This is a genomic window from Sphingopyxis macrogoltabida, assembly GCF_001314325.1.
GTDB classification, from domain to species: Bacteria; Pseudomonadota; Alphaproteobacteria; order Sphingomonadales; family Sphingomonadaceae; genus Sphingopyxis; species Sphingopyxis macrogoltabida.
The window spans coordinates 393,285-449,433 of record NZ_CP009429.1; the positions used below are offsets into that span (position 1 = coordinate 393,285).

54 protein-coding genes (2 of these 54 only partly in view) are annotated in these 56,149 nt (G+C 65.8%); 35 read left to right on the forward strand and 19 right to left on the reverse strand.

Annotated features, from left to right (window positions below):
- Window positions 1-326: the 3' portion of an SUKH-4 family immunity protein gene (locus LH19_RS02025; RefSeq protein ID WP_054724478.1), read on the forward strand. Its footprint begins 190 nt before the window's first position; the window shows 326 of its 516 coding nt (coding positions 191-516); its start codon lies off the left edge, out of view; its stop codon occupies window positions 324-326.
- Here LH19_RS02025 and LH19_RS02030 read toward each other — a convergent pair.
- Window positions 321-1,214, reverse strand: a complete 894-nt coding sequence (locus tag LH19_RS02030) for a LysR family transcriptional regulator (RefSeq protein ID WP_054724480.1) — start codon at window positions 1,212-1,214, stop codon at window positions 321-323. The genes LH19_RS02025 and LH19_RS02030 overlap by 6 nt on opposite strands.
- Window positions 1,215-1,328: 114 nt before the next feature.
- Here LH19_RS02030 and LH19_RS02035 point away from each other — a divergent pair, with 114 nt between their 5' ends.
- The 5 genes from LH19_RS02035 to fghA all read left to right on the forward strand — a co-directional run bounded on the left by LH19_RS02035 (window position 1,329) and on the right by fghA (window position 5,184).
- On the forward strand, window positions 1,329-2,441 hold the full coding sequence (locus LH19_RS02035; protein ID WP_054724483.1) for an S-(hydroxymethyl)glutathione dehydrogenase/class III alcohol dehydrogenase: 1,113 nt from the start codon (window positions 1,329-1,331) through the stop codon (window positions 2,439-2,441).
- Window positions 2,442-2,512: 71 nt separating this feature from the next.
- Window positions 2,513-3,373, forward strand: coding sequence for a formyltetrahydrofolate deformylase (gene purU / locus LH19_RS02040; protein ID WP_054724484.1), 861 nt, complete (start codon window positions 2,513-2,515; stop codon window positions 3,371-3,373).
- A 54-nt stretch (window positions 3,374-3,427) separates the two neighbouring features.
- A complete protein-coding gene (locus tag LH19_RS02045; protein ID WP_054588964.1) occupies window positions 3,428-3,808 on the forward strand; it encodes a VOC family protein in 381 nt (126 codons plus the stop codon).
- Window positions 3,809-3,820: 12 nt separating this feature from the next.
- Entirely contained in the window at window positions 3,821-4,324 is a 504-nt protein-coding gene (locus tag LH19_RS02050; RefSeq protein WP_054724486.1) for a prolyl-tRNA synthetase associated domain-containing protein, read from the forward strand.
- Window positions 4,321-5,184 (forward strand): S-formylglutathione hydrolase, encoded by an 864-nt coding sequence (gene fghA, locus LH19_RS02055; RefSeq protein ID WP_054724488.1) that lies wholly within the window; start codon window positions 4,321-4,323, stop codon window positions 5,182-5,184. The genes LH19_RS02050 and fghA overlap by 4 nt, the downstream gene beginning before the upstream one ends.
- 92 nt (window positions 5,185-5,276) lie before the next feature.
- Here the strand turns inward: fghA and LH19_RS02060 are convergent, their stop codons facing one another.
- From LH19_RS02060 to LH19_RS02080, 5 genes are all read right to left on the reverse strand, one after another.
- Window positions 5,277-6,263 (reverse strand): quinone oxidoreductase family protein, encoded by a 987-nt coding sequence (locus LH19_RS02060; protein ID WP_054724490.1) that lies wholly within the window; start codon window positions 6,261-6,263, stop codon window positions 5,277-5,279.
- A 102-nt stretch (window positions 6,264-6,365) separates the two neighbouring features.
- Entirely contained in the window at window positions 6,366-8,186 is a 1,821-nt protein-coding gene (locus tag LH19_RS02065) for a DEAD/DEAH box helicase (RefSeq protein ID WP_054724492.1), read from the reverse strand.
- Between the two features lie 148 nt (window positions 8,187-8,334).
- Entirely contained in the window at window positions 8,335-9,507 is a 1,173-nt protein-coding gene (locus tag LH19_RS02070; RefSeq protein ID WP_054724493.1) for a BaiN/RdsA family NAD(P)/FAD-dependent oxidoreductase, read from the reverse strand.
- 6 nt (window positions 9,508-9,513) lie between these two features.
- Window positions 9,514-9,693 (reverse strand): hypothetical protein, encoded by a 180-nt coding sequence (locus tag LH19_RS02075; protein ID WP_054724496.1) that lies wholly within the window; start codon window positions 9,691-9,693, stop codon window positions 9,514-9,516.
- A complete protein-coding gene (locus LH19_RS02080; protein WP_054724498.1) occupies window positions 9,690-10,166 on the reverse strand; it encodes a GreA/GreB family elongation factor in 477 nt (158 codons plus the stop codon). The genes LH19_RS02075 and LH19_RS02080 overlap by 4 nt, the downstream gene beginning before the upstream one ends.
- 163 nt (window positions 10,167-10,329) lie before the next feature.
- Here LH19_RS02080 and LH19_RS02085 point away from each other — a divergent pair, with 163 nt between their 5' ends.
- The gene (locus tag LH19_RS02085; RefSeq protein WP_054724500.1) at window positions 10,330-11,106 is read left to right on the forward strand and encodes a head GIN domain-containing protein; all 777 of its coding nucleotides are present in this window, start codon (window positions 10,330-10,332) and stop codon (window positions 11,104-11,106) included.
- Window positions 11,107-11,149: 43 nt separating this feature from the next.
- Window positions 11,150-11,857 (forward strand): head GIN domain-containing protein, encoded by a 708-nt coding sequence (locus LH19_RS02090; protein ID WP_054724502.1) that lies wholly within the window; start codon window positions 11,150-11,152, stop codon window positions 11,855-11,857.
- Between the two features lie 195 nt (window positions 11,858-12,052).
- Here LH19_RS02090 and LH19_RS02095 read toward each other — a convergent pair whose 3' ends face one another.
- Entirely contained in the window at window positions 12,053-12,430 is a 378-nt protein-coding gene (locus LH19_RS02095; RefSeq protein WP_054724503.1) for a DoxX family protein, read from the reverse strand.
- A 138-nt stretch (window positions 12,431-12,568) separates the two neighbouring features.
- On the opposite strand from LH19_RS02095, the gene LH19_RS02100 reads away from it, so the two are divergent.
- The 13 genes from LH19_RS02100 to LH19_RS02160 all read left to right on the forward strand — a co-directional run bounded on the left by LH19_RS02100 (window position 12,569) and on the right by LH19_RS02160 (window position 26,369).
- Window positions 12,569-13,027: a carboxymuconolactone decarboxylase family protein gene (locus LH19_RS02100; protein ID WP_054724505.1), complete on the forward strand. Its 459-nt coding sequence runs from the start codon at window positions 12,569-12,571 to the stop codon at window positions 13,025-13,027.
- Window positions 13,027-13,902: a sigma-70 family RNA polymerase sigma factor gene (locus LH19_RS02105; RefSeq protein ID WP_054724507.1), complete on the forward strand. Its 876-nt coding sequence runs from the start codon at window positions 13,027-13,029 to the stop codon at window positions 13,900-13,902. Before LH19_RS02100 ends, LH19_RS02105 begins: the two co-directional genes overlap by 1 nt.
- 288 nt (window positions 13,903-14,190) lie before the next feature.
- Window positions 14,191-15,738 (forward strand): hypothetical protein, encoded by a 1,548-nt coding sequence (locus LH19_RS02110; protein ID WP_054724509.1) that lies wholly within the window; start codon window positions 14,191-14,193, stop codon window positions 15,736-15,738.
- Window positions 15,735-16,229 (forward strand): acetyl-CoA carboxylase biotin carboxyl carrier protein, encoded by a 495-nt coding sequence (locus LH19_RS02115; RefSeq protein WP_054724511.1) that lies wholly within the window; start codon window positions 15,735-15,737, stop codon window positions 16,227-16,229. Before LH19_RS02110 ends, LH19_RS02115 begins: the two co-directional genes overlap by 4 nt.
- A 3-nt stretch (window positions 16,230-16,232) precedes the next feature.
- Window positions 16,233-17,600 carry an acetyl-CoA carboxylase biotin carboxylase subunit gene (locus tag LH19_RS02120; protein ID WP_054724513.1) on the forward strand — a complete coding sequence of 456 codons (1,368 nt, stop codon included), beginning with the start codon at window positions 16,233-16,235 and terminating at the stop codon, window positions 17,598-17,600.
- Window positions 17,601-17,603: 3 nt separating this feature from the next.
- A complete protein-coding gene (locus tag LH19_RS02125) occupies window positions 17,604-19,058 on the forward strand; it encodes a pyruvate carboxylase (protein WP_054724515.1) in 1,455 nt (484 codons plus the stop codon).
- 6 nt (window positions 19,059-19,064) lie between these two features.
- Entirely contained in the window at window positions 19,065-20,615 is a 1,551-nt protein-coding gene (locus LH19_RS02130) for a class I adenylate-forming enzyme family protein (RefSeq protein ID WP_054724517.1), read from the forward strand.
- Window positions 20,615-21,838, forward strand: a complete 1,224-nt coding sequence (locus LH19_RS02135; protein ID WP_054724518.1) for a thiolase family protein — start codon at window positions 20,615-20,617, stop codon at window positions 21,836-21,838. Before LH19_RS02130 ends, LH19_RS02135 begins: the two co-directional genes overlap by 1 nt.
- A gap of 158 nt (window positions 21,839-21,996) precedes the next feature.
- On the forward strand, window positions 21,997-22,503 hold the full coding sequence (ybeY, locus tag LH19_RS02140; RefSeq protein WP_054724521.1) for an rRNA maturation RNase YbeY: 507 nt from the start codon (window positions 21,997-21,999) through the stop codon (window positions 22,501-22,503).
- Between the two features lie 17 nt (window positions 22,504-22,520).
- Window positions 22,521-23,465, forward strand: a complete 945-nt coding sequence (locus LH19_RS02145; RefSeq protein ID WP_054724522.1) for a hemolysin family protein — start codon at window positions 22,521-22,523, stop codon at window positions 23,463-23,465.
- A 63-nt stretch (window positions 23,466-23,528) separates the two neighbouring features.
- Window positions 23,529-24,686 (forward strand): glycosyltransferase family 4 protein, encoded by a 1,158-nt coding sequence (locus LH19_RS02150; protein WP_054724524.1) that lies wholly within the window; start codon window positions 23,529-23,531, stop codon window positions 24,684-24,686.
- 7 nt (window positions 24,687-24,693) lie between these two features.
- On the forward strand, window positions 24,694-26,016 hold the full coding sequence (locus tag LH19_RS02155) for a replication-associated recombination protein A (RefSeq protein WP_082395380.1): 1,323 nt from the start codon (window positions 24,694-24,696) through the stop codon (window positions 26,014-26,016).
- Window positions 26,016-26,369 carry an MmcQ/YjbR family DNA-binding protein gene (locus LH19_RS02160; protein ID WP_054724526.1) on the forward strand — a complete coding sequence of 118 codons (354 nt, stop codon included), beginning with the start codon at window positions 26,016-26,018 and terminating at the stop codon, window positions 26,367-26,369. Before LH19_RS02155 ends, LH19_RS02160 begins: the two co-directional genes overlap by 1 nt.
- Before the next feature lie 21 nt (window positions 26,370-26,390).
- On the opposite strand, the gene LH19_RS02165 is transcribed toward LH19_RS02160, so the two are convergent.
- The 4 genes from LH19_RS02165 to LH19_RS02180 all read right to left on the reverse strand — a co-directional run bounded on the left by LH19_RS02165 (window position 26,391) and on the right by LH19_RS02180 (window position 31,031).
- Window positions 26,391-26,801: a GFA family protein gene (locus LH19_RS02165; RefSeq protein WP_054724529.1), complete on the reverse strand. Its 411-nt coding sequence runs from the start codon at window positions 26,799-26,801 to the stop codon at window positions 26,391-26,393.
- Window positions 26,802-26,881: 80 nt separating this feature from the next.
- Window positions 26,882-29,176: a phosphoenolpyruvate--protein phosphotransferase gene (gene ptsP / locus LH19_RS02170; RefSeq protein WP_054724531.1), complete on the reverse strand. Its 2,295-nt coding sequence runs from the start codon at window positions 29,174-29,176 to the stop codon at window positions 26,882-26,884.
- 65 nt (window positions 29,177-29,241) lie between these two features.
- Window positions 29,242-29,997: a hypothetical protein gene (locus tag LH19_RS02175; protein WP_234716059.1), complete on the reverse strand. Its 756-nt coding sequence runs from the start codon at window positions 29,995-29,997 to the stop codon at window positions 29,242-29,244.
- Between the two features lie 29 nt (window positions 29,998-30,026).
- Window positions 30,027-31,031, reverse strand: coding sequence for an NAD(P)H-dependent flavin oxidoreductase (locus LH19_RS02180; RefSeq protein ID WP_054724532.1), 1,005 nt, complete (start codon window positions 31,029-31,031; stop codon window positions 30,027-30,029).
- Window positions 31,032-31,221: 190 nt separating this feature from the next.
- On the opposite strand from LH19_RS02180, the gene LH19_RS27625 reads away from it, so the two are divergent.
- Together LH19_RS27625 and LH19_RS02185 are read left to right on the forward strand one after the other, a co-directional pair.
- Window positions 31,222-31,392 (forward strand): YezD family protein, encoded by a 171-nt coding sequence (locus LH19_RS27625; protein ID WP_082395381.1) that lies wholly within the window; start codon window positions 31,222-31,224, stop codon window positions 31,390-31,392.
- Window positions 31,393-31,488: 96 nt separating this feature from the next.
- Window positions 31,489-34,029, forward strand: coding sequence for a TonB-dependent receptor (locus tag LH19_RS02185; protein ID WP_054724534.1), 2,541 nt, complete (start codon window positions 31,489-31,491; stop codon window positions 34,027-34,029).
- 73 nt (window positions 34,030-34,102) lie between these two features.
- Here LH19_RS02185 and LH19_RS02190 read toward each other — a convergent pair whose 3' ends face one another.
- Window positions 34,103-34,258, reverse strand: a complete 156-nt coding sequence (locus LH19_RS02190; RefSeq protein WP_156343991.1) for a hypothetical protein — start codon at window positions 34,256-34,258, stop codon at window positions 34,103-34,105.
- A 352-nt stretch (window positions 34,259-34,610) separates the two neighbouring features.
- Here LH19_RS02190 and katG point away from each other — a divergent pair, with 352 nt between their 5' ends.
- Window positions 34,611-36,779, forward strand: coding sequence for a catalase/peroxidase HPI (gene katG, locus LH19_RS02195; RefSeq protein WP_054724538.1), 2,169 nt, complete (start codon window positions 34,611-34,613; stop codon window positions 36,777-36,779).
- 101 nt (window positions 36,780-36,880) lie between these two features.
- Here the strand turns inward: katG and LH19_RS02200 are convergent, their stop codons facing one another.
- Together LH19_RS02200 and LH19_RS02205 are read right to left on the reverse strand one after the other, a co-directional pair.
- Complete coding sequence (locus LH19_RS02200; protein WP_054724540.1) at window positions 36,881-37,135, reverse strand: hypothetical protein; 255 nt, start codon at window positions 37,133-37,135, stop codon at window positions 36,881-36,883.
- A 267-nt stretch (window positions 37,136-37,402) separates the two neighbouring features.
- Entirely contained in the window at window positions 37,403-38,206 is an 804-nt protein-coding gene (locus LH19_RS02205) for an SDR family oxidoreductase (protein ID WP_054724542.1), read from the reverse strand.
- Between the two features lie 164 nt (window positions 38,207-38,370).
- Here LH19_RS02205 and LH19_RS02210 point away from each other — a divergent pair, with 164 nt between their 5' ends.
- From LH19_RS02210 to LH19_RS02240, 7 genes are all read left to right on the forward strand, one after another.
- Complete coding sequence (locus LH19_RS02210) at window positions 38,371-39,027, forward strand: energy transducer TonB (protein WP_054724544.1); 657 nt, start codon at window positions 38,371-38,373, stop codon at window positions 39,025-39,027.
- A gap of 104 nt (window positions 39,028-39,131) precedes the next feature.
- Complete coding sequence (locus LH19_RS02215; RefSeq protein WP_234716060.1) at window positions 39,132-39,392, forward strand: hypothetical protein; 261 nt, start codon at window positions 39,132-39,134, stop codon at window positions 39,390-39,392.
- Between the two features lie 114 nt (window positions 39,393-39,506).
- Entirely contained in the window at window positions 39,507-42,242 is a 2,736-nt protein-coding gene (gene secA / locus LH19_RS02220) for a preprotein translocase subunit SecA (RefSeq protein WP_054724545.1), read from the forward strand.
- A gap of 205 nt (window positions 42,243-42,447) precedes the next feature.
- The gene (locus LH19_RS02225; protein WP_054732876.1) at window positions 42,448-43,887 is read left to right on the forward strand and encodes a circularly permuted type 2 ATP-grasp protein; all 1,440 of its coding nucleotides are present in this window, start codon (window positions 42,448-42,450) and stop codon (window positions 43,885-43,887) included.
- Complete coding sequence (locus tag LH19_RS02230; protein ID WP_054724546.1) at window positions 43,887-44,828, forward strand: alpha-E domain-containing protein; 942 nt, start codon at window positions 43,887-43,889, stop codon at window positions 44,826-44,828. The genes LH19_RS02225 and LH19_RS02230 overlap by 1 nt, the downstream gene beginning before the upstream one ends.
- Window positions 44,829-44,842: 14 nt before the next feature.
- Window positions 44,843-45,646 (forward strand): transglutaminase family protein, encoded by an 804-nt coding sequence (locus LH19_RS02235; RefSeq protein ID WP_054724548.1) that lies wholly within the window; start codon window positions 44,843-44,845, stop codon window positions 45,644-45,646.
- A 45-nt stretch (window positions 45,647-45,691) separates the two neighbouring features.
- Window positions 45,692-46,423, forward strand: coding sequence for a peptidase (locus LH19_RS02240; RefSeq protein WP_054724550.1), 732 nt, complete (start codon window positions 45,692-45,694; stop codon window positions 46,421-46,423).
- A 100-nt stretch (window positions 46,424-46,523) separates the two neighbouring features.
- Here LH19_RS02240 and acs read toward each other — a convergent pair whose 3' ends face one another.
- From acs to fsa, 4 genes are all read right to left on the reverse strand, one after another.
- The gene (gene acs, locus LH19_RS02245) at window positions 46,524-48,488 is read right to left on the reverse strand and encodes an acetate--CoA ligase (protein ID WP_054724552.1); all 1,965 of its coding nucleotides are present in this window, start codon (window positions 48,486-48,488) and stop codon (window positions 46,524-46,526) included.
- Between the two features lie 155 nt (window positions 48,489-48,643).
- The gene (locus LH19_RS02250) at window positions 48,644-50,155 is read right to left on the reverse strand and encodes an acetyl-CoA acetyltransferase (RefSeq protein WP_234716061.1); all 1,512 of its coding nucleotides are present in this window, start codon (window positions 50,153-50,155) and stop codon (window positions 48,644-48,646) included.
- A gap of 1 nt (window position 50,156) precedes the next feature.
- Complete coding sequence (locus LH19_RS02255) at window positions 50,157-50,951, reverse strand: enoyl-CoA hydratase-related protein (RefSeq protein ID WP_054724554.1); 795 nt, start codon at window positions 50,949-50,951, stop codon at window positions 50,157-50,159.
- A 76-nt stretch (window positions 50,952-51,027) separates the two neighbouring features.
- Window positions 51,028-51,678, reverse strand: a complete 651-nt coding sequence (gene fsa, locus LH19_RS02260; protein ID WP_054588944.1) for a fructose-6-phosphate aldolase — start codon at window positions 51,676-51,678, stop codon at window positions 51,028-51,030.
- A 169-nt stretch (window positions 51,679-51,847) separates the two neighbouring features.
- On the opposite strand from fsa, the gene radA reads away from it, so the two are divergent.
- The 4 genes from radA to LH19_RS02280 are packed head-to-tail and all read left to right on the forward strand — an operon-like array spanning window position 51,848 to window position 56,094.
- Window positions 51,848-53,209 (forward strand): DNA repair protein RadA, encoded by a 1,362-nt coding sequence (gene radA, locus LH19_RS02265; RefSeq protein ID WP_054724556.1) that lies wholly within the window; start codon window positions 51,848-51,850, stop codon window positions 53,207-53,209.
- A 10-nt stretch (window positions 53,210-53,219) separates the two neighbouring features.
- On the forward strand, window positions 53,220-53,780 hold the full coding sequence (locus tag LH19_RS02270) for a CvpA family protein (protein WP_201258407.1): 561 nt from the start codon (window positions 53,220-53,222) through the stop codon (window positions 53,778-53,780).
- On the forward strand, window positions 53,777-54,205 hold the full coding sequence (locus LH19_RS02275) for an iron-sulfur cluster assembly scaffold protein (RefSeq protein ID WP_054724558.1): 429 nt from the start codon (window positions 53,777-53,779) through the stop codon (window positions 54,203-54,205). Before LH19_RS02270 ends, LH19_RS02275 begins: the two co-directional genes overlap by 4 nt.
- A gap of 2 nt (window positions 54,206-54,207) precedes the next feature.
- Complete coding sequence (locus LH19_RS02280; protein WP_082396197.1) at window positions 54,208-56,094, forward strand: cation:proton antiporter domain-containing protein; 1,887 nt, start codon at window positions 54,208-54,210, stop codon at window positions 56,092-56,094.
- On the opposite strand, the gene aroB is transcribed toward LH19_RS02280, so the two are convergent.
- Window positions 56,080-56,149: the end of a 3-dehydroquinate synthase gene (gene aroB, locus LH19_RS02285; protein ID WP_054724563.1), read on the reverse strand. It continues 1,043 nt past the right edge of the window; 70 of the gene's 1,113 nt are visible here — the last part of the coding sequence; its start codon lies beyond the right edge, outside the window; the stop codon is at window positions 56,080-56,082. The two genes, LH19_RS02280 and aroB, sit on opposite strands and share 15 nt — an antisense overlap.

Consider the following 56,149-nt stretch of genomic DNA (forward strand, 5'->3'; position numbering starts at 1 on the left):
GGGCCCTTCCAGAACGGCTTATTTCTTGTCTGCCGATAGGATCTGACGGGAGTGGCGATCCAATCGTGCTCGATACCGAAGGTACGGTCCTCCTTCTCGACCACGACCGCAGTTTTGAGCCGAGCTACGTAAACAGAGATGTGGCGACGCTTGCGGAGGCGCTGTTCCATTATCGAGAGTTAATCGAGGAAGCTGCCCAAGACGCGGATTTTGATGGAGAGCTTCCAGAAGTCGTGCGGCAAAGGTTTGCGGACTTTTTGCGACAGCTCGATCCTGAATGCCTGCGCGCAAACCAAATGTGGGCGGGCGAATTGCGCTACCTATAGCGCCCCACTCCGCGACAACGCCCCCGGCAATTCCTCGCGCAGCTTGTCGATCAGCAGCCGCACTTTCGGCAGCAGGTGCCGCCGCTGCGGATAGACCGCCCAGATCGGCTCTTCCTGCGGGCGCAGCGGGTCGAGGAGCGAGACGAGGGCGCCGCTTTGCAGGTGCGGCATCACATAGAAGTCGGGAAGCTGGCAGACGCCGTGACCGGCGAGCGCGGCTTCGGTGACCGCGGTGCCGCTGTTGCAGCGCCAGCGGCCAGCGGGGCGGTGGGTGATCTCCTTGCCCTGCGACCGGAAATGCCAGGCGGGGGCGGTGCCGAGCAGGCATTCGTGGCGCGCGAGATCGTCGATCGATGCGGGCGTGCCGGCGCGCGCGAGATAGGCGGGCGCAGCGCAGAGATAGAGGCTGCGCGAGGCGATGCGCGTCGCGACCAGCCCCGAGTCCGGCAGCGTGCCGGTGCGGATCGCGAGGTCGAAGCCCTCGGCGAGCAGATCGACGACGCGGTTGGTGAGTTCGAGCGTCACCGTCACGTCGGGAAAGGCGAAGGCATAATCGCGCGCGATCTGTGCGACGAAACGCTCGCCCATCGCAATCGAGCAGGTCATCCGCACCTCGCCGCGCGGCGCGCCATCGTCGCTGACCGCCGACAGCGCATCGTTGCGCGCCGCGATCAGACTGCGGAACTGCTCGATCAGCGTGCGGCCCGCGGGGGTCGGGACGACGCGGCGCGTCGTGCGCACGAAAATCTGCGCGCCGATGCGATTCTCGAGGCGGATGACGGCGCGGCTGATGTGCGAGGTCGAGGTGCCGAGCCGCGCCGCCGCCGCGACGAAGCTACCCGCGTCGGCGATCGCGACGATCTCGTCGATGCCCTCCCATGCGCCCATTATCTCACCTTTGGGATAATATATTGCCGATTGGCCCCTTTATCGCGCTTTGGATCGGTGTACAGCGGGCGCAATCAATTTCTCGCCAAACCCCATCCGCAAGGAGTGCTCCCCATGAAGACCCGCGCCGCCGTTGCGTTCGAAGCGAAGAAGCCGCTCGAAATCGTCGAACTCGACCTCGAAGGCCCGAAGGCGGGCGAGGTCCTGGTGGAAATCATGGCGACGGGCATCTGCCACACCGACGCCTATACGCTCGACGGTTTCGACAGCGAGGGCATCTTCCCGAGCGTGCTGGGGCATGAGGGCGCGGGCGTCGTGCGCGAGGTCGGTGCGGGCGTCACCAGCGTGAAGCCCGGCGACCATGTGATCCCGCTCTACACCCCCGAATGCCGCCAGTGCAAAAGCTGCCTTTCCGGCAAGACCAACCTCTGCACCGCGATCCGCGCCACGCAGGGCAAGGGGCTGATGCCCGACGGCACGACGCGCTTTTCGTACAAGGGCCAGCCGATCTTCCATTATATGGGCTGCTCGACCTTCTCGAACTTTACCGTGCTGCCCGAAATCGCGGTCGCGAAGATCCGCGAGGACGCGCCGTTCCAGTCGAGCTGCTACATCGGCTGCGGCGTCACCACCGGCGTCGGTGCGGTGATCAACACCGCGAAGGTGCAGGTCGGCGACAATGTCGTCGTCTTCGGGCTTGGCGGCATCGGGCTCAACGTGATCCAGGGCGCGCGGCTTGCCGGTGCCGACAAGATCATCGGCGTCGACATCAACGCAACCCGAGAGGAATGGGGCCGCAAGTTCGGCATGACCGACTTCCTCAATTCGAAGGGCATGAGCCGCGAGGATGTCGTCGCGACGATCGTCCAGATGACCGACGGCGGCGCCGACTATACCTTTGACGCGACGGGCAATACCGAAGTGATGCGCATCGCGCTCGAAGCCTGCCACCGCGGCTGGGGCACCTCGATCATCATCGGCGTGGCTGAGGCCGGCAAGGAAATCGCGACGCGCCCGTTCCAGCTCGTCACCGGGCGCAACTGGCGCGGCACCGCGTTCGGCGGCGCCAAGGGGCGCACCGACGTGCCGAAGATCGTCGACATGTATATGACCGGCAAGATCGAAATCGACCCGATGATCACCCACGTCATGGGGCTGGAAGAGATCAACAAGGGCTTCGACCTGATGCATGCGGGCGAGAGCATCCGCAGCGTCGTCGTTTTCTGACGATTTCGCCTTCCCGCCACGCCCTTCTTCCGCCATGCGCCACGGCGGAAGACGGGTGAGGGAGTGACGATGTGACCGGACCTTATGTCCTGACGTTCAGCTGTGTCGATGCGGTCGGCATCGTTTCCGCGGTGACGGGGCTGCTCGCGGAACGCGACGGCTTCATCCTCGACAGCCAGCAATATGCCGATCTCGATTCGGGGCGCTTTTTCATGCGCGTCGAGTTTCGCGGCGCGGGCGAGCGTTTTCCTGCCGATTTTGCGGGGGTGCAGGCGGCGTTCGCGCCGGTCATTGCGCGCTTCGCCATGGACGCGCGGCTGAGCGATGCGGCGGTCAAGCCGCGCTTCGTGATCGCCGTGTCGCAGGGCAGCCACTGCCTCAACGACCTGCTCCACCGCTGGTCGACGGGCAATCTCGCGATCGATATCGTCGGCGTCGTGTCGAACCACGAGGCGCAGCGGCGGCTGTCCGAATGGCATGGGGTGCCGTTCCATTACCTGCCGGTCAGCGACGCGAACCGGGAAAGCCAGGAAGCGGCGATCCTCGACATCATGGCGCGCGGCGGGGCGGAATATCTGGTGCTGGCGCGGTACATGCAGGTGCTGTCGCAGGATTTGTCGAGCAAGCTGTCGGGGCGTTGCATCAACATCCATCACAGCTTCCTGCCGGGGTTCAAGGGCGCGAAACCCTATCACCGCGCGCAGGAGCGCGGGGTCAAGCTGATCGGTGCGACGGCGCATTTCGTGACGAGCGACCTCGACGAAGGGCCGATCATCGAACAGGCGGTCGAGCGCGTCGATCATCGCGACAGCGTCGACGAGCTGATCCGCATCGGCCGCGATACCGAGGCGCAGGTGCTGGCGCGGGCGGTGCGCTGGGTCGCCGAACAGCGGGTTTTGATCGACGGCCGCAAGACCGTGGTCTTCCGTTAGGCACGCGGGCAGGATAGGTTCCGATTCGCAACCAAAACCGGAGGAGCAAAGGCGATGTATAGTCACAATATGGTCGGGGCGAACGACCTCGAAGCCGCGAAGAAATTCTATGATGCGACCTTCCAGGCGATCGGCGGCAAGCCGGCGATCCAGGACGACAAGGGACGCCTGATCTATATGCACAACGGCGGGCTGTTCCTCGTCGGCACGCCGATCGACGGCGAACCGGCAACGGTCGGCAATGGCTGCACGATCGGCTTTGCGATGGAAGGGCCCGAGCAGGCGAAGGCCTGGCACGATGCGGGCGTCGCCAATGGCGGCACCTCGATCGAAGATCCGCCGGGCATCCGCGAAGGCGGGTTCGGCCAGCTCTACCTCGCCTATCTGCGCGATCCGTCGGGCAACAAGCTGTGCGCGCTGCACCGCGTCGTTTGAGGAAGTGAATTAATGCGTGGCGAAGCGGGATTGCGATCCGACCTTCAATCGCTTGCGATCCCCTTCGTCGAGCATGAGCATAAGCCGCTGTTCACCGTGGCCGACAGCGAAGAACTTTATGGCGTCATGGCGGGCGCACACACCAAGAACCTGTTCCTGAAGGACAATGGCGGGGCCTATTGGCTGGTCACCGTCGCATCCGACGCGCGCGTCGACCTGAAGGCGCTGCCCGTCGCGATCGGCAGCAAGCGCGTGAGCTTCGGCAAGGCCGAGGATATGGAGCGGCTGCTCGGCATCACGCCCGGATCGGTGACCCCGATGGCTGCGATCAACGCGCTGCCGGGCAGCATCACCGTCGTGCTCGATGCGACGCTGGCGCCGGCCGGACAGGTCAATGTCCACCCGCTCCGCAACACCGCGACGCTCGGCCTTTCGGGCGCGGCGATCCTCGATCTGCTGCGTCACTGGGGCCATGACCCGCTCGTCGCATCCATCCCCATGCAGGAAGTCCCATGACCATCGAAACTCTCTCGACCAACCGCAGCCACGGCGGCACGCAGGGCGTCTACAAACACAAGAGCACGACGACCGGGACCGACATGACCTTTGCGGTCTTTGTTCCCGACCATGAAGAGGGCGCGAAGCTGCCGGTGCTCTGGTATCTGTCGGGGCTGACCTGCACCCACGCCAATGTGATGGAAAAGGGCGAGTATCGCGCTGCCTGCGCCGAGCATGGCATCATCTTTGTCGCGCCCGATACCAGCCCGCGCGGCCCAGCCTCTAACGGAGATGTCGTGCCCGACGATCCCGAAGCGGCGTGGGATTTCGGGCTGGGCGCCGGTTTCTACGTCGATGCGACCGAGGAACCCTGGGCGGCCAATTATCGCATGCGCAGCTATGTCGAGGACGAGCTGCCGTCGCTGGTGCTGCGCGAATTCGCCGCCGCCGACATGACGCGGCAGGGGATCACCGGACACTCGATGGGCGGGCACGGTGCGCTGACGGTCGCCTTGCGCACCCCCGACCGTTTCAAGTCGGTGTCGGCCTTCTCGCCGATCGTCGCGCCGCTGCAATGCCCGTGGGGCGAAAAGGCGCTGGGCAATTATTTGGGCGACGACCGCGAGGCATGGCGCGTTTACGACGCCTGCGCGCTGATCGAGGGCGGGGCGCGGGTGCCCGACCTGCTCGTCGATCAGGGCGCCGCCGATAATTTCCTTGCCGAGCAACTGAAGACCGAGCTGCTGGTCGAGGCGTGCGAGCGTGCGGGGCAGAAGGCCGAAATCCGCATGCAGCGGGGGTACGACCACAGCTATTATTTCATCTCGACCTTCCTCGGCGAGCATGTCGCCTGGCATGCGGCGCGGCTGAAGGCGTAACGTCGCCCCCGCGCAGGCGGGGGCCGTTGTCGGCCTTTTCCTACATCGCCGCGTAAACCCTCCAGCGGCCCCCGCCTGCGCGGGGGCGACGGTCAGGCGTGCTCGGGAATCAGCAACGTCGACCCCGTCGTGCGTCCGGCCTGCAGATCGGCATGCGCGCGCGCCGCATCTTCGAGCGAATAGCGCTGGCCGACGGTGACCTTCACCGCGCCCGATGCGATCATCTCGAACACCCGGTCGGCACCCGCGGCGCGTTCGCCGGGCAGGTGGTAATAATCGAACAGCGTCGGCCGGGTGACGAACTGCGAGCCATGCTGGGCGAGGATGCCGAGGTTGACGCCGGTCACCGGGCCGCCGGCATTGCCATAGCTGACGATCAGCCCGCGCCGCGCGGTGGCTTTCAGCGACACATCCCATGTCGCCATGCCGATGCCGTCGAAGGTCACGGGAACGCCCTGACCATCGGTGATCTCGCGGACATGCGCCGCGACGTCGTCGCTTTTGTACATCAGCACATGATCGGCGCCGGCTTCGCGTGCGGCATGCGCCTTGGCTTCGGTGCTGACGGTGCCGATCACCGTCGCGCCGACCGCCTTCAGCCACTGGACGAGGATCAGCCCGACACCGCCCGCTGCGGCATGGACGAGCACCGGCCAGCCGGCCTCGACCTTGGCGCAGCGTTCGACGAGCATCTCGACCGTGCACGCCTTGAGCAGCGCTGCGGCCGCGGTTTCGTCGTCGATGGTCGCGGGCAGCTTGAACAGCGACGCCGCGCCGACAAGCCTTGCGCTGGCATAGGCGGAGCGTTCGGGGCCGAAGGTCGCGGCGCGGTCGCCGGGGCGGAGGCCATGGACGCCTTCGCCGACGGCCATGATCTCGCCCGCCGATTCGACCCCGAGGCCGCTCGGCAGCGGCACAGGGTAAGTTCCGTCGCGGTGATAGGTATCGAGATAGTTGAGGCCGACCGCCGTCTGGCGGAGCAGCACCTGCCCGGGACCGGGCGCGCCGAGCGTGACCTCGCGCCAGTCGATGACCTCGGGTCCACCCTGGCTTTCGATAAAGGCTTCGATCGCTTTCATGCGCGCGCTCCTGCTGTCCGATCCATCTGGTGGGCCGGGCAGGGGAGTGCAAGGGTTACGCGATGAAAGCCCCTCCCCGAAGGGAGGAGGTGATATCATGCCTTATTTCGGGCGGCGCGGGCTGCGCTGGCCATAAGGCTTGGGCTTGTAGCGTTCGTTCTTGTCACGCGGTCCGCCGGGCGCGCGGGGGCCGCGCGGGCCATCGTGACGCGCTCCGCCCTTCGGACCACCCTTGTCGCGGCGCGGCGGATAGGTGGGGCCGTCGGGTGCGGGGGTGATCGCGACGCCGCTGTCGTCCTCGCCATCGGCATTGGCGCTGCGCTGCACGGCTTCCATGAAACGGTCGGCGATGCCGCGCGGGATGTTGAACATCGTTTCCTTGGGACCGATGCGGATCGCGCCGATCTCGTTCTTGCTCACATGGCCGCGGCGACACAGCAGCGGCAGGATCCAGCGCGGATCGGCGTTCTGGTGGCGGCCGATATTGAGCCGGAACCAGACGCTGTCCTCGAAGCCTTCGCGGCGGTCGGCGCTGCCGCGTCCGCCCCGATCGTCATGCTGCCGTTCGAACCGCTCGCCGCGCTCACCGCGTTCGGGCCGCTCGCGGCCGCGCGGGCTATTGTCGAGCAGGTCCTCGGGCGGCGGCATCAGCGCGCGGTGCGCGCGGACGAGCGAGGCGGCGATATCTTCGGGCGTGCGCTCGGCCATCAGGCGCTCGGCGAGTTCAAGATCTTCGGGCTCATGCTCGACGGGCGCGAGCAGTTTCTCGATCAGCCGTTCCTGATCCTTCTCCCGGACGTCGGCGGCCGTCGGGGCTTCCATCCACTCGGCGTTGATGCGCGCGCCGCGCAGCATCCCGTCGACGCGGCGGCGGCGCGGATAGGGGACGATGAGCACGGCAGTGCCCTTTTTGCCGGCGCGGCCGGTGCGGCCCGACCGGTGCTGGAGTGCTTCGGCATCGCGCGGGATTTCGACATGGATGACGAGGCTGAGCGTCGGCAGGTCGATGCCGCGCGCCGCGACGTCGGTTGCGACGCAGACACGCGCGCGTCGATCGCGGAGCGCTTGCAGCGCATGGTTGCGTTCGTTCTGGCTGTGCTCGCCCGACAGCGCAACGGCAGCGAAACCGCGCTCGACGAGGCTGGCGTGGAGGCGGCGGACATTGTCGCGCGTTGCGCAGAACAGCATCGCGGTCTCGGCTTCGTGGAGGCGGAGCAGGTTGATGACGGCGCCTTCGATGTCGGCGGGGGCGACGGTTACGACCTGATAGGTGATGTCGCCATGGCCGCGATCTTCGCCGACGGTCGAGATGCGCAGCGCATCGCGCTGGTAGCGTTTGGCGAGCTGGACAATCGGCTTCGGCAGCGTCGCCGAGAACAACAGCGTGCGGCGCGTTTCCGGGGTGCCGTCGAGGATTTCCTCGAGGTCGTCGCGAAAGCCCATGTCGAGCATCTCGTCGGCTTCGTCGAGCACCGCCACGCGCAGCGCCGAGAGGTCGAGCGCGCCGCGTTCGAGATGGTCGCGCAGGCGGCCCGGCGTGCCGACGACGATCTGCACGCCCTGATTTAGCGCGCGGCGTTCCTTGCTGGCGTCCATGCCGCCGACGCAGGTCGCGATGCGTGCGCCGGCCTTGCCATAGAGCCAGCCGAGTTCGCGGCTGACCTGCAAGGCCAGTTCGCGCGTCGGTGCGACGATCAGCGCGAGCGGCGAGGTGGCGAAGGGGAGGCGGCCATCCTCGATGAGCTGATCGGCCATCGCGAGGCCGAAGGCGACAGTCTTGCCCGAGCCGGTCTGCGCAGAGACGAGCAGGTCGCGGTCCTTGGCCTCGGCTTCGGTGACATGCGTCTGGACGGGGGTGAGCGCTTCATAGCCGCGCGCGGTGAGGGCGTCCGCAAGGACGGGCGAGAGGTGTTCGAAAGGCATTTTGTTCTTCTTATCCTGTGCGGCAAAGTCGCCGTCGTCTGGTTCTTCGCCGCCCGGGATTCGATTCAGGTCTGATACCCGAGTCCGAACAATTGGGTCGTGGATGCTGAAACCTGTCCAGCATGACGAGGAATTATCTGGGTTTTTCCTAAAGGGCTTGGCCCGCCGCGTGTCCGCTGGCCCATGCCCATTGAAAATTATAGCCGCCCAGCCACCCGGTGACATCCACGGCTTCGCCGACCGCATAGAGCCCCGGAACGCTTTTGGCCATCATTGTTTGCGATGACAGGTTTGCGGTCGAAATTCCGCCGACGGTGACCTCGGCCTTGGCGAAGCCCTCGGTGCCGTTGGGATGAAAGGGCCAGCGCGAAAGCCGGGCTTCGGCCTCGGCGAGCTTGCGATCGGTGAGCGCGCCGAGTTCGCCGGGCAGCGCGAGGCGGTCGGCAAGGGTTTGCGCGAGGCGATCGGGGAGGGCGAGCACCGAGGCGAGCGTCGCGCGCGGACGATTGTGCTTCGCTTCGGTCAGCCAGCCTTGCGGTGCGTCGGGCAGGAAGTCGATCGTCACCGGCTCGCCGTGGCGCCAATAGCTGCTGATCTGGAGAATGGCCGGGCCGGAGAGACCCTTGTGGGTGAAGAGCGCGGCTTCGCGAAAGGCCGCCTTGCCGGCGCGCGCCTCGACCGGCGTGGCGACGCCCGAGAGGTCGCGGAACAGCACATCGTCGCCGCCCAATGTCAACGGGACGAGCGCGGGGCGCGGTTCGACGACCTTGAGCCCGAACTGGCGGGCGAGGTCGTAGGCGAAGCCGGTCGCGCCCATCTTCGGGATCGACGGGCCGCCGGTTGCGATGACGAGATTGGGGGCGATGAAATCCTGCCCGCCGAAAGTGACGCGGAACGCGCCGTCGGCGTGCGTTACCGTGCGCACCGGCTGGCCGCAGCGGATGTCGACGCTGCCCTTCGCGCATTCTTCCAGCAGCATCGCGACAATCTGTTTCGCTGAGCCGTCGCAGAAGAGCTGGCCCAGCGTCTTTTCGTGATGCGCAATGCCATAGGCGTTCACCAGCGCAAGGAAGTCGGCGGACGTGTAGCGCGCGAGCGCCGATTTCGCGAAATGCGGGTTGGCCGAGAGGAAGCGGTCGGGGCTGGTGTGGATGTTGGTGAAGTTGCAGCGCCCGCCGCCCGAGATCAGGATCTTCTTGCCGACCTGTTCCGCATGGTCGAGCAGCAGGACACGCTTCCCCCTTTGCCCCGCGACCGCGGCGCACATCAGCCCCGCCGCGCCGGCACCCAGCACGATGACATCATAATCGGGGGCGGTCATGCGCGCCTAGTGCAGCTTCGCGATCGACAGGCCGTCGGCCTTGGCGCGAACCTTCACCGATTCCTCGCTACGCGTCAGCGCCTTGGCGATCGCTTTCAGCGCCATGCCCTTTTTGGCGAGCGTGTGCAGCTTGTCGATTTCCGCGGCGGTCCACGGCTGTTTGTGGCGTTCGAATTTGTCTTTCATGCCTGTACCTCCGGGTCGGCCCGCGTCGCGACGATCTCGATCGCATCCTCGCGGCCCTGATATTCGAGCGTCTCGCCCACCTCGGCGCTCATCAGCGCGCGGGCGAGCGGGGCGGAAAAGGCGATGTGGCTGCGCGCCGGATCGGCTTCGTCATGGCCGACGACGGTCAGGCTGCGTTCGCCGCCGTTCAGCGTGAAGGTCACGCGGCTGCCGATCGCCACCACCGCGTCGCCGGGCGCCGGCTGCACCTCCGCGGTCGCGTGGCGGGTGTGGAAATAGCGCAGGCGGCGCTGGAGCTTCTTGCGCTCCTCCTCGGCTTCGGTGGCGGCAACGGCGGCCTCGATACGCGCGACCTCCTCGCCGAGCAGGCGCAGCCCGCGCGGGGTCACCAGATTCGGGCCGACCGGGATCGGCAGCTCGAACTCGGGTTCCTTATGCTCGTCGTCGCTCTCGCGGCGAAAGGCTACGCTCATGACCGGGCTTTCAGGCTGGAAAAGGGGAAAGATGGGCGCGACGGGCGGCGCTGTCCACCCCTCTGGCCCGCGAAGGTGGCGACAAGAAGGCAGCGCGGCTGGACAGCATTTCCCATGTGTGTTATATAGGCAATACACAAAGGAAATTTTGCGGAGATTTGCGATGCGTAACCGGACGATGGCGATTTTGCCGCTGGCCCTGACCCTGCCCCTGACCCTGATCGTCACGGGCTGCAGCGGCGCCGGCAATGACGGCAAGCGGCAGGAGGGTAGCCCGACGGCCGGGCCGGCCGACCCCGGGCCGGTCACGACGCAAAATTATTCGCTGACCGGTTTTACCGGGGTCGAAGTCGCGGGCCCCGACGACGTCACCATCCGTCAGGGCGACGCCTTCTCGATCAGCGCGAAGGGGCCGAAGGCGATCCTCGACCGGCTGGAGATCAAGCTCGACGGCACGACGCTGGTGATCGGGCGCAAGCGCGAAGGCTTCAGCTTTTCGAGCCGCGACGACGACGATGTCGACATCGCGATCACGATGCCGAAGCTGGACGGCGTCCGGCTGACCGGATCGGGATCGATCGACGCCGACACGATCGACGGCGATGCGGTGAAGGCGGTGCTTACCGGATCGGGTGACCTCAAGGTCGGGAAACTCACCGGCAAAAGCGCCAAGCTGACCCTGTCGGGTTCGGGCGATATCGAGGTCGGCAGCGGGACGATCGGGTCGGGTGACGTGAGCATTACCGGATCGGGCGATATCGACGCCGAGGGGCTTGTCGCGGATACGCTCGATATCTCGATCGCGGGATCGGGCAGCGTCGACGCGCAGGCGACCGGCAGCGCCGATATCAGCATCCTCGGGTCGGGCGACGTCAAGCTGCGCGGCGGTGCGACCTGCAAGACAAGCCAGATCGGATCGGGCACCGCGACCTGCACCTGACGGAGCGCTGGTGCGGCCCACGCGAACGGGCTAGGACGGCAGCATGACCCTGACGATGCGATGGGCCGCGCTGACGGCCGCCGTCCTCCTTGCTGTTCCCGCTTCGGCGGCGGAAAAGCGCTATGGTCTCACCAGCTTCGAGGCGATCGAGGTCAATGCCGACGTTGCGGTCGAGGTGACGACGCGCGCGCCGGTCAGCGCGGTGGCGAGCGGATCGCAGCAGGCGCTCGACCGCCTGACGCTCGAAACGCGCGACGGCAAGCTGGTCATCGGGCAAAAGCAGTTCGCCGGCGATGACAAGCGCCGCTCGCCCGAGGGCGCGGTGACGGTTCGCGTCAACGCCGCGAACCTGCGCACCGCGATGCTCGGCGGTGCGGGATCGCTGCGGATCGACAAGTTGAAGGGTGCGCGCGTGATGATCGGGCTGCGCGGGCCGGGACAGGTCATGGTGGGCGAGGTCGACGCCGACCGGCTGTCGGTCGCGATGGTCGGCAACGGATCGATGACGCTCGGCGGCCGCGCCAAGCAGGCGCAGATGACGCTGTCGGGCGCCGGGGCGGTCGATGCCGGCAAGCTCGCGGTCGACGAACTGATCAGCGACAGCGAAGGCGCCGGCGATCATGTGCTGAACGCGGTCAAGACCGCCGCGATCACGACGCGCGGCATCGGCAAGACAGTCGTGCTCGGCCGGCCCGCGTGCACGGTGCGTAACGTCGGCAGCGGGTCGGTAACCTGCGGACCGGGGAAATAGGTTCGGTCGAGGGGCCGGTAGCGACCGAAAGCGGACACGTCCCTCTTCGTCCCCCCGGGCTTGACCCGGGACCCGCCTTCCTTCTTTCGACGCAGGATCAAAGAAAAGGCAGGCCCCGGGTCAAGCCCGGGGGGACGATCATGTATGACGCAGCGTCCGCTTGCTGCGCCGAAGCCGACCGGGAAAACCGCGATCCTACTTCCTCGCGCCCTCGACGCTCCAGATGCCGGCGCCGTGCGTTGCGATGAACAGGAAGATGAAGCAATAAAGCGCGATCGTCTCGCCGCCGTTGGCGATCGGGAAGGCGCCCTGGCTGCCGTGCGCGATCCAATAGCCGACCGCGGACATGCCGCTGGCGAGGAAGGCCGCCGGGCGTGTGAACAGGCCGATGACGATTAATCCCCCCGCGACCAGCTCGATCGCCCCCGCCGCATAGAGCATCGGGTTGAGCGGCATCGGGAAAGCCACCGGAAAATTGAAGAATTTCTGTACGCCATGCGCCAGGAACAGCAGTCCGGCGACGATGCGCAGCAGGGCGTAGGCCTGTGCGCCATAACCATCGAGAAATTTCATGATCGCTCCCCCTCATTCCGGTTGTCGAGACGGGCAGGCTAACGAAATTTTCGGCGAAGGCGAATTTTTTCGCGGCCCATGTCACATCGGCCGATCCTGTCTCGTCATGTCTGCACAACCCTAGCAAAGGAGCATGACATGACCCGGATAACCGACCCCTTCGCCGCCTCGCCGCAGTTGATGAAACAGTGGATGGCGGTGTCGCTCGCCGCGCAGAACAGCCTCGAGCCGAGCCTGATCGAGCTTGTGAAGATTCGCTCGTCGATCCTCAACGGCTGCGCCAACTGCATCAACATGCACAGCGTCGAAGCGCGTGCCAAAGGCGAGAGCGAGCAGCGCATCTATCTGCTCGCCGCGTGGCACGAGGCGCCCGTCTATACCGACCGCGAGCGCGCGGCGCTGGCGTGGACCGACGCCTTGACCCGCCTGGCGCAAGGGCACACACAGAAGGACGCCCGCGCCGCGCTCGAAGCGCATTTCACGCCGGAGGAACAGATGAACCTCACCGTGATGATCAACGTCATCAACGGCTGGAACCGCATCGCGGTCGGCTTCGACCTCTGGTACGAGGGCGGCGCGCCCGCGAAGGCCGCCTGATGACGGGTGAAGGCATCCACGGCGAGGCGGGGGCGGCGGACGCGGCGGCGAGTTTCGATCCGCTGCGCCCGCTCCTGATCCGCGTCGCCTATCGCATGCTCGGTTCGGTCGCCGATGCCGAGGATGTGGTGCAGGATGCCTTCCTCCGCTGGCTCGGCACCGACCGCGGCGAGGTGCGCGAGCCCGCCGCCTTCCTGCGGCGGACGGTGACGCGGCTTTGCCTCGACCAGCTCAAGTCGGCGCGCCGCACCCGCGAGACCTATGTCGGTCCCTGGCTGCCCGATCCGCTCGTCGAGGAAGAAGAAGTGGACGATGTCACGCTGCCGCTGATGCTCGCGCTCGAACGCCTGTCGCCGCTCGAACGTGCGGCGTTCCTCCTGCACGATGTCTTCGGCGTCGGTTTCGACGAAGTCGGGGCGACGATCGGCCGCGACGCCGCCGCGACGCGCCAGCTCGCGGCGCGCGCTCGCAGCCACGTCCGCGAGGCGCGGCCGCGCTACAAGCTCGAGAAGGAACAGGGGCTGGAAATCGCCAACGCCTTTTTCGCCGCCTCGCGCAGCGGCGACATGAGCGCGCTCGGCGCGCTGCTCGCCGCCGATGTCGGCATGTGGGCCGACGGCGGCGGCAAGCGGCCCGCCGCGATGGGGCCGGTGCTTGGCCACGACGTCGTGCTGAAACTTCACCGCAGCCTTGCGGTGCTGTTCGGCAAATATGGCTCGACGCTCGTCCACTTGGGGCTGATCAACGGCCTGCCGGGATTCGTGACGCGCGAAGCCGATGGCGAATTGCAGACGACCGCGCTCGAGATCGAAGATGGCAAGGTCACCGGCATCTATGTGATGCGCAACCCCGACAAGCTCAAACACATGCATTAAAGCGTGATTGCTTTTTACTGAATCGTCATCCCGGCGAAGGGTGTTCAGAGGCACGTGACTCTGAAACACGATCTCACCGTTGCGTCAGGGCGATATGGCGGGATCCCGGCCTTCGCCGGAATGACAAGATAAGAAGGGCTATGCTTCAACCTAACCCGATCACGCTCGTCGCCGTGCAATTTCGTTCGACGATTTCGCCTAAACACTCTTTCCCTACGCGCCCGACGGTGCTAACCGGAGGTCAGCGAACGAGTCCCCGGTCGACAGGGGGCGGGCAAGGGGTGAGTGATGTTGAGCTACGCGCGATTGCTGGAAGCGAACAATGCGATCCAGACACTGGGCGACGATACCTATTGGCTGTGCGTGACGCGGACGGTGCAGGAATCGAAACTGTTCCCGGTGCCGTCCTATATGCTGCTGTCCTATCTCTGCTGCTTCTATCGCTATCCCGAGCTGCTGCGGAAGGTCGAGGCGAAGATGTCGGCCGAGGAAATCGGCGACCGCGCGCGCGCGATGGGCGGCAAGTTCGGCAATTTGCCGGGCTGGGGCCTGCCGACCTTCTATCTGCTCGGCCGCGAGATGCTGATCAACTTCGGCATGCTCGACCCCGCCGATGGAGCGGAAGATGTCGCCTATGTCATGGACTTCTGGCGCCGCTTCAAACTGGCGCAGCAGCGCGAGGACGGCCACCTCAATGCGCGCGAATTCGGGCAGCGGGTGCAATTGCTGCCCGAACGCCGGGTCCAGCGCTTCCACGCCGACCTGCACGCCTGCGCGGTCGGCGACCGGTTGCACAAGGCGGCGCAGGCGTTCCTCGCCACCGTGTCGCAATATGGCTTTCTCGTGTCGTGCGAAAGCCGCGTGTCGCTCAACAACAACGGCCCCTATAACCTCGGCGACGGCCGCGAGCTGATCGTTCGCGAATTCACCGACCTCGCCGAGGGCGATTATCCCTGGCTCGACGGCATCGCGGGCGACATTCCATACAACAATCTGACCGTCACCATGGAGGCGACGGGGTGCCATTTCTATCTGATGGACGATTGGGGCAGCTTTGAATCGCGCCCCGAATTTACCGCCGACAAGCTGACCGGCGTCGGCCTCTATACCTCCGACGTGCTGTCGGAGGGTTTCGTCCCCGTCGGCATGGGCTCGGCCGACGAACTCGCCGACACGTTCGAGGAGCTGACCGAGAAGGTGCGCGTCGCGACCGTCGCGCTGTGGAAGCGCGTCGCGGGCTGGAGCCGCGACCAGATGATGGACGCCGGGGCGCTCGTCTATTTCTCGATGGCCAAGGATTTCGCGCACATCGCCGGGGTTTATGACGCGGGCGACTGGATGACGATCGACCCGCGCGCCGACCGCTTCCGCCCCTTGCTCAACGACGAGTTCGGGCGCGATTTCCTGGGCGAACTGGTCGGCCTTGTCGACCTGCCGAGCCAGCGGATCAGCGACTATGCGATGATGCAGCACAACAACAATCCGGTGCGCTATATCTCGCAGATACCGTATAGCGTCCTCGGCCGCGACGGCGAGGCACCCAAACTGGCGCCGATCGGCGAGGGCATCACCCATCTGGGTGCCAAGGCCGACCGTTATACGACGACTGCCGGGGTATTGCCGCTGGCCGAATATAATGCGCGCGCCGCGGCGTTCGTGCCGCGGCAGATGGCGGCCGACTATCGTTTCCTGTGCGACACGACGGTCAAATATCGCAGCGGCGACCCCGCAGTGCAGGCGATGTACCGCGACGAGCAGCAGGGGTCGCGGCTCGCCGGCAAGGGGGCGGGCCTGAGCCGCGCCGACATCGAAGCCTTGCGGGGAGCAGGCCAATGAGCGCCGCCGATCGCACCGCCGAACTCGAGCAACTGATCGCCGAGTTCGAGAAGTCGGGGCTGCGCGAACTCCACGTCGTGCGCGACGGCGTCGAAATCTATCTGTCGAACGACGCGGGCAGCATCGGGCTCAGCACCGGAGCGCATGCCGCCCCCGCACCCTCATCGCCAGTCTCCCCTGCCGCCGCCGGTACGGTACCTCCGTCGCCGGCGGCGGACCCTTTGCCTGCGGCGGAGACATGGCCCGAAGGGGCGGAGATCGTGCGGGCGCCCTATCTCGGTACCTTCTATCGCGCGCCGAAGCCCGGTTCGCCGGCCTATGTCGAGGTCGGCAGCGCAGTGACCGCAGAATCGGAACTCTGCCTCGTCGAGGTCATGAAATTGTTCACGACCGTCCGTGCCGGCAGCGATGGCATCGTCCACGCCATCCTGTCGGCCGACGGCGCGCTGGTCGAGGCCGACCAGCCGCTGTTCGTGATCGTGAAGGGCTGACCGATGGCGATCGGCCGCCTGTTCATCGCCAACCGCGGCGAGATCGCGCTCCGGGTCGCGCGCGCTGCGCAGGCGCTGAATATCGAGACCGTGCTGGGTGTGTCTGAAGCCGACAAGGACAGCGCTGCGGCGCGGCTGGTCGACCGGGTCGTCGTGCTGGGGCCGGGGCCGGCGGCGCGCAGCTATCTCGATGCGAAGCTGGTCGTGCAGGCGGCGAAGGCGACCGGCTGCGACGCGCTCCACCCGGGCTATGGCTTCCTCTCCGAGCGCGCGATGTTCGCGCAGCTCTGCGAGGATCATGGCATCATCTTCGTCGGCCCGCAGCCGGACATCATCGACGCGCTCGGCGACAAGCTGCGCGCGCGCGAAATGGCGTCGGCGGCCGGAGTGCCGCTGGTCCCCGGCAGCGGCGAGATCGGCAGCGCCGCCGACGCGCGGCGCATCGCCGACGAAATCGGCTATCCGGTGCTGCTCAAGGCCGCGGCGGGCGGCGGCGGACGCGGCATGGTGATCGCGAACAACGGCGAAGAGGTCGAGGCGGGTTACGGGCGGGCGAGCGCCGAGGCGCTGGCGGCGTTCAACGACGGCACCCTGTTCATGGAACGCTTCGTCCCCGAGGCGCGCCATGTCGAGGTGCAGTTGATCGGTGACGGGCAGGGCAAGGTCGTCCATTTCGGCGAGCGCGATTGTTCGGTGCAGCGCCGCTATCAGAAACTGATCGAGGAAGCGCCGAGCGTCGCGATGCCCGACAGCCTGCGCGCCGAGCTGCATAAGGCGGCGGTCGATCTGGCCGCGAGCGTTGCCTATCGCAACGCCGGGACGGTCGAGTTCCTCTACGACGTGATGCGGCAGGAGGTCTATTTCATCGAGGTGAACGCGCGCATCCAGGTCGAGCATCCGGTCAGCGAAATGGTGAGCGGCGTCGATCTGGTGCAGGAGCAATTGCGCGTCGCGGGCGGGCTGGGCCTCTCGATGAATCAAGAGGATGTCACGCTTTCCGGACACGCGATCGAATGCCGCATCAATGCCGAGGATGCTTCGCGCGGTTTCACCCCCGTTCCGGGCACGATCACCCGCTGGGCGCCGCCCGAAGGCGAGGGCATCCGCCTCGACAGCCATATGAGCAGCGGCGCCGCGATCCCGCCCTTCTATGACTCGATGGTCGGCAAGCTGATCGTCCATGGCAAGGACCGCGCGCAGGCGGTCGAGCGACTGACCGACGCGCTCGACGCCTTCACCGTCGAGGGCGTGCCGACGACGATCGGCCTCCACCGCCAGATCGTCCGCCATCCCGATTTCATCGCCAACGCGTTCCACACGCGCTGGCTCGAACAAGTGATGCTCGCCGAACCGGCGATCGCAGCGGAGTAGCCCATGGCGCACATCAAATTTCTCGACGAAACCTGCCGCGACGGCCAGCAGAGCCTGTGGGGCATGCGGATGCAGGCGGGGCAGGCCTATCCGGCGCTGCCGACGATCGACCAGACCGGCTATTCGACGATCAGCCTCGCCGGGTCGTCGCTGTTCGAGGTGCTCGTCCGCCATTGCCAGGAGGACCCGTGGGCGGGGTTCGACCTGATGATGAGCCAGATCAAGAATACCCCGGTGCGCGGCGGCATCCGCTCGAACGGGTCGGTGACCTTCGGCTTCACCCCGCAGGTGCTGATGGACCTGTGGATGGAGCGCCTCTGCGTCCATGGCGTGCGGAGCTGGTGGATCTATGACGTCCTCTTCAACATCGACAAGATGACGCGGCTCGCCAAACTGTCGAAGAAATATGACTGCAAGGTCGCGGCGACGATGCTGTTCACCCTGTCGCCGGTGCACGACGATGCCTTTTGGGCCGACAAGGCCGACAAGCTCTCGGCGATCCCGGAAGTGGACAGCCTGCTGCTCTACGACACCGGCGGCGTGCTCGACCGCGACCGGATCAAGACGCTCGTCCCCGCGATCGTCGCCAATGCGCGCGGCAAGCCGGTCGAGATGCATTCGAACAACATGCTCGGCCAGTCGGCGAAAGCCTATTGCGACGCGGTCGAATATGGCGTGACCGTGCTCCACACCGCGGCGCGCTCGATGGCGAACGGCCCGTCGATCCCGTCGATCGACATCATGGTCAAGAATATGGAGGCGCTCGGCCACACCCACGACATCGATGTGTCGAAACTGCAGCCGGTGTCCGAGCATTTCCGCAAGGTGGCGAAGACCGCGGGCTATCTCCACGACCAGCATTATGAATATGATGTCACCTCGCTGACCACCCAGATTCCGGGCGGGATGATGGGGACGCTGCGCAACCAGCTCATCCAGCAGAATATGCTCGACATGCTGCCGCAGGTGCTCGACGAGGTCGCGGCGGTGCGCCGCGAGCTGGGCTATCCCGGCATGGCGACGCCTTTCGCGCAGCTCGTCGGCACGCTCGCGGTGCTCAATATCGTCACCGGCAAGCGTTATGGCGCGATCCCCGACGAGGTGATCCAATATGCCGCCGGCTATTATGGCGAGCCGCCGGCGCCGATCGATCCCGACGTCATGGACCGCATCGCCGCGGCGCCGCGCGCGAAAGAGATTTTCGGCAATCCGCCGCCCGAGCCCGACCTCGCCGAACTGAAGCGCCAGCACGGCACCGACGACGAGGACGAACTGATCCTGCGCGCGCTGGTGCCCGCGTCGGATATCGAACGGATGCGCGCGGCGGGACCGCTGAAGCGCGATTATCCCACGCTCTCGTCGCCCGAGATGGAGCAGGTGCGGCGGCTGATGCAGGTTGCGAAGACCCCGTTCGTGCAGATCAAGTCGGCCGAACTCGATCTGGTGATGCGGAGATAGCCGCCGATGCGGATGATCGACTATTTCGATCGCGGCGCGCGGATGGCGCATGACAAGCCGTGCATGATCGCCGGCGACGCCATGCGGACCTATGCCGAGGTGTCGGCGCGCAGCCACGCCATCGCGCGCGCGCTGATCGCCGACGGTTTCGCCGCCGGCGCACATGCGGCGGTGCTGAGCGGCAATGCGATGGTCGCGTTCGAGGCGATCCTCGGCATCCTGCGCGCCGACGGTGTGTGGGTGATGGCGAACAACCGCGCGGCGGTGGGCGAAAATGCCTATCTGCTCGATCTGCTCGACGTGGATACCTTGTTCGTCCATTCGGAGGTTGCGGACCGCATCGCGACCTTCCGCGCCGAATGCCCGAACATCCGCCGCTATATCGCGCTCGACCGCCCCTTTCCCGAAGCCGATATCTTCCTCGAGGATATGCTGGAAGCTTCGGCCGAGCCGGCGCCGCAGCGGCGCTCGGGGCATGAGGACGAACTCGCGTTTCTCGGCAATACCGGCGGCACGACGGGGCGGCCCAAGGGCGTGATGCTGTCGAACCGCAACTGGCAGGCGCTGGTGTCGAGCCTTGTCGCATCGATGCCCATGAAAATACCGCCGGTGAACCTCGTCGCCGCGCCGATGACGCATGCCGCAGGGCCGCTTGCGCTCGCGAGCATGGCACTGGGCGGGACGGTGGTCGTGCTGCCGAAATTCGATCCGCCCGCCGTGGTCGCGGCGATCGAGAAACACCGCGTGACCTATATGTTCCTGCCGCCGACCGCGATCTACATGCTGCTCGCCGAGCCGAGCGTCAGGACTGCGGATCTCTCAAGCCTCGAATATATCAGCTACGCCGGGGCGCCGATGTCGCTCGACCGGCTGAAGGAAGCGATCGACGTGCTGGGGCCGGTGATGAACGCGAGCTTCGGGCAGACCGAGGCGCCGATGTGCGTGACGGCGATGCCGCCGCACGAGCATCTGAACGCCGACGGCGAACTCGCGCATCCGGGGAGCTGCGGCCGCGCCAACCTGCTGTCGATCGTCGAGATCATGGACGAGGAAGGCAATATCCTCCCGCCGGGCGAGCGCGGCGAGATCGTCGTGCGCGGGCCGCTGGTGATGGCGGGCTATTACAAGAACCCGGAGGCGACGGCCGAAGTGTCCACCTTCGGCTGGCACCATACGGGCGACATCGGGGTGCGCGACGAAGACGGCTGGTTCTATGTCGTCGACCGCAAGAAGGACATGATCATCTCGGGCGGGTTCAACATCTATCCCGCCGAGGTCGAACAGGCGATCCTCGCGCATCCCGATGTCCAGGATTGCGCGGTGATCGGCGTGCCCGACGACAAATGGGGCGAGGCCGTGGTCGCCGTGGTCGAGCCGCGGGCTGGGGCAAATATCGATACCGAGGCGCTGCTCGCCGCAGCCCGCGACGCGCTGGGGCCGGTGAAGACGCCCAAGGCGATCGAGGTCGTCGCGGCGCTGCCGCGCAGCAATGCGGGCAAGGTGCTGCGCGCCGAACTGCGCCGCGAACGCTGGACGGCGGCGGGGAGGGCGATCTGATGCGCGATGCCGTGATCCTCGGCGTCGGCATGACGCCGTTCGGCCGCCATCTCGACAAGAGCCACGAGCAGCTTACCCAATGGGCAGTGCGCGATGCGCTGGCCGACAGCGGGGTGCCGCCGGGCGAGATCGACATGGCGGTCTATGCCAATGTCATTCAGGGCTTTTTTGCCGGCGAAATGTCGATCCCCGGCGAATATGCGCTGCGCCCGCTCGGCATTTCGGGGGTACGCGGCTTCCATGTCGAGGCGGCGTGCGCCAGCTCTACGGTCGGGCTGCATGTTGCGGTCGACTATGTCCGCGCGGGGCTGGCGGACTGCGTGCTCGTCGTCGGGGTCGAGAAGCTTTATTCGGACGACCGCGCCAAGAAATTCGCGGTGTTCCAGCAGCCGCGCGACATCGTCGAGGCCGAGGCCTATCTCGCGAAGACCGCCGGCCTGCTCGCACCGGTGCCGCCGGGGGGCGAGAGCGACAGTCCCAATGTGCTGATGCAGGCCTATGCCGCACAGGCGCGGCTGCACATCGCCACCTATGGCTCGACGCAGCGCCAGATCGCGGCGGTCGCGGCCAAGGATCACGGCCATTCGGTGCACAATCCCTTGAGCCAGTATCGCAAGCCGATGTCGGTCGACGAGGTGCTCGCGGCGCCGACCGTCGCCTGGCCGCTGACCAATCCGATGTGCGCGCCGATCAGCGACGGCGCGGCGGCGGCAATCGTGTGCAGCGCCGATTGGGCAAGGCGCTTTCCCGATGCGCGCGCGGTGCGTGTGCTGGCGGCGGAATCGCAGACCGGCAGCGAGCGGGCGCCCGACGATTATGCACGCCATGTCACGCGCATCGTCGGCGCGCGCGCTTATGAAAAGGCGAGCGTCGGTCCGAAGGATATCGACATCGCCGAGGTTCACGACGCCAGCTCGATCGGCGAGATGATCCAGACCGAAGCGCTCGGCCTCTGCGCGCCCGGCGAGGCGGGCATCGCCGCCGAGCGCGGCGACACGGCGCTCGGCGGGCGCATTCCGGTCAATGTGTCGGGCGGGCTGGTATCGAAAGGCCACCCGCTCGGTGCGACCGGGCTGGGGCAGATTTTCGAACTGGTAACGCATTTACGTGGGGATGCCGGCGCGCGACAGGTCGAAGGCGCGCGCATCGCGATCGCGGAGAACAGCGGCGGCTTTTACGGGGTCGAGGACGGGATGTCGGCGGTGACGATATTGGCGCGATGATGGCCTGACGAAATTTCGCTGTCTTACATTGCACCGCCGTTATAGCGTTGCGCGATGATCCGCTTGGCCATTCTCCCTGTCGCGTCCGACGCGCGCAAAACGTCATTTCAGTGTGAAGTTGCGCAGTTTTCTGCCCTTTTGCTTCATGGTCTGGCCGCATGCTGAGCGTCGAGACCCATGCCGCGACGCCGTGGCCCGATGCGCTCGACTGGGAGGTGCGCGCCGGCGAAGCCGCCGCTGCGGCGCTCGCGCTGACGCCCTATGCATCGCTCGCCAACGCCGCGCCGCTGGTCGAGATCGCGGTGCGCCTGACCAACGATGCCGAGGTGCACGCGCTTAACCGCGATTTTCGCGGCAAGGACAAGCCGACCAACGTCCTGTCTTTTCCGCAAGTGCAGGAAGACCTGCTCGAAGGACTGGCGAACAGCGACGATGGCGAAATCCTGCTCGGCGACATCGTCCTCGCGCGCGAAACCTGCGCACGCGAGGCCGAGGAAAAGGGGGTTCCGCTCGTCGATCATGCGACGCACCTGATCGTCCACGGCACGCTCCACCTCGTCGGTTACGATCATATGGACGATGCGAGCGCGGCGGCGATGGAGGCGCTGGAAGTGAAAGCGCTTGCATCGCTGGGCATCGCCAATCCATATGCGGAGCAGGATTAACAGGGAAAAGCCAATATATGCCCGACGACCAGGGGTCTTCGAACCGATCGGAAGAGGACAGTAGTAGATCCGGACTGTTGTCCGGGCTGAAGAACCTGTTGTTCGGCGGCGACAAGGAGCCGTCGCTGCGCGAACAGATCGAAGAGGTCATCGACGAGGCCGAGGAGGAAGGCCAGGAGCGGCGCGGGAGTAGCATCGTCGGCGACCTGTCGCCGATCGAGCGCAAGATGCTGCGCAACCTCCTCCATTTCGGCGAACAGACCGTCGACGACGTCGCGGTGCCGCGCGCCGACATCATCGCCATCCCCGAAAGCGCGAGTTTTGCCGAAGCGGTCGCGCTCTTTGCCGAAGCGGGCCACAGCCGCCTGCCGGTCTATCGCGAGACGCTCGACGAGGTCGTCGGCATGATCCACGTCAAGGATGTCTTCGCGGTGCTGGCCGAGGGACGGGCGCCGCCGCCGCTGCTCGACCTGATCCGCCAGCCGCTCTATGTCCCGCAGTCGATGGGCGTCCTCGACCTGCTCGCCGAAATGCGCGCCAAACGGACCCATCTTGCCATCGTCATCGACGAATATTCGGGCACCGAAGGACTGCTGACGATCGAGGATCTGGTCGAGGAAATCGTCGGCGAGATCGAGGACGAGCATGACGACGAACCCGAACCGCTGATCGTCGCGGGCGAGCATGGCTGCTGGGAAGCCGACGCGCGCGCCGAACTCGATGACATCGGCGAGGCGATCGACCCGCGGCTCGCCGAGGTCGACGAGGATGTCGACACGCTGGGCGGCCTTGCCGCCGTCCTCGCCGGTCATGTGCCCGAGGTCGGCGAAATATTGCTCCACCCGAGCGGCTGGCGGATCGAGGTGACCGAGGCCGACGAGCGCCGCGTCCATCACTTGCGCCTCCATCCGCCGGTCGAGGTCGATCTCGAAGCCCCGCCGGAGCGTCCGGAGGATTATTGATCGCGGAGGGCGGACGCCTGCGCCCGATTGCCTTTAAGCCCTGATCGGACTAGCTGAGGCCGGATGGACGTTTCGGACCTTCGCATCGCCCTCTTCAGCGGCAATTACAACATGACGGTCGACGGCGCGAACAAGGCGTTGAACCGCCTCGTCGGCTATCTGCTGTCGCAGGGGGCGGCGGTGCGCGTCTATTCGCCGACCGTCGCCAACCCCGATTTCGAACCGACGGGCGATCTGGTCAGCGTGCCGTCGATGGCGATCCCGAACCGCCCCGAATATCGCATCCCGCTCCATTTCTCGTCGCGGGTCCGCGAGGATATCACCCAGTTCGCCCCGAACATCCTCCATATCTCCAGCCCCGACCGGGTGTCGCGACAGGCGGCGGCATGGGCGCGGCGGCGGCGCATTCCGGTCGCCTGTTCGGTGCACACGCGCTTCGAAACCTATTTCCGCTACTACAACCTGTCCTTCCTCGAACCGGTCATCGTTGCCTGGCTGCGCAAGCTGTACCGCAAGTGCGATGCGCTGATCGCGCCGTCGGAAAGCTTCGCCCAGGTGCTGCGCCAGCAGCGGATGAACTACGATATCGGTATCTGGACGCGCGGGGTCGAGCGCGATGTGTTCAACCCCGGACGCCGCGATCTGACCTGGCGCCGCTCGTGGGGGATGGCCGATGACGTCCCGGCGATCGCTTTCCTCGGGCGGCTGGTGATGGAAAAGGGGCTCGATGTCTTCGCCGATGCGATCGACCAGCTCGGCCGCCGCGGCGTCCCGCACGAGGTCGTCGTGATCGGCGAGGGTCCGGCCGGTGACTGGTTCGAATCGCGGCTGCCGCGCGCCAAGTTCGTCGGCTTTCAGGGCGGCGACAACCTCGCCCGCGCGCTGGCGTCGTGCGACATGCTGTTCAACCCGTCGGTTACCGAGACCTTCGGCAACGTCACCCTTGAGGCTATGGCGTGCGGGCTGCCGGTCGTCGCCGCGCGCGCGACCGGCAGCGCGAGCATCGTCAAGCACGGCCAGACGGGCTATCTCGTGACGCCGGGGTCGATCACCAGCTTTGCCGACGATCTCGAACGCTATTGCCGCGATCCCGCCCTGCGCGCGGCGCATGGCGCGGCGGCGCTGCAGGAAAGCGCAACCTATCAGTGGGATGCGATCAACCAGACGGTCGCCGACACCTATTTGCGGCTGATCCGCCAGAAACAGCGGCACGGGAGCTGAGCCCGCGATGGCCGGCGACCTGTTTGGCGAGGACGCGCCTGCAGAGCGGGGCGGCGGCGCGACGGGGGCGGTGCCGCTCGCCGAACGTTTGCGCCCGCGCGCGCTCGCCGACGTCGTCGGGCAGGAGCATCTGACCGGCCCCGAAGGGACGATCGGGCGAATGGTCGCGGCGGGGCAATTGTCGTCGATCATCCTCTGGGGGCCGCCGGGGACCGGCAAGACGACGATCGCGCGGCTGCTGGCCGAGGCGGTCGGCATGCGCTTCGCGCCGCTGTCGGCGGTCTTTTCGGGCGTCGCCGACCTGCGCCAGGCCTTCGCCGATGCCGAAAAGATGGCGGCGGCCGGCAAGCGCACCCTGCTTTTCGTCGACGAAATTCACCGCTTCAATCGCGCCCAGCAGGACGGTTTCCTGCCCTATGTCGAGCGCGGCACGGTGGTGCTGGTCGGCGCGACGACCGAAAATCCTAGTTTCGCGCTCAACGCCGCGCTGCTGTCGCGCGCGCAGGTGCTGGTGCTCCATCGCCTCGACGAGGCGGCGCTGGCGACACTGGTCGAGCGTGCCGAGGCCGAGGTCGGCCGCGCGCTGCCGGTCACCGACGATGCGCGGGCCTCGCTGATCGCCAGTGCCGACGGCGACGGGCGTTTTCTGCTCAATCAGGTCGAAACGCTGTTCTCGGCCGCGATCGACGCGCCGCTCGATCCGGCCGAGCTGGCGCAGTTCCTCCATCGCCGCATGCCCGTCTACGACAAGGATCGCGACGGGCACTACAATCTGATCTCGGCGCTCCACAAGGCGCTGCGCGGGTCGGATCCGCAGGCGGCGCTTTATTACATGGCGCGTATGCTCGTCGCGGGCGAGGAGCCGCTTTATGTGCTGCGGCGGCTTGTCCGCTTCGCGAGCGAGGATGTCGGCCTCGCCGACCCGCAGGCGCTCGTGCAATGCCTCGCCGCGAAGGACGCCTATCAGTTCCTCGGCTCGCCCGAAGGCGAACTCGCGATCGTGCAGGCGTGCCTCTATCTCGCGACCGCGCCCAAATCGAACGCCGCCTATGCCGCGCAAAAGGCGGCCTTTGCTTCGGCACGCGACACCGGGTCGCTCGCGCCGCCCGCCAATATCCTCAACGCTCCGACCAAGCTGATGAAGGATCTCGGCTATGGTGCGGGCTATGAATATGACCATGACGCCGAGGGCGGATTTTCGGGCGCCGATTACTGGCCCGAAGGCATGGGCGCGCAGACCTATTACCAGCCGACCGACCGCGGGTTCGAAAAGCGCATTGCCGAGCGGATCGCTTGGTGGGACGAACAACGGCGGGCGCGGGGCGGCTGATGACGCCGAAATTTGACAGCTGGGACGATGTGGTGCGCTTTGCCTGCACCTTGCCCGATGTCGAGATGCTGTCCTTCTACGGCACGCCCTGTCCCAAGCTGGGCGGCAAGGCGCTGGCATCGCCCGGGCGCGAAGCGGGAAGCTTTGCCGTGATGTGCAAGCCCGACGAAAAGGACATCCTCCTCGAAACCGACCCCGCCACTTTCTGGCAGACGCCGCATTACGAAGGCTGGCACGCGTTGCTCGTCCGCTTCGGGTCCGACGATCCCGAACGTATCGCCGATGTCATCCGCCGCGCCTGGTGGGACCGGGCCAAGAAGGCCCAGCGTCAGGCTTTTGGCGAGCGGCCCTGAGGGGCAGGGGGCTCACGCCGCTCAGCCCGGATAACGCTCGAACGCCGGCATCTGATCGAGATTTTCCATCCAGCCGATCCGTTCGGCGGTCTGGATCTGCACCTGTGCCGGGATCAGGTCGGGGTCGTCGAGCGTCGCGGTCTGGACGTCGATCTGACCCGGAAAGATCGCCTCGTTGGTATAGAAGAGCCCGGTGCCGCACTCGCTGCAGAAATGGCGGCGGCCATGTTCGGACGAGGCATAGACTTTGGGCTCGCCGGTCATGTCGAGCGCATCGCGGCTGACCAGCCCCCAACCCACCATCGGGGCGCCCGAATGGCGGCGGCAGTCCTGGCAATGGCACAGCGCATGATGTTCGACCGCGGTCGGCATCGAATAGCGGATGGCGCCGCAATGGCATTGGCCGGCGGCGCGGGCAGCAGAATCAGTCATATCGCTCTCCTCATATACATGGAGAACATATCATAAACATTTTCACAAAAGCAATTACCCCGGCGGTCAATCGCCCCAGATCAATCGCCCAAGTCGACGCCATGCGCGCTCGCCCATTGCTGATACTGGCCGCGCGGGTCGGCCGCCGGCTGCGCGAGGATGGCAGGCATTGCGGCGCGCAGCGCGCCGAGGTGGAGCGAGCGAATCATCGCCTTGACCGGTCCGACGCCTGCCGGGGTGATCGACAGCCGCTCGATCCCGACGCCGAGCAGGGCCATCGCCTCGAGCGGGCGCCCGCCCATTTCGCCGCAGACGCCGAGCGCGACCTTGCTGCCCGCGACGATTTTGACGACGCGCGACAGGTAACGCATGACCGTCGGCGACAGCCAGTCATAACGCTCCGCCAGCCGCGGGTGCGCGCGGTCGGCAGCGAAGAGGAACTGGGTAAGGTCGTTGGTGCCGATCGACAGGAAGTCGAGGTGCGGCAGCATCAGGTCGAGTGTTTCGACCAGTCCCGGAACCTCGAGCATCGCGCCATAGCGGATTGCCACCGGCAGCTTCTTGTTATGGCTGGCGAGCCACGCGCGCTGGCCGACGAACAGGTCGCGTGCCGCTTCATATTCCCACGGCTCGGACACCATCGGGAACATCACATTCAGCGTCCGCCCGGCCGCCGCTTCCATCAGCGCGCGCGCCTGCACCTTGAGCAATCCCTCGCGTTCGAGTGCGAGGCGGAGCGCGCGCCACCCCATCGCCGGATTTTCCTCCAGCGCGGTGTCGGTGTTCATATAGGGCAGCGCCTTGTCGCCGCCGATGTCGACGGTGCGAAAGATCACCGGCCGGTCGCCGGCGGCGTCGAGCACGTCGCGATAGAGGCGCTGCTGCCGTTCGCGCGCGGGCAGGGTCGCCGAGACGAGGAACTGGAATTCGGTGCGGAACAGGCCGATGCCGCGCGCCCCGGTCAGGTCCAGCGCCGCAACATCCTCGCGGAGGCCGGCGTTGATCATCAGTTCGATCGGCACGCCATCCTTCGTCACCGCAGGCAGGTCACGCAGCGTGGCAAGGTTGGCGCGGCGCTTTTGCGAGATTTCGAGCTTGGCGTCGAAGGCGTCCTGTATCGCCTGCGTCGGGCGGACCTGCAGCGTGCCGGCGCCGGCGTCGATCAGCAGCAGATCGCCTTCGCGGATCGACGTGCGCACGTCGCGGACGCGGCCGAGAACGGGAACTCCCATCGCGCGCGCGACGATGATGACGTGCGCGGTCAGCGACCCTTCCTCGAGGACGACGCCCTTCAGGCGGCGGCGATCATATTCGAGCAGTTCGGCGGGGCCGAGGTTGCGCGCGATCAGGATCGAATCCTGCCGCAGGCCCATTTGCGCGGCGGTGCCCATCTGGCCCGACACGATCCGGATCAGCCGGTTCGACAGATCCTCGAGGTCGTGCATGCGGTCGCGCAGCAGCGGATCGTCGATCTGGCGCATGCGCATCCGGGTGCGTTGCTGGACGCGCTCGATCGCCGCCTCGGCGGTCAGGCCGCTGTCGATCGCTTCGTTGATCCGGCGCGACCAGCCTTCGTCATAGGCGAACATCTTGTAGGTCTCGAGAACCTCCTCATGTTCGCCGCCGACGCCGAATTCGGCCTGGCTGGTCATGCGGTCGATCTGTTCGCGCATCTTGTCGAACGCGGCATAGACGCGGTGGCGCTCGGCCTCGATGTCGTCGGCGACCGTATGTTCGATGGTGATGCGCGGCTGGTGGAAAACCGCGATCCCGGCGCCCATGCCGTCGACGAGTTTCTGTCCGGCCAGCCGCTGCGCCGACTGGTCGGTCGCGGCGGCGTCGATGCGCGCCGCGGTGTCGACGAGGTCGGCGTTGGCGATCAGTTCGGACAACACCATCGCGACGGTCTGCAGCGTCTCGATCTCGATATCGGCATAGCGGCGCGGGTCGCTGTGCTGGACGCAGAGCACGCCGACGGCGCGTTCGCGGCGGATGATCGGCACGCCGGCAAAGCTGTGGAACAATTCCTCGCCGGTCTCGGGACGATAGGAAAAGTCGGGATGCGCCGCCGCTTCGTCGAGGTTCAGCGTTTCGATCTGGTCGGCGATCGTGCCGACAAGGCCTTCGCCGAGCGCCAGCCGGGTGACGTGCACCGCCTCCTGCTTCAACCCGCGCGTCGCATAGAGTTCGAGCGACCCGTCGCGCAGCAGGTAGATCGAGCAGACCTCGCTATCGAGGCATTCGCCGATGATGCCGACGACCTGATTGAGCTTGCTCTGCGCATTGGTCCGCGCCGCCATCACTTCGTGCAGCCGGGTCAGGATCGTGCGCGCTGACTGGGCGGCGGTCGAAGGCGGGGGTGGGGCGTTGGTCATTGACTCCCTGCTATCAGAAGCAGGGGGTCAACGCCAAGGCCGCACGTGATTTTGTCGGACGATGCTCAGGGGTTGGTGCCGCCCGTCGGCGGGACCGCCGGCGGGCCGACCGTCACCGACGTATCGGTCGGCACTGTTGTCGTCAGCGGCGCCGGGGCGCTGGTCACCGGCGGCGGCGCGGCATATTTGGCATCCCACGCCGCAACATCGACCTGATATTTCGCATAGGCTTCGTAAAAGTCGATGAAGGGCTGGTCGAGCCGCGCGAGATGCGCGGGCGCCTGCTCGACGAGTTGCGCGGACGGTGTCGACGACACGATCTGCGCGATCTCGTTCGCGCGCACACAAAATTCGCGCTGCGCCGGCGGCTGGGCGAAATAGTTGAACAATTGCGTTGACAGGCGGTCGCGCGGCGCGATGCCGTTATTGCCGTTTTCCTTGCCGAGATCCTTGATCACCGTCTTTTCAGTCGCCTTGATCACCTTGGCATGCGCCTTGATGATATTGTTGTACGACGACACCAAAGTTGCTTCCTCGATCCCGCGGCAGCCGATCGCTGCGACATTGAGGCCGATTTTCATCTGCCAGAAGGCGCGGTCGCCGGTCATGTGGCTGTTTGCGGTGACGAAGCGGCCGTCGATCCCGCGTCCCGGCAGGATCTGGGTGAGCGCGGCGCTGCCCGGCGGAATCGGACGCGGCGGGACGACGATCACCGGCGGCGGGGGCGGCGGGGGCGGCGGCGGCGGCGGCGGCTTGGGTGCGCAGGCAGCGACGCTCGCCAAAAGCCCGGCCACAACGATCTTACGCGACAAATTCATCATATTCTCCCCAACCGCACCAGCATGCGGCCTCAACCCCGAGCGTGCAAGGCGGCTTCGGCCTGTTGCACCAAAGCCGCGATAATATCGGCGACGCTCTCTTCCTGCGTTACCATACCCACAGATTGCCCTGCCATTAACGAACCATTTTCGACATCGCCGTCGATCACCGCGCGACGCAATGCGCCGGCCCAATAATGCTCGATCTCGAGCTGCGCCTCCGCCATGTCGACCTCGCCGCCGTCGAGGCGGTTCGCGACCTCGCGCTGTTTGACGGTAAACGCCTCGGTCCCGGCATTTTTGAGTGCGCGAACCGGGATCACCGGCAGGCGCGGATCGATCTGGACACTCGCCACGGCTTCGCGCGCCGAGGCACGCATGAAGGCCTTCTTGAAATTGGGGTGGGCGATGCTTTCGGTCGCGCAGACGAAGCGCGTGCCGAGCTGGACGCCCGACGCGCCCATTTCCAGATAGGCGGCGATCGCTTCGCCGCGGCCGATGCCGCCGGCGACGAAAATCGGCACTTCGTCCGCGAGCGAGGGCAGGATTTCCTGCGCAAGCACACTGGTCGACACCGGGCCGATATGGCCGCCGGCCTCCATCCCCTCGATCACCAGCGCGTCGACGCCCGAGCGGACGAGCTTCTTGGCGAGCGCGAGGGTCGGGGCGAAGCAGATGACCTTCGCGCCCGATGCCTTGATCGCTTCGAGGCTGCCCTTGGGCGGCAGCCCGCCCGCGAGCACGACATGGCCAACGCCATGTTTGGCGCACACGTCGATCAGATCGAACAACTGCGGGTGCATGGTGATCAGGTTGACGCCGAAATTGCGCTTTGCGATCGCCTTGGTTGCGGCAATTTCGGTATCGAGAAGTTCGGGCGTCATCGCGCCACAGGCGATGACGCCGAAACCGCCCGCATTGCTGATCGCGCTGACGAGGCTTCGTTCGGAAACCCAGCTCATCGCGCCGCAAAGGATGGCGTAATCGCTGCCCAGAAGCGCAGTTCCGCGCGCCATCAGATCGTTAATTTTGCTCATTGAAACCGCCTTTGCCAGCACTGGGACTCGCGCGCAATCCCCGGCGTTCGCACCCTTGTCGACCCGTCGCGCCCCTGAATCGCTTTGGCGCAGCAACCGAACCTTTCGGCGCAGAAAGCAAATCAATCATTGTCTACTAAAAAACTTGATATAGGTTGCGCGCCGACTCAAAAACGAAGGGAAGGACAAGATGACCCATCCGAAAGCCGAAGCGGAAAGCGCGCAGGAAGCGACGCCGCGCGCGGTGCAGACCGTGCTCGACGCGCTCGAAAAGCTGCGCTTCGGGGCGATCCAGCTGACCGTTCACGAGGGCCGGCTGGTGCAGGTCGATGTGACCGAGCGCCACCGCTACCCCAACTGAATTCAAAACTCCCAACGGGGGACAGGCGTCCTCCGCACTACCTGCTGCAGACCGGACGACCGGATGTGGTGATTTCTCTTGCAACAGGAAATAACCATGACCGCGAAATACCCGTCCGTCCGCCGCCGTGTGCAGGCGTCTTCCGTCACGCTTTCGCTTCTTCTCGCGCTCGGCGCGACGCCGGCCGCGGCCGAAGAAGCGTCCGCCGACAGTGCAGCGAATGGTGCGGCCCTTGCCACGACCACCGCCGCCACGGCCAATGCCTCTGCAGCGGCCGACGACGATGCCAGCCGCGGCGACGTGATCATCGTCACCGCCCGCCGCCGCCAGGAAACCGCGCAGGAAGTGCCGGTCGCAATCTCGGTCATTCGGGGCGATTCGATCGAGGCGACGGGCAATTTCAACGTCGTGAAGCTTCAGCAACTCGCGCCGACGTTGCAGGTCTATACCTCGAACCCGCGCAACACGTCGGTCAACATTCGCGGCATGGGCGTGCCGTTCGGCCTGACCAGCGATGGCTTCGAGCAGGGCGTCGGCATCTATGTCGACGACGTCTATAATTCGCGTGTTGCCGCCGCGACCTTCGACTTTCTGGATGTCGAGCAGGTCGAGGTGCTGCGCGGGCCGCAGGGCACGCTCTATGGCAAGAACACCACCGCCGGCGCGATCAACATCACGACCAACCAGCCGACCTTCGATTTCGAGGGCAGGGCCGAGGTCAGTGTCGGCAACCTCAACTACCGGCAGGCGAAGGCCGCGATCTCGGGCCCGCTGACCGACAAGATCGCCGCGCGCATCGCCATCGCCGCGACCAGCCGGCGCGGTACCCTCTACAACGTCACCAGCGACCGCTGGATCAACGAACAGGACAATCTGGGCCTGCGCGGCCAGCTCCTGTTCCAGCCCAACGAAGATCTCAGCATCACGCTTGCGGGCGACTACAGCCGGCAGGATCCCGAATGCTGCGGCACGACCTATGTCCGCGTCGGTACGACCCAGCGTGCGCCCGGCCGCCAATATGACGCGCTGGTCGCCGCGATCAACGCCGCCAATCCGGGTCGCAACTATGCGGTGCCGAGCACCAATCCATACGACCGCCTGACCGACCTCGACGCCAGCCTCAATGCCGGCAACAAGATCGGCGGCGTTTCGGCGCGGGTGAAGTGGGATGTCGGTCCGGGCACCTTCACCTCGATCACCGCATGGCGCTTCTGGGACTGGCAGCCCGAGAACGACCGCGACTTCACCGGTCTCTCGATCGTCTCGAAATCGCAGAATCCGTCGCAGCAGGACCAGTACAGCCAAGAGTTCCGCTACAATTACGAAAGCGACAAGCTCGACTTCGTCGTCGGCCTGTTCGGCTTCAAGCAGCGGATCGATACCCAAGGGACCGAGCAGCAGGGCGCGGACGCCAGCAAGTGGAGCCTGACCGGCGCCAATGCCGACAATCCGGCCATCCTCGAAGGCCTGACCGCCACAAACACGCAATATCTCAAGAGCACCAGCGCGGCGCTGTTCGGCCAGCTTAGCTGGAAGGTGACCGACGCCTTGACCATCCAGCCCGGCGTGCGCGTCAACTATGACAAGAAGTCGGGCTTCTACGAACGCGTCGTGACCAACGGTCAGGGCGAGGTCATCAGCTGTACGCCCATTCCGGCGCCCGGCACGGTGGCGGGGCTTTCGGCGCAGTGCGGCGTGTATCAGCCGCAGCTCAGCACGCCGTCGGACAGTGCCTGGAACTTCACTTACGATTTCAACGTAAACTACAAGGTTGCGCCCGACATCCTCGCCTATGCGACCTATGCCAAGAGCTTCAAGACGCTGGGCATCAACCAGAACGGCTTGCCGCTCAACGCCGACAATAGCGTCAACTATGATGCGAGCACGGTGAAGCCCGAATCGATCAACCACTTCGAGGTGGGGCTCAAGACGCAGTTCCTCGATCGCCGGGCGACCTTCAACCTGTCGGCGTTCCGCACCGACATCAAGAATTTCCAGGCGACGGTGAACGGCGGCCAGTTCGGGACGGTGCGCGGCTATCTCGCCAACGCCGACAAGGTCCGGACGCAGGGGATCGAAGCCGACCTCAAGATCGTCGCGAGCGATCGCTTCACCGCTTATGCCAACGGCGCCTATACCGACGCGAAGTACAAGAAGTTCACCAACGCGCCGTGTCCGCCCGAACTGTCGGGCGGCACGCTCCAGCCGGACGGCGCCGAACCCGATTATTCGCAGCCCGGCGTTCCCGGCGCGCTCAGCCCGCGGCAGTGCGACATTTCCGGCCAGCGTCTGCCGGGCGTGTCGAAATGGGCCTTCTCCTATGGTGCGGAGACCAATGTTCCGGTGACGTTGCTCGCGAAGGAAGGGCAGGTCTATCTGGGCGTCGACGGCAATTATCGCTCGCACTGGAATTCGAATGCGTCGCCCTCGATCTACACCAACGTCAAGGGCTATGCGCTGACCAACTTCCGGGTCGGCTTCCGGGCCGAGGGCTTCGACGTCTTCGGTTGGGTGCGCAATGCCTTCGATGTGAACTATATCGAATTGTTGCAGGTGGCGCCCGGCAACACCGGCCTGATCGCCGGCACCGTCGGCGACCCGCGGACATGGGGCGGCACGGTGAAGTTCAACTTCTGATCGTCCACCGCCGGTACAAAAGAAAAGGGCCGCTCCCGTGGGGGCGGCCCTTTCTCATGCAGGCTGACGTGGATCAGCGCTGCTGCGGGTTCTCGCGGCCCTGTCCGGGGCGCTGATCGCTGCCGGGCTGGCGGTTCTGCCCGCCCTGCTGTTGCTGCTGGCGGCGCTGCTCTTCGTCGCGGTCCGCCTGCGGCTTTTTCTCGTTCTGCTGGTTGGGGGTGTTAGCCACTTTCCATCTCCTTTTGCCGCGCCATGCCATCATGCCGCGACAGTAGAGCAACCCCCGAGAGATCAACATGTTGCCGATGTTCGCCGAGGCGTGGCGGACGCGGGACGGGCCACGCCATGGTCCGCAACCGGACCGGCCAATGATCGGTTCGTTCGATGACTATATCCGGCTTATTCGTTTAGGTCGATTGGAGGGCGCGGCCTATCCTCGACCCGTCAGAACGAAAGGATGACGCCATCGACTCGACGCCTGCCCGCGCCGACCGTCCACAGCGACCTAGCGGCCGCGCCAGCGTCACGCGCCCGTCATCCCGACACGCCAGCATCCAACCATAACAAAGAGGAGAGACTGCATGAACGACCAGACCCCCATCGGCAGCGGTTGCCCGGTCCATCAGCCCGGTGGCGTCCGCGCCCTGCTTGGCCGCACCAACAAGGACTGGTGGCCCGACATGCTGGCGACCGAGATCCTCAATCCCAATGGTTCGTCGAACCCGCTCGGCGACGATTTCGATTATGCGGCGGCGTTCAAGTCGCTCGATTATCAGGCCTTGAAGGATGACCTGACCGCGCTGATGACCGACAGCCAGCCGTGGTGGCCGGCCGACTATGGCCATTACGGGCCCTTCTTCATCCGCATGGCGTGGCATGCCGCAGGCACCTATCGCACCGCCGACGGCCGCGGCGGCGCCAACAGCGGGCAACAGCGCTTTGCTCCGCTCGATAGCTGGCCCGACAATGGCAACCTCGACAAGGCGCGGCGCCTGCTGTGGCCGATCAAGCAGAAATACGGCAACAAGATCAGCTGGGCCGACCTGTTCATCCTGACCGGCAATGTCGCGATCGAGAGCATGGGCGGGCCGGTGTTCGGCTTCGGCGGCGGCCGCGTCGATGTGTTCGAGCCCGAACGCGACATCTATTGGGGTTCGGAGGACAAATGGGTGAACGAAGGCGTTCAGACCCGCATCGACCCCGACAAGAATATGGTCATCGAAGGCCCGCTGGCCGCGATCCAGATGGGCCTGATCTACGTCAATCCGGAGGGGCCGCAGGGCAATCCGCATAACGACGAGGGCATGGCGCGCGATATGAAGGAAACCTTCGATCGCATGGCGATGAACTCCGAGGAAACCGTAGCGCTGACCGCCGGCGGTCACACCTTCGGCAAGGCGCACGGCAATGGCGACGCCTCGACGCTTGGTGCCGCACCCTCGGGCGGCGACATTGCCGCGCAGGGTTTCGGCTGGGTCAGCGGCGAAGACCATGGCGGCATCGGCGAGCATACGGTGACCAGCGGCATCGAGGGCGCGTGGACCAACACGCCGCGCGAATGGACCGAGAATTATTTCCGCCTGCTGTTCGACTATGATTACGAGCTGGTGAAATCGCCCGCAGGCGCGAACCAGTGGCAGCCGATCGGCCAGAAGGAAGAGGATATGGCGCCCGACGCCCATGTCCCCGGCAAGAAGGTGCCGACGATGATGACCACCGCCGACATGGCGTTGAAGCGCGACCCCGAATTCCGCGCCATCAGCGAGAAGTTCCGCGACGACCATGAAGCGTTCAAGGATGCCTTCGCGCGCGCATGGTTCAAGCTGACCCACCGCGACATGGGTCCGAAGGTCCGTTACCTGGGCCCCGAAGTTCCCGCCGAAGACCTGATCTGGCAGGACCCGATCCCTGCGGGTTCCAAGCCGTCGGACGCCGATGTCGCAGCCGTGAAGGCGAAGATCGCCGACAGCGGCCTGACGGTGAGCCAACTGGTCAAGACCGCCTGGGCGTCGGCGAGCACCTATCGCAAGTCCGACTTCCGCGGCGGCGCGAATGGCGCGCGCGTTGCGCTGGCGCCGCAGAAGGATTGGGACGTCAACGAACCGGCCGCGCTCGCCAAGGTGATCGATACGTTGAACGGCCTGCGCGGTTCGATGTCGCTGGCCGATGCCATCGTCCTCGGCGGCGTGGTCGGGCTGGAGAAGGCGGGCGCCACCAATGTGCCGTTCACCGGCGGTCGCGGCGACGCGACGGCGGAACAGACCGACGCCGACAGCTTCGCGGTGATGGAGCCCGAGGCCGACGCCTTCCGCAACTATGTCGGCAAGAAAAAGCTGGCGGTGAAGGTCGAGGAGATGATGCTCGACCGCGCCTCGCTGCTCGGTCTGACGGTGCCCGAAATGACCGTGCTGGTGGGAGGCCTGCGCGTCCTCGGCGCCAACCACGGCGAGCGCGGCCATGGCCATTTCACCAAGCGGTCGGGGCAGCTGACGAACGACTATTTCGTCAACCTCTATGACATGACCAACGTGTGGAAGGCCGCGGGCGACGACGAATATGTCGCCACCGACCGCAAGGACGGCGGCGAGAAGTGGCGTGCGACGCGGGCCGACCTGATCTTCGGTTCCAACGCCGAACTCCGCGCGGTCGGCGAGGTCTATGCGCAGTCCGACAGTGGCGAAAAATTCGTCAAGGACTTCGTCAAGGCCTGGACCAAGGTGATGAACGCCGACCGTTTCGACCTCGCCTGATCGGCCGGCGCCGACGGGCCGCAAGGACCCGCCCCCGGGGACATGGGCCCGGGGGCGGGTTTCTTTTGTTCTAAAGCGACAAAAGATTCGCACGCGCGCGTTCAGAATGTCTCCTTTGTCGCTTTAGCGAAGCCCTCGTCGCGTAGAACGGCGTTCACGACCGCCATGTCCGGACAGCCGCTGACGTCGATCGCACCGCCCTTGAGGACGCGGACGATGGTGATGCCGTTGAGTGCGCGGTCCATTGCGATGCTGAATTGATAGGTACGGCCCATCGATATGGCGCGGTCCCACGCCGCGGCGAAGCTGGCGGCATCCGGCCGTTCGCGGAGGCGATAGGCCGAGGCCCGGCCCATGCCAACGGCGCGCGCCGCCTTGCCGGTCGAACCCGTCGCTTCGAGCGCGCGGATGAAATTGGCCTGGGCTTCGAGCGTCCAGCCATCGGCGCGGCGCCGCTGCGCGGGAACGGGGTTAAAGGCGAGGCAGGTATCCGCGAGCAGCGGGCCGGGGGGTGTTCCATCCGGCAGCTTACGTGTTTAGAAGTCCGTTTCCAATACTTTAGAGTACAAAAGGCCCATGTCCGCTTTCACCTCAATGCGGACGGCTAGGCCGGGTTGGAACGCTCAATGCGCCGCCGTGCCCAGCCCGTCGATCTTCTTCGATTGCCGCACGATCAGGCCGGGAAACCAGCGCGCGATACGCGCCAGCCGCTTTGCCATCTTGCCGACGGTGACGTGCACCCGGTCGCCGTGTACCGCCTCCCAAGCCGCCTCGGCGACGCGTTCGACGGGCACGATCTCGAAGCCGCTCGCCGACAGGCGGTTGCGCGCGGGTTCGTTGCTGTCGGCGCTGACCTGGTCGAGCAGCGGCGTGTCGATGAAGCCCGGCATCAGCGAGCGCACCTTGATGTCGTGCTTGGCGAATTCGATCTCGAGCGCTTCGGTGAGGCCGCGCACCGCGAACTTGGTCGCCGAATAGACCGCGAGCCCGGCGACGCCATAGAAACCCGACGCCGAGCCGGTGTTGAGGATCGTCGACCCCGGCGTCGCGCGAAGCAGCGGCAGCGCCATGTAAATGCCGTTGACGACGCCGCCGAAGTTGATCGCGATCAACCGGTCGGCTTCGTCTGGCGCCATGTCGATATACTGGCCGCCCGATCCGATGCCGGCGTTGTTGAACAGGACATCGAGGCGGCCGCCGCTGGCGCCGGCAAAGGCATCGAGCGCCGCCCGCCACTGGTCGCGGTCGCGCACGTCCATGACATGGCGCGACGATGCGCCGTCGGGCAGCAGCGCCGCGGTTTCGTCGATCCCCTGCTTGTTGACGTCGGCGATGCCGACGAACCAGCCTTTGGCAGCGAAGTGGCGCGCGGTCGCGCGGCCAATCCCCGACCCGCCGCCGGTGATGAAAATCGCCTTTCGTGCCATCCGCCCTCTCCTTACATCATTGTCAGTTGCAAGAAGATGTGAAGGCCGCGCAAAGGTCAAGCGGCAATTCGCAAGTTACGGCTTTGCAAGGTGAAATCGGGATGGCTAAGACGTCGGGATAGCGGACGAAACTTGCCGCTTGGGGGCGAAAAAGGGAGGCGGCAATGCTGCTCATGGCGATGATGCTTGCGTTTGGTGCGCCCCAGGGCGGGGCGGCATCGCCGCCGTCTGCCGATCTTTCCGAGCCGGGTGCGCCGGCCACCAACCCGGGGGGCTGGGTAACGAATGACGATTATCCGCCGCAAGCGATGCGCGAGGAACGCGAGGGTGTGACGGGCTTTCGCCTGACGTACGACAACAGCGGCCTGCCGCGAAAATGCGAGATTGTTTCGAGCAGCGGGCACGCCGATCTTGACGCTGCGACATGCGATCTGGTGATGGAACGCGCGCTCTTCGAACCGGGTAAGGACCGGACCGGCATGGCGGTCGGGGGTACATATACGAACCGCATACGCTGGAGCATTCCCGAGGGCGCGCCGGCGATGCCCGGCCCGCTGCCGTTTTCCGACCCGGGCCGTATGACGCTCCAATATGTCCTGGACGCTGAGGGAGGCGTTGCGAGCTGTGAGGGCCGCGTCGAAGGCCTCGTCGCGCCCGCGGGCGATCAGACCGCAGCCGTCGATCTGTGCCAGGGAGTCGAAGCTTCCGCGCCTTACCCGCCGCCGCTCGACAGCGAAGGCAAGCCGGTGTCGCGACGCTATCGCATGACGATCGAGGTCACCACCGAAGACATCGGGCCGCGCGGAGGCGTTCCGAAATAATATCCTGACCCTAGACGTTTCCTGGCTTTCACCCTATGTTCAGGGTCCTGTGCGCACTATGGGGCGCTTACGGAAACGAACTGGGGCGATTCTTGCGGTTATTGTTGACCCTATTGGCATTGCTGACCGGCCTGGCGACCGCCGACCGGGCCGCAGCCGCGCCTGCCGTTCCGGCGGCGATGGGGTCGCTCATCATGTTCGCCGAGACGGCCGGACAGGCCGAGACCAGCGACAATGAACGCCGCCCTGCGACAACCACCCCGACCCGCCGCACCAGCGGCGGTGGCGGCGGACGCAAGGTTCGCAAGGCGGCTCCGCCGCACTTGCCGGGCCTGCTCACCGGTAGCGACCGCGCGCTCGAATAGCCGCGGATCATAGCGTTCGCGCGCGAACGCAGCGCCCCTGGCGGCGCCATTTTGCCATATCTCCAGCGGCCCCGAAGCTGCCCTCCATCTATCGATATTCCAAGGAAATCCGCCATGTTTGCTGGCCTCGCCAAAAGCCTGTTCGGCTCGTCGAACGACCGTTACGTCACCTCGATGCGCAAGATCGTCGACAAGATCAACGCGTTCGAGCCCGAACTCGAAGCCCTCGACGATGCGGCCTTGCAGGCGCAGACGCAGAAATTTCGCGACCGGCTTGCGGCGGGCGAGACGCTCGACCAGATCCTTCCCGAAGCCTTTGCAACGGTGCGCGAGGCGTCGAAGCGCACGCTCGGCATGCGCCATTTCGACGTCCAGATGATCGGCGGCATCGTCCTTCATCGCGGCGAGATCGCCGAAATGGCGACGGGCGAAGGCAAGACGCTGATGGCGACGCTGCCCTGCTATCTCAACGCGCTCGAAGGCAAGGGCGTCCATGTCGTGACGGTCAACGACTATCTCGCCCGTCGCGATGCCGAGTGGATGAGTGCGGTTTACGGCTTCCTTGGCCTGACCACCGGGGTCATCGTCCCCAACCTCAACGAGATCCAGCGGCGCGAGGCGTATAACAGCGACATCACCTATGCGACGAACAACGAACTCGGCTTCGACTATCTTCGCGACAATATGAAGTTCGACCGGGTGCAGATGGTGCACCGCGAGTTCAATTTCGGCATCGTCGACGAGGTCGATTCGATCCTGATCGACGAGGCGCGCACGCCGCTGATCATCTCGGGCCCGACCGACGACAAGTCCGAACTCTATATCCGCGTCAACGAGGTGGTGCACCAACTCGGCGAGGATGATTACGAGAAGGACGAGAAGACCAAGTCGATCAACCTGACCGAAGACGGCACCGAACATGTCGAACGGTTGCTCGAAGCCGCAGGGCTGCTGCAGGGCAGCAACCTTTACGACATCGAGAACACCCAGATCGTCCATCACGTCAATCAGGCGCTGAAGGCGATCGTCATGTTCAAGCTCGACACCGACTATATCGTCAAGGACGACAAGGTCGTGATCATCGACGAATTCACCGGCCGCATGATGGACGGCCGCCGCTGGTCCGACGGCCTGCACCAGGCGGTCGAGGCGAAGGAAGGCGTCAAGATCGAGCCCGAGAACCAGACGCTCGCGTCGATCACCTTCCAGAATTATTTCCGCATGTACCCGAAGCTTTCCGGCATGACCGGTACCGCGGCGACCGAGGCGGCCGAATTCTTCGACATCTACAAGATGAACGTCGTCACCATCCCGACCAACCGCCCGATCGCGCGCCAGGACGAGGAGGACGAGTTCTACAAGAATATCACCGACAAGTTCGGGGCGATCGCCAAGACGATCCGCGAAGCGAACGAGCGCGGCCAGCCGGTGCTGGTCGGCACCGTGTCGATCGAGAAGTCCGAACTACTGTCGTCCTATCTCGAAAAGGAAGGCGTCCCGCACAGCGTCCTCAACGCGCGCTTCCACGAGAGCGAAGCGCATATCGTCGCGCAGGCGGGCCGCACCGGCGCGGTCACCATCGCGACGAACATGGCGGGCCGCGGCACCGACATCAAACTGGGCGGTAACGAAGAGTTCCGCATCGACGACGAGCTGAAGGAGATTGCCGAAGGTCCGGAACGCGACGCCGCAATCGCCCGTATCCAGGCCGAAGTCGCCGCCGAGCGCGAGGCCGTGAAGGCCGCCGGCGGGCTGTTCGTGCTGGCGACCGAACGCCACGAAAGCCGTCGTATCGACAATCAGCTCCGCGGCCGTTCGGGACGTCAGGGCGACCCCGGCCTCAGCAAATTCTACCTCTGCCTCGACGACGACCTGCTGCGTATCTTCGGCCCCGACACGCTGTTTTCCAAGATGATGAACAAGAATCTGGAGGATGGCGAAGCGATCGGATCGAAGTGGCTGTCGAAGGCGATCGAGACCGCGCAGAAGAAGGTCGAGGCACGCAACTACGACATCCGCAAGCAGGTCGTCGAATATGATGACGTGATGAACGACCAGCGCAAGGTCATCTACGAACAGCGCGGCGACATCATCGACAGCGAAACTGTCGACGAGGTAATGGCCGCGATGCGCGCCGAGACCGTCAACGCGATCGTCGCCGATGCGTGTCCCCCGGGCAGCTATCCCGAACAGTGGGACGTCGAGGCGATGAAGGAGCGGACGCTCAACATTCTCGATCTCGCGCCGCCGATCGACGACTGGATGCAGGAAGACGCGGTCGACCCCGAAATGTTCGAGGAGCGCATCCAGGCGCAGGCCGACGCGGTGGCTGCGGAGAAAGCGGCGCAGGTCGACATCGACACATGGAAGGGGATCGAGAAATCGGTGCTGCTCCAGACGCTCGACCATCACTGGAAAGAGCATCTCTCGACGCTCGACGCGCTCCGCCAGGTCGTGTTCCTCCGCGCCTATGCGCAGAAGCAGCCGATCAACGAATATAAGCAGGAAGCCTTCGCGCTGTTCGAGCGCATGCTGTCGAACATCCGCGAGGATGTGACGCGGACGATCGCGCGGCTCGATCTGCGTTACGAAGAGCCCGAGCCGATGGCGTTGCCCGAGCTTCCCGACTTCCTGACCACGCACATCGACCCGTTCACCGGCGAAGACAACAGCGCCGATATCGATGGCGGCGACCTTGGCGTCATCGCCAACACGCTGCCGCCGATGCAGATCCCGCGTCCCGACCTGCCCGAGGGTGAAAACCCCTATGCCGAGATGGAGATCAGCCGCAATGCGCCGTGCCCCTGCGGTTCGGGGCGCAAGTACAAGCATTGTCACGGAGTGATTTGAGGCAGTCTGCCGCGCGCCCCAAGGTGCGCGGCAACCCCTTGAAGTTACGGTAACACACCCTTGCACGAGCCCGCTTGCCAAGGCGCGCGGGCGCGATTAGCATCGCCTTCACAAGCTTGACGGCCGCGTAGCCAGACAAGCGACGCAGCAGGCAGGAACTATGGGCCGCGCACGGCGGAAACGTCGCGCGCATCCGGTGGATGGCATGTTGCGTGGAAAGGGCTGGCGCATTTCCTTTTTCGACGAGATGACGGGCCAGGAGGGCGGAACGCGGTCGCCCTATCGCGAATATTGCGAGTGGTTCGACGCCGAAGACAGCCAGCGCATCCAGCACAAGACGCAGCAGGCCGAGGCGCTGTTCCGCACCACCGGGATCACTTTCAACGTCTATGGCGACGCCGATGCCGACGAGCGGCTGATCCCCTTCGACGTCGTGCCGCGGATCATTTCGGCGAGCGAATGGCGGCGGCTGTCGCGCGGCATCGAACAGCGGGTGCGGGCGCTCAACGCCTTTCTTCACGATATCTACCACCGGCAGGAAATATTGCGCGCCGGGCGGGTGCCGACCCAGCTTATCGCGCGCAACGACGCCTTTCTGCCGATGATGATGGGTATGGATCCGCCGGGCGGCATCTATACGCACATCAGCGGTACCGACATCGTGCGCACCGGCGCCAATGAATTTTACGTGCTGGAGGATAATGCCCGCACGCCGTCGGGCGTCTCCTACATGCTCGAAAATCGCGAGACGATGCTGCAGATGTTTCCCGAGCTGTTCGCGAAGGTCGCGGTGCGCGAGGTCGGCGACTATCCGATCAACCTGCTGAAATCGCTTTCCGCCTGCGCGCCGCCGAAATGCGGGGGCACCCCGACGGTTGCGGTGCTGACGCCGGGCATCCACAACAGCGCCTATTACGAGCATAGCTTCCTCGCCGACCATATGGGCGCCGAGCTGGTCGAGGGGCACGACCTGCGCGTCGTCGACGGGCGCGTCGCGATGCGTACGACGCAGGGCTATCGGGCGATCGACGTCGTCTATCGCCGGGTCGACGACGATTTCCTCGATCCGCTGAACTTCCGCCCCGACTCGATGCTCGGCGTGCCCGGCATCTGGGACGTCTATCGCGACGGGGGCATCACCATCGCCAATGCGCCGGGCACGGGGATCGCCGACGACAAGGCGCTGTACAGCTATATGCCCGACATCATCGAATTCTATACGGGCGAAAAGGCGCTGCTGCCCAATGTGCCGACATGGCGCTGCAGCGAGCCCGAGCATCTCCGCGAGGTGCTCGACCGGCTTCCCGAACTGGTGGTCAAGGAGGTCCATGGCTCGGGCGGCTACGGGATGCTCGTCGGCCCCGCGGCGAGCAAGAAGGAACTCGCCGCCTTTCGCGCCAAGCTGGAAGCCAATCCGGGCAATTATATCGCGCAGCCGACCCTGTCGCTGTCGACGGTGCCGATCTTCACCAAAAAGGGCCTCGCGCCGCGGCATGTCGATCTGCGCCCCTTTGTCCTGATGTCGCCGCAGGGGATCACCATCACCCCCGGCGGGTTGACGCGCGTCGCGATGACGCGGGGGTCGCTGGTGGTGAATTCGAGCCAGGGCGGCGGGACCAAGGATACGTGGGTGCTGGAAGACTGATGTTAGGCAAGACCGCAGCCTCGCTCTTCTGGATGGCGCGCTATCTCGAGCGGAGCGAGAATAATGCCCGGCTGATCGACGCGGGCTTCCGCATCGCACTCACCCGGTCGCAGACCGCCGCCGCCGAGTGGAAGTCGGTGCTCGTCACCGCGGGGGTCGACCGTGCCTTTGTCGCGGCGCACGGCGATTACAGTTCGGCGCGGGTCGTCGATTTCCTGCTCCGCGATCCCGCCAATCCGTCGAGCATCGCCTCGGTCATCAAGCAGGCGCGCGACAATGCGCGCACCGCGCGCACCGCGCTGACGCGCGAGGTGTGGGAAGCGGTCAACACCAACTGGATGACGCTGACCGCGCTTTTGAAGCGCCCGGTGCGCGACGACGACCTGCCCGACGTGCTGACGGCGATCCGCCAGCAGAGCGCGCAGGTGCGCGGGGCCTTGAACGGCACGATGCTGCGCAACGACGGCTTCAACTTCTCCCTGCTCGGCACCTTCCTCGAACGCGCCGACAACACGGCGCGCATCCTCGACGTCAAATATTATCTGCTGTTGCCGTCGGTCGCGCATATCGGCAGTTCGATCGACAATGTGCAGTGGGAAACGATCCTGCGTTCGGTGTCGGCGCACCGCGCCTATCGCTGGCTGTACGGGGCCGAGATCAGCGCGCTGAAGATCGCCGAATTCCTGATCCTGTATCGGCAGCTTCCGCGCAGCCTTGCTTTCTGCTGCGAGCGGATGGAGGATAATCTGGCGCAGCTCGAACGCGGCTATGGCGAGGAGACCGAGGCCGGACGCATGGCGCGCGCGCTGTGCAACGAGCGGCTGTCGAGCCCGATCCAGGCGATTTTCGACGGCGGGCTGCACGAATATGTCACGGCCTTCCTGCGTGCCAATGCGGCGCTCGCGCGGCAGATCGAACATGATTACCGGTTCGTGGAATAGGACGGAGACCCACCATGCGCCTCGCCGTCGAACATACCACCCATTATCAATATGATGCGCCCGTGCATTACGCGCTGCAGCAGGTGCGGCTGACGCCCAAGGATCGCCCCGGCCAGCAGCTGGTCGGAACGTGGGCGGTCGAGGTCGAGGGCGGTGAGCGCCAGCTTCACTACACCGACCATCATGGCAACGGCGTCGATCTGATCGCGGTCGGCGGCGGGTCGCGCGAACTGGTGATCCGCTGCCGCGGCGAAGTCGATCTGGTGACCTTCGACGGGGTGATCGGAGCGCATCGCGGCGCCATGCCCTTATGGACCTTCCTGCGCCCGACGCCGCTGACCCGGGCGGGGCGCGGGGTGCGCGCGCTGACCGCGGCGATCGGGCGCGACTTTGCTTCGGACATCGAACGCGCGCACGCGCTGTCGGCGCTGATCCTCGGCCGGCTCGCCTATCGCACCGGGCTGACCGATGCCGAGACGACCGCCGAACAGGCGCTGGCGGGCGAGGGCGGCGTCTGTCAGGACCATACGCATATCTTCATCGCGGCGATGCGGCACCTCGGGCACCCGGCGCGTTACGTCTCGGGCTATCTGATGATGAACGACCGGACGCAGCAGGATGCGACACATGCCTGGGCGGAGGCGCATTTCGATCATATCGGCTGGATCGGCTTCGACGTCAGCAACGGCCATTCGCCCGACCAGCGCTATATCCGCGTCGCGACGGGGCTCGATTATCGCGATGCCGCCCCGGTTCGCGGCATGCGCTATGGCGCTGCGCAGGAAAATCTGGTTGTCCAATTGCAGGTCCAGCAATAAGCGGGCCGGACGATACGGCTTTCCGGGCGGGGAAAACGGGACAAGATGACCTATTGCGTTGGCATGCGTTTGAACAAGGGGCTGGTGTTCATGTCGGACACCCGCACCAACGCGGGCGTCGATGATATCTCGCAGGTTCGCAAGATGCGTAGCTGGACGGTTCCCGGCGAGCGCGTGATCACGCTGATGTCGGCGGGCAATCTCGCGACGACGCAGGCCGTCGTCAGCCTGCTCGACGAGCGCACCAAGGCGCCGGCGGATCGGCATCCCTCGATCCTCGAAGCACCGTCGATGTTCCAGATTGCGACGATCATCGGCGAAACGCTGCGCGGCGTGGTAATGCGCCACAATGACGAGGGACCCGCCGCCGAATCGCTGTTCCGCGCCTCGCTGATCGTCGGCGGCCAGATCAAGGGCTCCGACCCGCGCCTGTTCCTGATCTATCCCGAGGGCAATTTCATCGAGGCGGGCGAGGATAATCCCTTCTTCCAGATCGGCGAGACGAAATATGGCCGGCCGATCATCGTGCGCTCCTACGATCCCGCGATGTCATTCGAGGATGCGGTGAAGCTGCTCTGCGTCTCGTTCGATTCGACGATCCGGGCGAACGCCGGCGTCGACCTGCCGATCGACCTCAAGGTCCACGAACGCGACGATTTCACCACCGTCCGCGAACGGCGGTTCGAGCGCAACGACCCCTATTTCGAAAGCGTCGCCGACGGCTGGGCCGAAGCGCTGGGGATCGCGCTGGCCGAACTGCCCGATTTTCATTTCTGATCCGGTGACAGCGTAATCCTCGTCACCCCGGACTTGATCCGGGGTCCACGACAGCGCGGCCGCAATGGATCCCGGATCAAGTCCGGGATGACGAACTGACTTACCGGTTCTTGCGCCCCTCGATGAGCCCGTCGACCAAACTCGGATCGGCGAGCGTCGAGGTGTCGCCCAGCGATCCGAAATCATTCTCCGCGATCTTGCGCAGGATGCGGCGCATGATCTTGCCCGAGCGGGTCTTGGGCAGGCCGGGGGTCAGGTGGATATGGTCGGGGGTAGCGATCGGACCGATTTCGGTGCGGACCTGCTGTTTGAGCGCCGCGGCGACCGCGTCGGTCGGCTCGACCCCGGCGTTCAATGTGACATAGGCGTAAATGCCTTGACCCTTGATGTCGTGCGGGAAGCCGACGACCGCGGCCTCGGCGACGAGGTCGTGGAGGACGAGGGCGCTTTCGACCTCGGCGGTGCCCATGCGGTGGCCCGACACGTTGATCACATCGTCGACGCGGCCGGTGATCCGCCAGTAACCGTCGGCATCGCGGCGGCAGCCGTCGCCGGTGAAATATTTGCCCTTGTAGGTCGAGAAATAGGTGTCGGCGAAACGCTGGTGGTCGCCGTAGATCGTCCGCGCCTGCCCCGGCCAGCTATGCGTGATGCAGAGGTTGCCTTCGGCCGCGCCGCCGGTCTGTTCGTCGACGAGGACGCCGCCCTCGGCATCGACGAGCTGCGGGCGGATGCCGAAGAAGGGGCGCCCTGCGCTGCCCGGCTGCATCGGGTGGGCGCCCGGAAGCGTGGTGATCATGATGCCGCCGGTCTCGGTCTGCCACCAGGTGTCGATGACGGGGACGCGGTTCTTGCCGACCAGTTCGTGATACCAGCGCCATGCTTCGGGATTGATCGGCTCGCCGACGCTGCCGAGCAGGCGGATCGTCGAGAGATCGTGGCGCGTCACATAATCGTCGCCCTCGCGCATCAGCGCGCGGATCGCGGTCGGCGCGGTGTAAAGGATGTTCACCTTGTGCTTGTCGACGACGCGCCAGAAGCGGTCGTGGTCGGGATAGTTGGGAATGCCCTCGAACATCAACGTCGTCGCGCCATTCTGGAGCGGGCCATAGACGACATAGCTGTGTCCGGTGACCCAGCCGATGTCGGCGGTGCACCAGAAAATCTCGCCGGGTCGATAGTCGAAACCATAATAGAAGGTGCTGGCAGTCCAGACACTGTAGCCGCCGACCGTGTGGAGCACGCCCTTCGGCTTGCCGGTCGAGCCCGAGGTGTAGAGGATGAACAGCGGGTCTTCGGCGCCCATCGGCGCGCACGGACATGTCGCATCGACATCGGCCGACAGCGCGTCGTACCAATGGTCGCGGCCTTCCTTCATGCTGACGTCGCCGCCAGTGTGCGCGATGACGAGCACTGCCTTCACGCCGACCTTCTCGAGCGCCTTGTCGACATTGGCCTTCAAGGGAACGACCTTGCCGCCGCGCAGCCCTTCGTCGGCGCAGATCACCCAGTCGCTGGCGCAATCCTCGATCCGCCCCGCGATCGCGTCGGGCGAGAAGCCGCCGAAGATCACGCTGTGCACCGCGCCGATCCGCGCGCAGGCGAGCATCGCCACCGCCCCTTCGGGGATCATCGGCATATAGATGGTGACGCGGTCGCCCTTTTGGACGCCGAGCTTCTTCAGCGTGTTCGCCATGCGGATGACGTCGGCGAGCAGTGCGGCATAGCTGATCGTCCGCGTCTCGCCATCGGGGGCGTCGGGTTCGAAGATGATCGCGGTGCGGTCACCATGATCCGCGGCGACATGACGGTCGACCGCATTGTGGCAGAGGTTGAGGACGCCGTCCTCATACCATTTGATGTCGACGGGGGCGTAACACCAGTTGGCGATCTTCGTCGGCGCGCTTGTCCAGTCGATGCGCTTGGCCTGTTCGGCCCAGAAGGTGTCGGGATCGTCGATGCTCTGCGCATAGAGCCGCTCATAATCGGCCGCGCTGCAATGCGTATCGGCCGCGGCATCGGCCGGAACGGGAACAAAGGGTTCGGAAGGGGGCAATTCGGACACGGACGACTCTCCCAGTCGGTTCTCTGGTTCGCCCGCTGCGATAGCCCCGGCGCCGCAAACTGCAAGGCTACGCCAACGTCAACACCGGCAGATCGAGCGAATGAACTGACCCAAAGATGAGACGCGACGTGTTGGCGCTGCCCCGACCGGTGTCGTCAGGCCCGCCAGCCGAACCCCTCGTCCAGCGCGACGATCTGCCCTTCGGTGCCCACCGGCTCGCCCCTGCCGTCGGTCAGGAAAGCGAGCATCGCGGCGTCGCTCACGTCGACATGCGCGAGGGTGCGTTTATCTTCGGGCGTGCGCGCGACGACGACGCCGGCTTTAGGGGCGCCGTCGCGGCCGTAAAAGACGGTGTAGCTTTCGATCGTCGCGGCGCCGGCATAATCTTCGATCAGTTCGGGCACCGGACCGCGCTTCGCCTCGGCTTCGTCCTGATAGTCGAAGTCCTGCGGAAAGCTGGCGGCGGCGATCGGCTGATTGCCGAGCACGATGCAATGATTGTCGGTCGCGAAGCCGCCGTTGGCGAAGAGGAAGCCGTAGCGGCCTTCCTTGCGCAGCCTTTGGGTCATCGAGACGATGGCATGGCTCATATAATTGGCGATCGGGCCGCCGCCGAAGGTCAGGCCGCCGAACACCGTCGCGGGACGGTCCCACGGCCAGCCGAGGATACGCCGCGCCATCTTCGGCACGCAGGGGAAGCAGCTATAGAGTTCGACGCAGTCGAAATCTTCGGCGGTCATGTCGTTGAGCTTGAGCGTGCGGCTGATCGAGGTTTCCATGCTGACGCTGCCGTCGTAGCGGTCGCGGTGGAGGATGCTGGCGGGCTCTTTCGCGGCGGCGCCCATGCCGACGTAGATCAGCCGCTCCTCGGCGATGCCGCGGCGGCGCGCTTCGGCGAGGCTGGCGACGATGAAGCCCGCACCCTGATTGACCGACGAATTGGCGACCATCAGCTTCGAATAGGGGAAGGCGATCGGCCGGTTGCGTTCGTTCACTTCGAGGATATCGGCGGGAGTCGCGGGCTTGCGGATCCACGCGCCGTCGTTCGCGGCGGCGACTTCGGAGAAGCGCGACCAGATTTCGGCGCTTTCGAACTGCGCCTCCGCGAGACTTTCGCCCCATGCCGCGCGCGTTGCATTTTCGTAGAGCGGATAGACGTCGACCGGCGCCGACAGCCCGTGTTTCTGGGCATAATTGGGCTCGCGCCGCGTCGCGACCTGGCGCACCGCATTATAGCTCTTGTCCTCGCCGCTCGCCGCCTTGGCGGCGCGGCCGGCGGCAGTGCGCAGCGCCTCGGCCCCGACGATGGCGGCGAGTTTGACCTCGCCCGCGCCGATCCGGTTCGCGGCTTCGTTGAGCAGCCGCACCGGCGTGTCGCCGTGCGGTGCGGCGGACTGGTAATTGATCGCGGGGTTGGCGCCAATCGCGGCGGCGAGCGGTTCGCAGAGCTTGCCGAGATGGTGGAAACTGATCTGGTCGACGATCGCGAGGCTGTCGATCTCGGCAAGCGGCACGCCGGCGTCGGTGGCCGCGATCTCGAGTGCAGCGACCATCAATCCGAGCGAATCGAGTCCCTGGTCGGGATCGTCGGGGCGGTCGTTGACCTGCCCGACGCCGATGATGACGGGAATGCGCTCGGGGTCGGTCATCTTCGTCCCTTGGGTCATGTCAGCGCGCCTTCCATTCGGGCTTGCGCTTCTGGGCGAAGGCAAGCGGGCCTTCGCGGGCGTCCTCGCTGCGCATCAGCGCGTTGCGTTCGATCGTGTTATGCTCCCAATAGGCGGCGTCCGACGCGATGCGGCCGTCCTGGATGCCGAGCGCGACGCGCTTCGATACCTGCACCGACAGGGGTGCGTTACCGGCGATCTTTTCCGCGAGCGCGATTGCGGTCGGCATGAGCTCGGCGAGCGGCACGACATGGTTGACCAGCCCGAACTCGGCGGCGCGCGCGGCAGGGATCGGGTCGCCGGTCAGCATATATTCCATCGCCAGCTTGCGCGGCAGTTGCTGGGCGAGGCGGAAGGCGCCGCCCGCGGCGGCGAACAGCCCGACCTTGACCTCGGGCAGCCCGAATTGCGCATGGTCGGCGGCGACGATGATGTCGCTCATCAGCGCGATCTCGCAGCCGCCGCCGAAGGCGAAGCCGTTGACCGCGGCGATGATCGGCTTCGAAATCGGGTGCGCGACCATGCCCGCGAACCCCCACTCCTGCTGCGCCTTGTCGGCGGGCTGGAGGCTTTCGCCGCGCGACAGGGCGACGAGGTCGGCGCCGGCGCAGAAGCTCTTGTCGCCGGCGCCGGTGATTACGACGGCGCGAATTTCGGGGTCTTTTTCTGCCTCTTCGAGTGCGGTGCCGATGCCGACATGGACTGCGGCGTTGACCGCGTTGCGCGCCTCGGGCCGGTTGATCGTCACGATCAGCACATGGCCGCGGCGTGTCGTGAGGATGGTGGTATCGGTCATCGCGAATCTCTCCCTTTCGGGCGAGTATCGCGATGACTTGACGTTTACGTCAACTGATAAGAGCGCGAGGGGGCAATCAGATCGACTGGCCGGTCTTCGCCCAGTCGGCCAGGAAGCCCTCGATGCCCTTTTCGGTCAGGATATGCTTGAACAGCCCCTTGATCACCGACGGCGGCGCGGTCATCACGTCGGCGCCGATCTTCGCGGCTTCGAGCACATGGATGCCGTGGCGCACGCTCGCGACGAGGATTTCGGTGTCATAAGCATAATTGTCATAAATCAGCCGGATATCGGCGATGAGCTGCATGCCGTCGAAGCCATTGTCGTCGTGGCGGCCGACGAAGGGCGAGACGAAGGTCGCGCCGGCCTTGGCGGCGAGTAGCGCCTGCGCGGCCGAGAAGCAGAGCGTCACATTGACCATCGTGCCGTCGCTGGTCAGCGCCTTGCAGGTCTTCAGACCGTCGATCGTCAGCGGCACTTTGATGCAGACATTGTCGGCGATCTTGCGGAGGATTTCGGCCTCCTTCATCATTGTTTCATGGTCGAGGGCGACGACCTCGGCCGAGACCGGGCCGGTGGTCAGCGCACAGATTTCCTTCGTCACTTCCTTGAAATCGCGCCCCGACTTGGCGATCAGCGACGGGTTGGTCGTGACCCCGTCGAGCAGGCCGGTCGCGGCGAGTTCCTTGATGTCGGCGATTTCGGCGGTGTCGGCGAAGAATTTCATGGCGCGGAGCTTTCTTGCGGGAAGGTGATTCGGTGTTGCTGATCCCCTAGAGCAACCCGCGCGCAAAATGAACCGCCGCCACTCCGCTTCGTCACCCCGGATCAAGTCCGGAGTGACGGTGGTGGAAAAGGGGTGGCGTTCGTTGTTTGTTCTAGGTAAGCGCAACGTCATGGCCAAAGCGAAGCGTCAATATGTCTGCCAGAATTGCGGATCGGTTTCGTACCGGTGGCAGGGGCAGTGCGCCGATTGCAACGAGTGGAACACGCTGGTCGAAGAGGCCGGCGAAACGGCCTTTTCTGCGAAGCATGACCTGAGCCGCGGCGGGCGGACGCTCGCGCTCGAAACGCTCGATGCACAAAGTGTGATGCCCGAACGGATGCTGTGCGGGATCGCCGAATTCGACCGTGCGCTGGGTGGCGGGTTCGTCGCGGGGTCGGCGACGCTGATCGGCGGCGATCCGGGGATCGGAAAATCCACTCTGCTGCTGCAGGCGGCAGGACGGCTCGCGAAGGCAGGCAAGTCGGTGGTCTATATCAGCGGCGAGGAAGCGGCGGCGCAGGTGCGGCTGCGCGCCCAGCGGCTGGGGCTCGGCGATGCGCCGGTCGCGTTGGCGAGCGCGACGTCGGTGCGCGACATCCTCGCGACGCTCGACAGCCGCACCGCCGATTTCGTCGTCATCGATTCGATCCAGACGATGCACAGCGACCTGATCGACAGCGCACCGGGGACGGTGAGCCAGGTCCGCGCGAGCGCGCAGGAACTGATCCGCTATGCCAAGGACGGCGGCGCGGCGATCGTGCTCGTCGGCCATGTCACCAAGGACGGGACGATCGCCGGCCCCCGCGTGCTCGAACATATGGTCGACACGGTGCTGGCGTTCGAGGGCGAGCGCAGCCACCAGTATCGCATCCTCCGCGCGGTCAAGAACCGCTTCGGCGGCACCGACGAGATCGGGGTGTTCGCGATGGGCGAGGAGGGGTTGGGCGAGGTCGCCAACCCGTCGAGCCTGTTCCTGACCGACCGCAGCCGTGACGTGCCGGGATCGGTGGTCTTCCCGGCGCTCGAAGGGACGCGCCCGGTGCTCGTCGAGGTGCAGGCGCTGACGGTGCGGCTGGCAAGCGGCGCGACGCCGCGGCGGGCCGTGGTCGGCTGGGACAGCGGACGCCTCGCGATGGTGCTCGCGGTGCTGGAGGCGCGCTGCGGGCTGCAGATGGGCGCTGCCGAAGTCTATCTCAACATCGCGGGCGGTTACCGTCTGACCGATCCCGCTGCCGATCTGGCGGTTGCGGCCGCGCTGATTTCGGCGTTCAGCGAGCGGCCGGTGCCTGCCGATGCGATCGTGTTCGGCGAATTGTCGCTGTCGGGCGAGGTGCGGCAGGTCGCGCACGACGGGCTGCGGCTGCGCGAGGCCGCAAAGCTCGGCTTTTCGCGCGGCTGGGGGCCGAAAGGCATGAAAGGTGTCGGCGGAATTTCGGTCACCGGTTTCGGCCGCCTCGGCGAACTCGTTGACCTGATGCTCGGGCGCGACTAGCGACCGGCGAATGGGAAGTCTGACGGCTCTGGATATCCTCGTGCTGACGCTGGTCGGCGGCGGCGCGGTGCTCGGTTTCATGCGTGGGCTGGTACAGGAGGTGACGACCCTTCTGGCCTGGGTGCTGGCGATTCTGGCGGTGCGTTTTTTCCACCCGATGGCCACCGATTTGCTGTCGGGCTGGATCGAGGCGCCCGGCGGCGCGGCGATGCTCGCTTTCGTGGTGCTGTTCGGCGGAGTCTTCATAGCTGCCAAATGGGGATCGCGCGCGATGGGACAGCGCAGCCGCGCTTCGCTCGTCGGCGGCTTCGACCGCGGGCTCGGCGCCGGTTTCGGGGCGGTGAAGGGGCTGATCGTCGCGACCCTGCTCTTCATGGTTGTCACGCTGCTGTACGACATCGGCTACGGCAATGCGCAGCGGCCCGCGTGGATGGCCGAAAGCCGCACCTATCCGGCGCTCAACGCGACGAGCGCGGCGATGAGCAAGGTGATCGCCGAACGCCGCGCCGCGGCGCGCGAGGACAGCGCGGCGGCGGCAAAACAGGACGCGGCCGAAGCGGCAAAGCAATGAGCGCGCCGCTTTACAATCGCGACATATTGGCGCTGGCGGTCGCGACCGCCGAATATCTGCCCAATCCCGCCGCGGGCCACCATGCCAGCGCCCGCGCGCCGCTGTGCGGCAGCCGGATTCTCCTCGATCTCGACACCGGCGACGATGGACGCGTGACCGGGGTCGGCATGCATGTCGAAGCCTGCGCGCTCGGGCAGGCGTCGGCGACATTGCTCGCGCGGCATGCGGCGGGGCGCGGCCTTGCCGAGTTTCGCGCCGCGCGCGAAGCGATCGCGGGCTGGTTCGCCGGCACCGGCGCGTTGCCCGACTGGCCGGGCTTCGACCTGCTCGCCCCGGCGCGCGATTATCCGGCGCGCCACGGCGCGATCCTGTTGCCCTTCGACGCCGCGATCGCAGCGCTCGAGGAACAGGCGGCGCGGGCGTGACGATGCTGGCGCTCGCCGCGGCCGCGACCGAGGTTGCAGCGGAGAATGCGACCGACGCGGCGCTGGTCGAAGGGGCGATCCTGCTCGGCGTCGCGACTTTGTTCGTGCTGATCTTTCGCCGCCTCGGGCTCGGCGCGGTGCTCGGTTATCTGATCGCCGGCGCGCTCGTCGGGCCGCACGGGCTGGGCCTCGTCGGCGGCGGCGAATCGAAGCTCGCCTTCGCCGAACTCGGGATTGCCTTCCTGCTGTTCCTCGTCGGGCTGGAATTGCATCCGCGGCGCCTGTGGGAGCTGCGGCGCGCGATCTTCGGGCTCGGGCTGGTGCAGGTCGTGGCGACCGGGCTGATCCTCACGGCGCTGATCTTCCTCACCCTCGGTTTCAGTTGGCAGGCGGCGCTGGCGCTCGGCCTGCCGCTGGCGCTGTCGTCGACCGCTCAGGTACTCCCCAGCCTCAAGAGTTCGGGGCGGATCAATTCGCCTTTTGGCGAAAAGGCCTTCTCGATCCTGCTGTTTCAGGATCTGGCGATCGTGCCGATGATCACCATCGTCGCCGCGCTGTCGCGCGCGCCCGCCGATCCCTCGGCGCCGCCGGGCGGGATGATGGCGCTCTATACGGTGCTGGCGATTGCGGGGCTGGTGCTGGCGGGGCGGTTCGTCCTCAACCCGCTGCTCCGCGTCGTCGGGCGCTATGGCGAGCGCGAGCTGTTCGTCGTCGTCGGGCTGCTCGCGATCCTGGCGAGCGCGGCGCTGATGCACAGCCTCCACCTGTCGACCGCGCTCGGGGCGTTCGTCGCCGGGGTGATGCTCGCCGATTCGCCGTACCGGCATGAAATCGAATCGGACGTCGAGCCGTTCCGCCTGATCCTGCTCGGCCTGTTTTTCCTCGCGGTCGGCATGGTGCTCGATATCGATGCGGTGATGGCGCGGCCGTTGCTCGTCGTCGGGCTCGCGCTGGGGCTCGTGGCGGTCAAGGTCAGCGTGCTCACCGTCATCGTGCGGCTGTTCGGCAAGAGCTGGAAGACCGCGCTGGGGCTGGGCCTGCTGCTGAGCCAGGGCGGTGAATTCGGTTTCCTGCTGTTCACCCAGGCGGCCGACGCGCTGCTGATCGAGCCGGCGGCGGCGAGCCTGTTCAGCGCGGTGGTGACGCTGTCGATGGTGACGACGCCGTTCCTGATGCTGTTTGCGCGCAACCTTGAGTTCTCGCCCGACCGCGACGGCGAAATGCCCGAGGGACCCGACGAGGCGCCGCGCGGGTCGGCAATCGTCATCGGTTACGGGCGGTTCGGGCAGATCGTCGCGCAGATGCTGAACGGCGTCGCCTGCTCGGTGACGCTGATCGACAAGAAGCCGAGCCAGATCGAACTGTCGAGCCGCTTCGACACCAAGGTCTATTTCGGCGACGGGCTACGCGTCGACCTGCTCCGCCGCGCGGGGGCCGACGAAGCGCGGCTGATCATCTTCTGCATCGACGATGCGTCCGTCGACGCGGCGGCGCTCAAGCCCGTGGTCGAGGCCTTTCCGCAGGCGAGAGTGCTGACGCGCGTGTTCGACCGCCGCCAGCTGATGGCGATCGACGGCGCGGGCACGGCGGGCGCGGTGCGCGAGGTGTTCGAAAGCTCGATCGCACTGGGGCTCCTCGCGCTCCGCGAACTCGACGTCGATCCGCGCGAGATGGAGGACGTCGAAACTGCGCTTCGCCATCTCGACCAGACGCGGTTCGACGCGCAGATGGCCGACGGCGACCTGTCGGCGGGCATGGATCACCGGTTCAAGCCGGGCGGCGGACGCGAGGCGACGAGCGTGCTTGAAGCGCTGCGCCAGCGGCGGCAGGCGGCGAAGGCGGCGAAGGACGAGGAAGGCGAGCGCGGGGCGCGATCAACCGCGAGTTGAGGCGGCGCCGTCGAGGAACGCCGCGACCGCATTCAGCCCATAATCTTCGGTGACG

What these genes read in the sequence shown, in the direction of transcription:
- LH19_RS02030 (WP_054724480.1), bottom strand. Translation starts at nt 1,214, where the DNA reads ATGGGCGCATGGGAGGGCATCGACGAGATCGTCGCGATCGCCGACGCG.
- LH19_RS02035 (WP_054724483.1), top strand. Translation starts at nt 1,329, where the DNA reads ATGAAGACCCGCGCCGCCGTTGCGTTCGAAGCGAAGAAGCCGCTCGAA.
- LH19_RS02045 (WP_054588964.1), top strand. Translation starts at nt 3,428, where the DNA reads ATGTATAGTCACAATATGGTCGGGGCGAACGACCTCGAAGCCGCGAAG.
- LH19_RS02050 (WP_054724486.1), top strand. Translation starts at nt 3,821, where the DNA reads ATGCGTGGCGAAGCGGGATTGCGATCCGACCTTCAATCGCTTGCGATC.
- fghA (WP_054724488.1), top strand. Translation starts at nt 4,321, where the DNA reads ATGACCATCGAAACTCTCTCGACCAACCGCAGCCACGGCGGCACGCAG.
- LH19_RS02060 (WP_054724490.1), bottom strand. Translation starts at nt 6,263, where the DNA reads ATGAAAGCGATCGAAGCCTTTATCGAAAGCCAGGGTGGACCCGAGGTC.
- LH19_RS02065 (WP_054724492.1), bottom strand. Translation starts at nt 8,186, where the DNA reads ATGCCTTTCGAACACCTCTCGCCCGTCCTTGCGGACGCCCTCACCGCG.
- LH19_RS02070 (WP_054724493.1), bottom strand. Translation starts at nt 9,507, where the DNA reads ATGACCGCCCCCGATTATGATGTCATCGTGCTGGGTGCCGGCGCGGCG.
- LH19_RS02075 (WP_054724496.1), bottom strand. Translation starts at nt 9,693, where the DNA reads ATGAAAGACAAATTCGAACGCCACAAACAGCCGTGGACCGCCGCGGAA.
- LH19_RS02080 (WP_054724498.1), bottom strand. Translation starts at nt 10,166, where the DNA reads ATGAGCGTAGCCTTTCGCCGCGAGAGCGACGACGAGCATAAGGAACCC.
- LH19_RS02085 (WP_054724500.1), top strand. Translation starts at nt 10,330, where the DNA reads ATGCGTAACCGGACGATGGCGATTTTGCCGCTGGCCCTGACCCTGCCC.
- LH19_RS02090 (WP_054724502.1), top strand. Translation starts at nt 11,150, where the DNA reads ATGACCCTGACGATGCGATGGGCCGCGCTGACGGCCGCCGTCCTCCTT.
- LH19_RS02095 (WP_054724503.1), bottom strand. Translation starts at nt 12,430, where the DNA reads ATGAAATTTCTCGATGGTTATGGCGCACAGGCCTACGCCCTGCTGCGC.
- LH19_RS02100 (WP_054724505.1), top strand. Translation starts at nt 12,569, where the DNA reads ATGACCCGGATAACCGACCCCTTCGCCGCCTCGCCGCAGTTGATGAAA.
- LH19_RS02105 (WP_054724507.1), top strand. Translation starts at nt 13,027, where the DNA reads ATGACGGGTGAAGGCATCCACGGCGAGGCGGGGGCGGCGGACGCGGCG.
- LH19_RS02110 (WP_054724509.1), top strand. Translation starts at nt 14,191, where the DNA reads ATGTTGAGCTACGCGCGATTGCTGGAAGCGAACAATGCGATCCAGACA.
- LH19_RS02115 (WP_054724511.1), top strand. Translation starts at nt 15,735, where the DNA reads ATGAGCGCCGCCGATCGCACCGCCGAACTCGAGCAACTGATCGCCGAG.
- LH19_RS02120 (WP_054724513.1), top strand. Translation starts at nt 16,233, where the DNA reads ATGGCGATCGGCCGCCTGTTCATCGCCAACCGCGGCGAGATCGCGCTC.
- LH19_RS02125 (WP_054724515.1), top strand. Translation starts at nt 17,604, where the DNA reads ATGGCGCACATCAAATTTCTCGACGAAACCTGCCGCGACGGCCAGCAG.
- LH19_RS02130 (WP_054724517.1), top strand. Translation starts at nt 19,065, where the DNA reads ATGCGGATGATCGACTATTTCGATCGCGGCGCGCGGATGGCGCATGAC.
- LH19_RS02135 (WP_054724518.1), top strand. Translation starts at nt 20,615, where the DNA reads ATGCGCGATGCCGTGATCCTCGGCGTCGGCATGACGCCGTTCGGCCGC.
- ybeY (WP_054724521.1), top strand. Translation starts at nt 21,997, where the DNA reads ATGCTGAGCGTCGAGACCCATGCCGCGACGCCGTGGCCCGATGCGCTC.
- LH19_RS02145 (WP_054724522.1), top strand. Translation starts at nt 22,521, where the DNA reads ATGCCCGACGACCAGGGGTCTTCGAACCGATCGGAAGAGGACAGTAGT.
- LH19_RS02150 (WP_054724524.1), top strand. Translation starts at nt 23,529, where the DNA reads ATGGACGTTTCGGACCTTCGCATCGCCCTCTTCAGCGGCAATTACAAC.
- LH19_RS02155 (WP_082395380.1), top strand. Translation starts at nt 24,694, where the DNA reads ATGGCCGGCGACCTGTTTGGCGAGGACGCGCCTGCAGAGCGGGGCGGC.
- LH19_RS02160 (WP_054724526.1), top strand. Translation starts at nt 26,016, where the DNA reads ATGACGCCGAAATTTGACAGCTGGGACGATGTGGTGCGCTTTGCCTGC.
- LH19_RS02165 (WP_054724529.1), bottom strand. Translation starts at nt 26,801, where the DNA reads ATGACTGATTCTGCTGCCCGCGCCGCCGGCCAATGCCATTGCGGCGCC.
- ptsP (WP_054724531.1), bottom strand. Translation starts at nt 29,176, where the DNA reads ATGACCAACGCCCCACCCCCGCCTTCGACCGCCGCCCAGTCAGCGCGC.
- LH19_RS02175 (WP_234716059.1), bottom strand. Translation starts at nt 29,997, where the DNA reads ATGATGAATTTGTCGCGTAAGATCGTTGTGGCCGGGCTTTTGGCGAGC.
- LH19_RS02180 (WP_054724532.1), bottom strand. Translation starts at nt 31,031, where the DNA reads ATGAGCAAAATTAACGATCTGATGGCGCGCGGAACTGCGCTTCTGGGC.
- LH19_RS27625 (WP_082395381.1), top strand. Translation starts at nt 31,222, where the DNA reads ATGACCCATCCGAAAGCCGAAGCGGAAAGCGCGCAGGAAGCGACGCCG.
- LH19_RS02185 (WP_054724534.1), top strand. Translation starts at nt 31,489, where the DNA reads ATGACCGCGAAATACCCGTCCGTCCGCCGCCGTGTGCAGGCGTCTTCC.
- katG (WP_054724538.1), top strand. Translation starts at nt 34,611, where the DNA reads ATGAACGACCAGACCCCCATCGGCAGCGGTTGCCCGGTCCATCAGCCC.
- LH19_RS02200 (WP_054724540.1), bottom strand. Translation starts at nt 37,135, where the DNA reads ATGGGCCGGGCCTCGGCCTATCGCCTCCGCGAACGGCCGGATGCCGCC.
- LH19_RS02205 (WP_054724542.1), bottom strand. Translation starts at nt 38,206, where the DNA reads ATGGCACGAAAGGCGATTTTCATCACCGGCGGCGGGTCGGGGATTGGC.
- LH19_RS02210 (WP_054724544.1), top strand. Translation starts at nt 38,371, where the DNA reads ATGCTGCTCATGGCGATGATGCTTGCGTTTGGTGCGCCCCAGGGCGGG.
- secA (WP_054724545.1), top strand. Translation starts at nt 39,507, where the DNA reads ATGTTTGCTGGCCTCGCCAAAAGCCTGTTCGGCTCGTCGAACGACCGT.
- LH19_RS02225 (WP_054732876.1), top strand. Translation starts at nt 42,448, where the DNA reads ATGTTGCGTGGAAAGGGCTGGCGCATTTCCTTTTTCGACGAGATGACG.
- LH19_RS02230 (WP_054724546.1), top strand. Translation starts at nt 43,887, where the DNA reads ATGTTAGGCAAGACCGCAGCCTCGCTCTTCTGGATGGCGCGCTATCTC.
- LH19_RS02235 (WP_054724548.1), top strand. Translation starts at nt 44,843, where the DNA reads ATGCGCCTCGCCGTCGAACATACCACCCATTATCAATATGATGCGCCC.
- LH19_RS02240 (WP_054724550.1), top strand. Translation starts at nt 45,692, where the DNA reads ATGACCTATTGCGTTGGCATGCGTTTGAACAAGGGGCTGGTGTTCATG.
- LH19_RS02250 (WP_234716061.1), bottom strand. Translation starts at nt 50,155, where the DNA reads ATGACCCAAGGGACGAAGATGACCGACCCCGAGCGCATTCCCGTCATC.
- LH19_RS02255 (WP_054724554.1), bottom strand. Translation starts at nt 50,951, where the DNA reads ATGACCGATACCACCATCCTCACGACACGCCGCGGCCATGTGCTGATC.
- fsa (WP_054588944.1), bottom strand. Translation starts at nt 51,678, where the DNA reads ATGAAATTCTTCGCCGACACCGCCGAAATCGCCGACATCAAGGAACTC.
- radA (WP_054724556.1), top strand. Translation starts at nt 51,848, where the DNA reads ATGGCCAAAGCGAAGCGTCAATATGTCTGCCAGAATTGCGGATCGGTT.
- LH19_RS02270 (WP_201258407.1), top strand. Translation starts at nt 53,220, where the DNA reads ATGGGAAGTCTGACGGCTCTGGATATCCTCGTGCTGACGCTGGTCGGC.
- LH19_RS02275 (WP_054724558.1), top strand. Translation starts at nt 53,777, where the DNA reads ATGAGCGCGCCGCTTTACAATCGCGACATATTGGCGCTGGCGGTCGCG.
- LH19_RS02280 (WP_082396197.1), top strand. Translation starts at nt 54,208, where the DNA reads ATGCTGGCGCTCGCCGCGGCCGCGACCGAGGTTGCAGCGGAGAATGCG.